Source organism: Chthoniobacterales bacterium (genome assembly GCA_036569045.1).
Classification (GTDB): Bacteria; Verrucomicrobiota; Verrucomicrobiia; order Chthoniobacterales; family JAATET01; genus JAATET01.
Genome location: DATCRI010000062.1, coordinates 1 through 48,419, shown reverse-complemented (window position 1 = coordinate 48,419; position 48,419 = coordinate 1). Strand labels below are relative to the sequence as shown.

Here is a 48,419-nt window from a genome sequence, read left to right as displayed (position 1 = left end):
GCTGACGCTTGCGCCGATCTACGATTTTTTGCGGGCGAGAGGGCATTTTCCGGAAGGGGACGCGATCAACATTTGTGGATGGCCGGTGCAGTTTCTTCCAGCGGAGTCGTCGCTGCTCAGAGAAGCGGTGGAGCAGGCAGTGGCGGTGGATTTCGAGGGGGTGCTGGCCCGGGTCATGAAGGCAGAGCATCTGTGCGCCATTGCGCTACAAACGGGCCGATCGAAGGATTTCACCCGCCTGCTGACTTTTCTGGAATCCGGGACTCTCGATGCCGAGGCATTCGACGCGGTGCTGGTGCGGCATGGGCTGGTTGACGCCTGGGCTAGATTCGAAGAGAGATTCCTCGCATGACTGCGCTTACCCGACAAATTCTGGCCGGCAAGCGGGAGCGCCGCAAATCGCTCGCGAGGCTCTCCTACCCTGAGAAGGTGCGCATCGTCGAAAAACTTCGTGAGGCCTCGAAAACGATGGCCAAGGCGGGGCGGGCGCGGGGATTGCGCTGATTCCCGCGCGCAATCGTTTCTGCGGCACAAAACGATTTACGGTCGAAAACGGCGATTTCGAGGGGAGACATGGCCCGTGAGGACATCGGCTACGGGGTGACGGTGATGCCGGTGGCGGTGGAGATTTCCACGTCGGCGGTGCCGTTGCCGGTGATGGTGTTGCCGGTGGCGGCGGAGCCGGTGCAGGCGCCGGTGGCGTAGAGGCCGTAGGTGAGGTTCTGGAGGATGTTGTTGTTGTCGATGATGTTCGCGGTGGACGAGATGATGGCGATGCCGGGGCCGTTGTTGGCGTCGATCTCGTTCGCGTAGAGCCCGCTGCCGCCGATGGTGGTGGCGGAGGTGCCGGCGCCGAGGTAGATGCCGCCGAGCTGGTTCGGAATGGCCGGGTGCGTGCCCTCGGAGATGATGTGGCCGATGCCGATGTCGGAGTTGTAGATGGCGTTGTCGTGCGCGCCCTCGGCGACGACGACGCCGTAGCCCATGTTGCCAGAGAAGTGCGTGCGGCCTTCGACAGAGGGCTGGCGGCCGCCGAGGACGTTGTTGTGCGCGGTGCCGCGGAAGACGACGCCGTGGCCGCCATTGGGCAGGGCGGAGCCGATGTTCGTCTGCGTGCCGCAGGCGGTATCGGTGACCTGCACGCCGCTGGCGTCGCCGCCGATCTCGAGGCCGTTGCCGGTGTTGCCGGAAAGGATGCAGGTCTGGATGGTCTGGTTGCCGCCGGTGGCGGTGATGAGGATGCCGTTCCTGCCATTGGGCGCGGCGCCGCCGAAGGCAAACCCGCCGCCGAAGGTGTTGAACGAGACGAAGCCGCCGGCAGTGCCGGAGACGGAGATGCCGTTGCCGGAGTTGCCGGAGATGACGTTGCCGAGCGGGATGACGCCGCCGACGGTGGTGGTCTGCGACGAGCCGGTGACGGCGAGGCCGTCGCGGCGATTCGGCACGAGGACGTGGTTATTCGCGCCGATGCCGAGGAAGTTCGCCTGGATGGTGATGTCGTTGGAACTCTTCACGAGCACGCCGTTGAGGCCGTTGCCGGAGATGACGTTGTAGAAGACGAAGGGATTCTGCCGCAGGGTGCAGCCGATGAGGGAGTTGCGCGGGGCGCGGTCGAAGCGCACGCCGTTGAGGCGGTTGCCGAGGGCCTGGTTGCCGGTGGCGTCGGTGCCGATGAAGTTGCCGCTGAGGGTGTTTTTCACGGCGCCGCGGCTGACGAGCACGCCTTCGCCGCGGTTGCCGGAGATGACGTTGCCCTGCGGCGGCACTTCGTAGACGGGCTTCACGTTGCCCTCGGAGCCGGTGGGGTTGTTGTCGCCGACTTCCTGGCCGCCGATGAGGTTGCCCTTCGCGCGGCCGGTGATGAGGACGCCGTTCTTGCGGTTGCCGAGGGCGCGTTTGCCGGAGGGATCGGTGCCGATGTAATTCTGCGCGATGATGTTCGCGCCGGAGCCGTAGACACCGACGCCGTTGCCGCCGTTGGCGCTGATGACGTTCGAGAGCGTGAAGCCGATGTTGACGGTGGCCTGGTAGGCGAAGGGCTGGTCGGTCACGACGAGGCCGACGACGTTGTTGCCGTAGACGGAATTGCTGCTGGTGACGCCGCGGCGCTCGCCGTCGAAGTTCAGGTCGACCCACTGGGCCTTGCTGAACGTGCCGTCGGGCAGGCGGCGGACGGAGACCCAGGAGCCCTGCGCGGGGCCGCTGGAGCCGCGCTTCACGGAGTCGGCATTCATCGTGTAGACGCCGTCCTCGGCGCTGCTGATGCCCTCGAAATGCGTGATGTAGGTCTTGCTGCGCTTGCTGTTGCGATAGCGGTAGGTGGCCCAGTTCGAGAACGTGTTCGTGCGCGAATCGTAGTCCACGAGGAAGGCGCGGCCCTGGTCGAGCGGGCGGCCCTGGTTCCTGAGATTGTTCGTGCGCTTCGGGCTGTAGCCGCCGCAGATCGTGTAGCGCGTGCCGCCGTTATACCAGATGCCGTAGGCGGTGTTGCTCTTCGAGCCGGGGTAAACAATGTTTGTGATGAAGGCGCCCTTCTTGACGTCGTAGATGTAGGCGACGCCGGGGCCGATCGGCGACTTGCCGCCCTTGCCGGGGCCGTCCGCATTGCCCACGGCGAGGTCGCCCATGGTGCTGTGGGTGAACTGGTAGGTGGCGCCGGGGTAGTTGATGGCGCGGAACTTGCCGCCGCTGGGCAGATCGCTCAGGCGGCCTTCCCAGACGAAGCCGTGGTTGTAGATGGTGTCGTTGGCCTGCTTGTAGCTGCCGACGAGGCGCAGCCGGCCGTTGCCGAGGTTGTCGGGGCCGTAGACGCTCGTGCTCGTGGCGACGGGGTTGTCGACGAGGTAGCTGGCGCCGCCGCCGGCGAGCGGGCCGACGTAGAGCAGGCCGTCCTCGTCGGAGCTGCCGCAGATGAGGAAGTTCTTCGTGCCCTTGCCGTAGTTGCGCAGGCCCTGCCAGGCGGTGACGGGCTGGACGGTGAAGGCGCTGGCGTTCGAGGTGTCGAAGTAGCGGATGCTCGTGACGGGATCGAAGCCGCCGATGAGGTTGTTGTTCGACGACGAGAAGATCTTCACGCCGTCGCCGGCGTTGCCGCGGGGCGCGCCGGTGAAGTCGAGGCCGATGTAGTTTGCCGCGACGGTGACGTTCGACGCGTGGATTGCGATGCCGGAGTCGCTCGAGTTCACGAGCGAGAGGCCCTTGATCTCGGTGCCATCCGCGCTCTTGGAGACGGCGAGGCCGGTGTGGCCGGAGAAATCGACGGTGATGAGCGGCGAGTCGTGGTAGCTGGGCGCCGAGGTGCCGTCGAGGTCGACCTTGCTCGTGATGGCGGGCAGCGGAGAGGAGAGGTGAATCGTGCCCGCGGTGCGGAAGATGATGCGGCTGCCGGGATTCTGGTTCGCCTGCCGGATCGCCGATCGCAGCGTGCCGGGCTGGGAGGTATCGGCCAGCGTGGTCACGCGATAGGTCGCAGCCTGAGTGAGGGAGGGGAAAATCGCGAAGGACGCGACGACAACAGCCGAAAACAGCGGGCCTTTATTCATGGGATGGTCGAACGACCTGCGTCAGTGGTAACAGGTCGGCTGCCGAAGCGCACGCGACGATTCTTAGAAGAGACGAATTTCCGTGACGGCGATGCGCCCCGAGAAACACGTGTCGACATCGGCGCCGGGCGAGCGGGCGCGGTCGAAATAAACGCCGTCGTAAACGTGGTGGCCGCCGTCCTCGTGGCGGTAGCTGAGCGGCAGGGGATTCGGGTCGAGCGGGCAGAAGACGATTTCCGGTTCGGGATCGCCGGCGGCGATGTGCGGGAAATTCACGTTGTAGAAGCGCCCGGGCTCGATCGGGCGCGGCAGCAATTCCGCGAGGACGCGGGCGGCCCAGCCCGTGGCGCGCACCCAGTCCGCCGGGGCGTCGCGGTGGAGGTATTGCGAGAACGCGATGCCGGGCCAGCCGTGGAGGACGGCCTCGCGCACCGCCGCGACGGTGCCGGAGTAGTAGACGTCGGCGCCGAGGTTGCCGCCGTGGTTGATGCCGCTGAGCACCCATCCGGCATCCGGCGCAACGCGGAGCAGGCCGAGGCGGGCGCAATCCGCCGGCGTGCCGTGAATGGCGAAGCCGCCGGGGCCGCGGTCCTCGAGGCGCACGGCGCCTTCCCACGTGACGGCGTGGCTGACGCCGGATTGCGGGCCGACCGGAGCGACGACGACCGGCTCGCCGAATTCCTGCGCTGCTTCGAGCAGGGCGGCGAGGCCCGCGGCCTGGATGCCATCGTCGTTGCTGAGGAGAAGTTTCATGGACAAAGGCTAGACCCGCCGCGCGACGGAGAAAAGGCGGCACGTTGACGCCGCCCTTCGCGCGGTGGAGCGTGAACCATGAAAACCTATCCGCTGACTCTGTTGCAGATCGGCCTTTTGACCGGCACCCGAGCCACGGCGGCCGCGGGTCTCGCCCTTGCCCTCGCGACGCGGGTGCCCCGGGACAAACGCGCCCCGATCGGTTGGAGCCTCTTTGGGGCCGGCGCCGTTTTTTACCTGACGCTGCTGGCCGAGCTCCTGCTGCGCGATCGCGCGCCGCGCTGAGGCCGCGCCCGAAAACGGGATGGAAAATTTCGGGAAACGCGTGAACATTTCGAGGTCATGATGAGAGACCTACCCACGGGGCTGGAAATTCGATTCGAGCAGGAAATGGCGTCGGCCGTGCCGGGCTGGCAGAGCGAGGTCGCGGCGCAAAACCCGCCGGTCGCTCCCGAGCCACGGCCCGTGCGGGTGCGGAAAAGCATCCGCGAGCGCTTGCAGGAGCTGCGCATGGCCCGCCTTCGCGAATTCCGCAAATAGGCGGGAAGGCGCGGCTTGGCAGTCGCCGGAAGGCGGGATACGCTGCGAAGGCGTTCCCAATTTTCCATGATCCGAGTTCTCGCGCTTACGCAGTTTGCCTTCCTTTCGCTCGGTGTCGTTGTGCTGAAGATCATGCTTCAGGCGAATCCCGGCCTCGACGGCTCTTCTTATTTGCTGCGTCTGGACCGTATCGCGCTCTGGCTGTTCGTCGTGCCGCTCGTGTGGGTGGCTTTCGCGTCGGCCTGTGTAAACCTCGACCGGGGCATCCTCCGCCCGAAGCTTGCGCAGGCGCTGGGCGTCCTCCTCGCGATCGCGTGTTTCCTGTTTCTCGTCGCGTCGACGTTCCTGACGTCCCGGTGAGAGCGAATGAACCTGCTGTTCCCCGTCGTTGAGCGCAGGCTCCTCGGGCCAATGCTCGGCTTCACGTTAACGGGCGGGCTTCTCGGCGGACTTTACGGCGCGATCCACGATCTGGTGACCTTCAAATTCTGCGGATGACGTCTGCCCGGCGCGCGCTGACCCTAAATTTTTTCGAGGAGGGACTGGAGGCGTTTCCAGGCGGCTGCGCGGGCGTCGCGATTCGGCGCGGTGGCGTCGGGCGCCTCGCCGGCCCTCATGAATCCATGGCCGGCGCCGGGGTAGGTGACGGGCTCGAAGGTTTTGCCCGTGGCCCTCATCTCTGCGGTGGTCCCGGGAAGGGTGGCGCCGATGCGGGCGTCGTTCTCGGCGTAGAATCCGTAGACGGGGGCCTGGATGCGGGCGAGGTCGGCGGCGTCGGGGCCGGGTCCGTAAAAGACAAAAGCGCTGGAGAGCTCGGGCTCGTTGGTGGCAAAGCGGAAGGCCTGACCGCCGCCCCAGCAGAAGCCGACGACGGCGAGGCGGCCGTTCGCGGCGGGGAGTTTGCGGACGTAGGCGGCGACGGCTCGAAGGTCGGCGGTGACCTGATCGGGCGAGAGCTGGCCGATCGCGGAGCGGGCGGCATCCACGTCTCCGATGGTCTGGCCCGAGAGGAGGTCCGGCGAAATGGCGATGTAGCCAAGGGCGGCGAGCTGATCGCAGACGCCCCGCACCCAGTCCGTGAGGCCAAAGATTTCGTGAATGACGAGAACGGCGGGGGCCTTGTCCTTCACCTCGGGATAGACGATGAAGGCGCGAACCTCGCGGCTGCCCTGGGGAATCGTCACCCATTCGCCGTGCCGGGGTGAGGCCTCGAGCCGGGCCTTCGCCCAATCCTGAGCGAACAGCGGGGTGGCGAGACAGGTCAGCAGCAGCAGGGATGCGGCGAGGAGGGCTTTCATGCGGAAGGAGTTCGCAGATTCAACCTCAGCCGGCCGGCCGCGGGCGCACGGGAATTTTGAGCGATGGCGTTCTTTTTCGGGCAGACAAACCGCGCCGGTCCCGATGGAGAGGAAAGAAAGACCGGGGACCTAGTCCGACCAGCGGCGCAGGTTCCAGATATTGTCGGCGATGGCGCAGAGGCGCGCGTTATCCACCGCCGGACTGCGGAAGACCTGGATGTTCTGCCCGGTTTCGTGCGCCAGCATCTGCGAAAGCGCGAGGCGCAGGCGCTCGATCTGATCCCGGAGTTCGGTCTCCAGTGGCCGCGGCGTGTGGAGATCGGGAATGGACGGATTTTCGTTTCCAGCCACCTCGAGGTGGCGACCAATCTCGCGGGAAACGTAGAATGGGCTTTCTTCGGGCTGAGAACGCGAGGTGCGGGCGGACAGCGAGGAGGGATTCATCGCAAAGGGACTTTCGGGGGGGTTAGGAGATGTTGATGGCGTGTTAAAAAATCGACATGTCGATGATTTTAAAAATGCGTGGTGTTCGCAAACGGTCAAGCGAATTTCTCGAAATTATTCCATATGGTGGAAAAATTCTGGTTTTGGGTCATCAACCACAAAATCTGGTGTTCGCACGGTAAATGGGGCTGGATCGGGGGGATGAGCGACGTGCGGCATGATGCTGAGAAAGGGCGATTCGAGCGGGAATTTTCGGGGCGAATGGCGGTGCTGGATTATCACATTCGGGAGGGGCGGATGGTCATTACGCACACGTTTGTGCCTCCGGAGATGCGTGGAGGCGGGATCGCCGGCGAGCTGGTGAAGCGGGCGCTCGAGCACGCGCGGGCCGAGGGATTACGGGTGGTGCCGCAATGCAGCTACGTGGACGCCTACCTGCGGCGACATCCGGAATACGCGAGTCTCCGCGCGACCTGAGCGTAAGCCGGGAGCTACGGGCGGCGGCGCAGACGCTGGTTGAGGGCGAAGCCGGCGATGATGATCGGCGGCGCGGCGAGGTAGGCCCAGTAGGCTGAGGCCGGCGGCGCCGGCGGAGCGATTTCCGCGGTGGCCTGCAGGGTGGCATCCGGAGCGGCGGGACCGTCGCCGATGATGACGGAGATCTGGTGCGGTCCGCTGGCGGGAAGGAGGACGTTCGCGGCGTAGAGGAGCTTGTTCTGCGCAACAGCGTGGGTGGCGGTGATCGCGGCGACGGTGGGCTTCATCGAGCAACAGGGCGGGACCCACGCCTCGGATTTCGCGTCGTTCGTGACGGCCTGCACCTGGATCGCCACCTTGCGATCGAGCACGGCTTCTCCGGTTGCGGCGTCCTGGAGCATGACGCTGAGGTCGGCGGGACCGGCGCGGAGGGGCGAAGGCGAACCGAAGAGCGTGACGCGATAAGGCCCGACGACCTGCTGGGAGATGACGGCGCCGCCGTCGGCGAACGCGGCCGCGGGCAACAGGAGCAGAAGCGCGATTCCGAAGGCGAGAGGCTTCATCAGGGCGTGAGGGTGCCGCGCATTTGCATGGGTTGGAAAATAATCCAGATGCCGGCGAGGTAAAGCGCGGCGGCGAGCAGGGCCCAGGGAAGGCCGGCACGGATGGGACGGCGGGAACGGTTCTTCGCAATTCGCCAGGTCGCGTAGAGGCTGAGAAGAAAGCCGGCGTCGAGGAAGAGAAGTTCGAAGGCGAGGAGGCCGGGAGAGCTCCACGAGGCGATGGCCCAGTCGGGCGCGAGACCGAGGAGGCGCTGAAAAACGGGGATGGGCGTGTGCGAGGCGGTGAAGAGGTGGAAGACGAAATGGGCGAGCCACATGCCGAAGCCCAGCGGGGCGAGGGCGATCGCGTAGGCGGCCGTGGTGCGAACGAGCGGGGCGGGAATGCGCTCCTGCGGACGGGCGAGGGCGGCGGCGAGCACGGGCGCGATCCCTGCGAGGCTGAACGTGGCGAGAAGGAGGAGTGTTGTGAAGGCGAGGTGGGAGAGGCCCCAGGCGGGGGCGAGAGCCTGCACCGGGGCGAGCATGCCGGCGGCGTTCGCAAAAGCGCCGAAGGTCAGCACGAGGACGAGGGCGGCGAGGTCGGGACGGGATTCCCAACGGCCGAGAGAGGAACGGGTCCCCGCGCGCCAGAGGTCCTGACCGGGCAGGGTGGGCTGGACGGCGACGTTGTCGTGCGGACAGGCGGAAACGCAATCGAGGCAGAAGGTGCAGTCCATGTTGCCGGACTTGCGGGGCTGGAAGAGCTGGAGCTCGCAGCCGCGCCGGGTGGCGTTGCCCTTGATGCAGTCGAACGTGCGGCAGGAGCGGCAGGCGTCGGGTTCCCTGATGCGCACCTCGGCGGGCGAAGCGAGGGATTGGACGAAATGGAACTGGCCAATCGGGCAGACGTATTTGCAGAAGCTCGCGCCCTTGAAGAGCGTGTCGATGAGCGTGGCGGCGACGAAATAACCGACGATGATTGCGGCGGTGGCCCATGGACGATCCCAGAGCGCGAAGCCTTCATAGGCCCAGAGGTAGAGGACAAGCAGGGCGACGGGCAGCCACTTGTTCCGCAGAAAACGGGGCCAGGGAAGCTGGGCGTGGCCGAAAAGACGGCGGGCACCGTCGCGGACGAACACGAACGGGCAGCTCATGCAAAAGAGGTTTCCGGCGAAGACGAGCGCAAGGACGGTGAGGCCGCGCCAATGGGTCCACGGGAGCACGCCGGCGGCGTTCATGGCGCTGACTTGCGGCCCGGTGAAGCCGTCCCAGACGACGAGGGCGGCCAGGCCGAGCAGGGTGAATTGGAGGACGCGGCGGAGGTGCGGCAGAAAGCGTGGTGAATGCCAGGGCAGACGCTGCCAAAGTCGGGAAACGAAGCCGGGGGGCGACGCCGGAGCTCGCGGCGGAAGCGGCTGGGGGTCGCGTTTCCGCGAGAGAAAGCGCACGGCGATGAAGCCGCAGGGAACGAGGAAGGCGACGGAGCCCGGCACCCACATGATGGCGCCGGCACCGGCCTGGTCCGCCTGGGCGCTGAGGTCGCCGACGCGCGGGGCGGCGGCGTAGGTGGGATAAATGACGCCGTCGTAGAAGGAGAAGAATGCGGAGAGGGCGGTATTCTGGAAGTCCGCGAGGAGGAGATAGGGAACGGCGACCCAGAGCGGGCGTTTCGCATGGCTCGGCCAGGGGAGAATGACGTTCCACCAAAAGAGCACGGCGGTGCCGAGGAAGAAGATGTGCTCGACGCGGTGCCAGGTGGTGGAGCGGAGGGCGAGTTCGTAGAGGGCGGGAACGTGCCAGATGATGTTCGAGAGGCAGAACAGCGGCAGGGTGACCAGGGGATGGGTGATGAAGGCGCCGAAGGTCTTCAGCGGCGGCCAGATCAGGAAAGGCCCGAGGACATGGGTGGTGATGCGCCGCGGCAGGCCGAGAAGAATCGGCAGATAGGGGAAGCCGAGGAGGAGGAGGGGCGGCGCGACCATGGTGAGCATGAGGTGCTGCACCATGTGGACGCTCAGCAGGAAGTTCGCAAAGGCGTCGAGTGGAGACGTGAGGGCGAGGAAGATGGTCGCGAGTCCGCCCCAGAAACACGCCAGCCGCCAGCCGGAAAATCGGTGCGGGGCGCTGCGCTGAAGGCGGCGCCAGCCCCGAAAATAAAGGATGGCGGAGAGAAGAAGCCCGGCGATGACACCGGGCTCGAATTTCCAGGACGCAAAAGCGGCGGCCGCGACGGAGGCGGAGTTCACCGCGGAAGTTACGCGAGGAGAGGGCCGAGGGCCACTCCCCGCATGACCAATCGAAGTCGCCTAGCCAGCTTCGCCATGGGCGGCTTCGGGCTTGGCGTTCTTCTTGGAATTTTCTTCGGGATACACGGCGGGTTTCGCGCTGTCGAGCGCCGGCGTGGTGCCGGGCGGATGGAGCGAGACCATGTAGGCGACGAGGGCATCCACTTCGTAGGGCGTGAGGTTCTTGCCATAGGCTGGCATGTTGCCGCCACCCTGAATGACCTGACGCGCGAGCTGGGGCGCGGTAAGGCGCGAGCCCACATCGGCGAGATCGGGACCGCGCTTGCCGCCGATACCGTCGATCGCGTGGCAGTTGCGGCACTGCTTCTGCTGGAGGACGACGAGACCCTGAAGCTCGAGCGGCGTCTTTGCCTTCACGAAGGGCGCGGGCGTCTCAGCGGCGCGCCAGGCGATCATATCCGGCGACCACGGCGAGGTGAAGCCCCACACGGTGAGCAGGCCGAGCGAGAGATAGAGGAAGAGCACCGTGAGGACGGCGAACGGGCGCCGGCTCCAGTGCTTTTCGCCCGTGTTGTTGTAGAACGGCAGGGCGAAGAGGAACGCGATGGCGATGGGCGGGATGACGAGGAAGGCGAGGGTCTCGGCCCAGTCTGGCATGAGCGCCGCGACGGCGAAGATCCACATGAAGGCCCAATCGGGACGCGGATGGGCGTCGATCATCGTGGGGTCGGGCGGGCCGAGCGGTCCCTTGGGGCCGAAGATGATCGCGCAGAGGAGGATGCCGCCGATGACGACCGCGCCGGCGATGAGGTCCTTGCCGATGCCATGCGGGGTGAAGGGGATACCTTCCTTCCGGATGATCGTGGCGTAGTGCTTGTCGTAAGTCTCGCGATTGACGAGCACGCCGGGGGTGGGCCATTCGTTGATGCCCTTGAGGAGCACCATGCGCAGGTGCAGCACGATGATGGCGAGGATGGCGCCGGGCAGCACGAAGACGTGGAGCGCGAAGAAACGCGAGAGGGTCTCGGAGTTGATGATCGGGCCGCCAAGGAGCATCTGGACGGCTTCGCCGCCGATGATTGGGGAGCGGCCGGTGATCGATGCGCCGATGCCGATGCCCCAATATGCGTCTTCGTCGAAGCGCATGACCTGGCCGGTGAAGGCGAGGCCGAGCGTGATGAGGAGCAGGAGCACGCCGGACATCCACGTGATTTCGCGAGGATACTTGTAGGCGCCAAACAGGTAAACCTGCGTCATGTGGATCAGCATGATCGCGACCATGAAGTTCGACCCCCAGTAGTGGATCGCGCGGAGCATCCAGCCGAGCGGGATGTCGTAGTTCAGGTAGGTAAGCGTCGTGTAGGCCTGGTCCGCGGAGGGGACGTAAACCATCGCGAGCAGCGTGCCGGTGATGAGCTGGATGATCAGGCAGAGCAGGGTGGCGCTGCCGAAGACGTAGAACCAGCTGCTGGTGCTCTTCGGGATGTGGTGGCCGGCGGTGTGCTCGAAAATCTCGGTGACGTGGAAGCGATCATCCAGCCAGCCGAAGGCTCCGAGTGCGGCGTCGGTGATTTTCTTTTTCGCGTTCGCGATCATGCTTCTCCTTTGACTTTCTCGGTGGGATTGCCGGGATTGCCGATATTCGGGAGAATGCCAGCCTTGATCTCGAGGTTGCTGCCGTTGACCCGGTATTCGTAGGTGTAGAGCGGGCGGGGCGGCGGGCCGGCGGCGTGGTCGCCGTTCTCGTAGAAGGCGCCACCGTGGCAGGGGCACATGAAGAGCTTCGATTCCGCGAACCAGCGGACCGGGCAGCCGAGGTGGGTGCAGTTGATGGCGAAGACCTGGAAGGTGCCGCCGGGCACGTGGCGCACCCAGCAGGGAATTCTCGCGGTCTCACCGTCCCACGGCCGGCGGTAGGGGTTCTCGTAATTCGCGATGCGAATCTCGCCCTCGGGGAAGTTGCTGATCGGGCCAAGATTCGTCCACTCGAGATCGAACTTCTTGACGAAGGCGGACATCACGTAACCGAGGATGGGAACGGTGATGAGCGCGCCGGCGACGACGTTGAGGGCGATGCCGATCTGGAAAAGGAAATGGCGGCGCGTCGTGGGCGGCGGGGCGTCTACCACCGCGACGTCGCCCGTCTGGCAGCAGGCATCAGTCTTGGTTTCCTTGGGAGTCTCGGGTGTCATTGCGGAAAAAACGTTTACGGGTTCGTAGTGGTGAGCGGCTGGCCAAACTCGTTGCGGCGCTGGGAGATGAGCCATGCGACGACATCGGCGATTTCCTGGTCGGACATCGCCTTGCCGGGAACGCGGGAGCGGTAATCGGGCAGGCCGAGTTCAGGGCGACCGGCGATGACCAGCGTGCGGATGTATTGGTCAGTGACGAGGCCGAGGAAGGCAGGATCGGAGATCGAGCCATAGCCCGTCATGCCGGGGAACTTGGAGAAGTAAGTCTCGAAGGCGATCTGACCGGCGGCGGCGTTGCCGGCCGGGGCAGCGTAGGCGGGGAGCGGACCGTCGATCGGCTTCTTCTTCTCAAGGATGAAGGCAACGAGCTTCTCGATCTGTTCCGGAGTGAGGCTGCCGCCGTGCTCTTCGCTGAACGCGGGCATGCTGGAGACCTTGATGCCGTTCGCGATGATGCTCTTGAGGATCTCGGGGGGAATGACCGCGAGATAGAGCGGGTCGCTCATTGCGATCGAGGGAGACGGCGTGCCGCCGATGCTGTGGCAGCCGAGGCAGTTTTGCGCGAAGATTTCCTCGCCGCTCGTGATCGCGGTTTCGGGTTTCCAAGCGTCCTCGCGCTTGGGTTTGCCGGGCATCCAGCTATCCAGCGCGGAGACGTCGAGCTTGCCGTCGCAGGCAGTGAGAGCCGACGCGGCGAGGGCGCAGAGGGTGAAGGAAAGGATTCGCGAGCGGATCATGATTTTTTCTCCCCCGGGTGATGAGCGGCTTCCACGCCGAGACGAGCTGCGACGGTCCAGCCCTGCTGGGTGGAAACCTTGGTGGAGCGGTAGACGTAGAATCCGCAGACCATGCCGAACGCGATCTGGCTGAGGAGGAACGGAATCCACTCGAAGCGCTCGTTGAGGGTCGGATTGATGAAGCGGAGGGTGGCCCAGATCAGCGCGGTCCAGATGATCGGGGTGACGATGCCGCCGAAGAGCCACTCGCGCTTGGCGGGGAGCATGGGCAGGAGCACCGTGTAGAGGAGACCGACCATCACCGATGTGGTGAGATGGGTGATCGTCGCAACGATGAGACCGGCGAGGCTGAATTGCTTGAGTGTCTCCGTGCTGGCGGTGGAGAGGTCGGGATAACCGGCCGCGGCGAGGAGGTTGATCGGATACCAGATGCTGTGATCCACGAGGAGACCCCAGGCGCAGGCGATGAAGGCCATCACGACCGCGCCGAGCAGACCGCCGACGAAGCCGGCGGTGTAGGGATGAACAGCCGTGGGAATCTGTTCGCGGTGGTGGTGTTCCCCCACATGGAGATGCGAGACCGTGCGGCCTTCGCTGACGACTTCCTGCGGCCATTCCGAAGTGTGACGAATCGGGAAGGGCTCGTGCTTCGGATGCGGGAAGACATCGGTGAACCAGCCGATGGCGCCAGAGAGAGCACAGAGGAAGCCAACGAGCGAAACGACGGGGTCGGTGACGAGTCCGGCGACCATCAAGGTGATGCCGAAAGCCGAGATGATCGGCCACGCCGTTGGGATCGGGAGCTCGACCGAATTCGGATCGGAGTGGGAATGCGGATCGTGAGACATGGTCTAGTAGTGCGCGCTGAGGATGTAGACGACCGTAAGGACGACGATCCAGACGGCATCGACGAAGTGCCAATACCAGCCGATCATCTCCACGTGCTCGTGGTGATCGTGGTGAAGTTTGCCGCGCAGACTGCTGATGAGGATGATACTGAGCAGAATGAGGCCCACCACGACGTGGCTGGCGTGCAAACCGACGAGGGAATAGAAGGTCGAGCCGAAGACATTCGTGCTGATCGTGAGGTGATGGTGGTAGATGAATTCATACCACTCGTGCCCGGTGAAATAGAGGAAGTAGGCGCCCATCGCGATGGTGATGAACCACCAGAGGTGGAACATCGCGCGGTTGCCCTTCTTGAGGAACCATTCTGCGGCGTGGAGGGTGAAGCTACTGCCGATGAGGGCGATACTTCCGCTCCAAGGAAAGGCGAGAATCTCGTGCGGATAGGGGCCGTTGAGGCTCTTGCCCATGTAGAAAAGGTAGGCGACGACGAAAATCGAAAAGAGGGCGGTTTCCGTCGTGATCAGGCAGAGCATGCCGACCTTGCGAAGGGAAGGGGGACGCCAGGGGCGTTCTTCTTCGGCGAAGGAAACGGGCTGATTGATGAATTGGTCCATTCGGATGGGCTAAAGGGCGAAGGTGGGGCGCTTATTCGTATTTCCAGTCCGGATCGTCCGGGTGCTTGAGATCCCACAGCGGGCGGCGGCTGCGCACTTCGGGAGTCTTCTCGAAATTGTAATCCGGCGGCGGCGAAGTGGTGGCCCACTCGAGGGTCCACGCATCCCACGGATCATCACCGGCGATCTTGCCCTTGCGGTAGGAATAAATGAGGTTCCAGACGAAAATCAGGATACCGGCGGCCTGCAGGATCACGCCGAGCGAGGACATCATGTTCCAGATCTCCCAGCCACGGCCGGCCTCGTAGGTGTAGATGCGGCGTGGCATTCCGAGGAAGCCGGAGATGTGCTGCGGGAAGAAGGTGACGTGAAAGCCAATGGTGAAGAGCCAGAAGTGCCACATGCCGAGCTTGTGACTGAGCATTCGGCCGAAGCACTTCGGATACCAGAAGTAGATCGTCGCGAAGATCGTGAAGAGAAGGCCGCCGATCAGGACGTAGTGGAAATGGGCGACGACGAAGTAGGAGTCGCTAAGCTGCCAGTCGAATGGCGCAACCGAGAGCATGACGCCCGTGAGGCCCGCGATGAGGAACTGGAAGAGGAACGCGATGCAGAACAGCATCGGCAGCTCGAAACGGATCTTCCCGCCATACATCGTGCCGATCCAGTTGAAGATCTTGATGCCGGTGGGCACGGCCACGAGCATCGTGGAGATCGCGAAGAAGGAGTTGCCGAGCGACGTCATGCCGACGGTGAACATGTGGTGAGCCCACACGCCGAGCGAAATGAAGGCGATCATCACGTTTGCGCCGACCATGATCGGGTAGCCGAAGATCGGTTTGCGGGAGAAGACCGGCACGATCTCGTTCATTGCGGCGAAGCCGGGAAGAATGAGGATGTAAACTTCGGGGTGGCCGAAGATCCAGAAGAAGTGCTGCCAGAGGACGGCAGAGCCGCCAGCCTGGGTGTCGAAGAACTTCGCTCCGAGATACCGATCGAGCAGGAGCATGATCTGGCAGGCGGAGAGCGGCGGGATCGCGATGATCACGAGGAACGCGACCACGAGGAACGTCCACACGAAGAGCGGCATGCGGCCGAGGGTCATCCCTTTGCAGCGCAGACTGATCGTGGTGACGATGATGTTGATGGCGGTCGCGATACTGCCGACGCCGCTTGCGAGGAGGGCGAGGGTCCAGTAATCGGAGCTGTGGCCACGGGAGAAGGCCTTGCTGGTGAGAGGGGAATACGCGAACCAGCCGACGTCGGGCGCGCTGCCGGCGTTATAGAGACCGGGGCCCGCGAAGTAGCTGAAATACAGGAACCAGGCGCTAAAGAAGAACATCCAGAAGCCGAAGGCATTCAGGCGCGGGAAGGCCATGTCTCGGGCGCCCACCATGAGAGGCACGAGGTAGTTCGCCATGCCGAAGATGATCGGCATGCCCACGAGGAAGACCATCGCGGTGCCGTGCATGGTGAAGAAGCGGTTGAAGACGTCCGGCTCGAGGAAGTGGGCGTTCGGAATCGCGAGCTGGAGGCGGATGGCCGCGGCCATCAGGCCGGCGATCACGAAGAAGATCAGGCCGGAGCCGATATACATGAGGCCGAGCTTCTTGTGGTCGACCGTGAAAAGGAGATCCTGAATGACCGAAGACCAGGAGCCTTTTTCCTCACCCGGGCGGGTGGGCGTGATGACAAAATCGTCTTCGGGAGTGGTGCTGGAGCCGTGCGCCATGATGAATGGATTATTTGAGCGTCATCAGGTAGGCGGCGATCTGGTCGACCTCCGTATCCGTGAGCTGCATGTTCGGCATGAGAACGCCGGGTTTCAGGTGATGAGGGTCGCGCAACCAGTCCCGGATGTTGTCCAAGGTGATTGGCGCCATGCCGGATGCGAACGAGGCACGGGAAGCGAAATGCGTGAGGTCCGGACCAAAGACTCCGCCTTCGACGCCCCGGGAGACGGTGCCGGCGATGCTGTGGCAGCTGACGCAGGAGTTGGCGAAGTAGTCCTTCTTACCGGCGACGGCAAGGGCATCCCCGACCGGCGGCTCGACGACGGAAGCGCGCTGGGCCGCGCACCATTTTTCGAAATCCTCGGGCGTCTGCACGATCACGCGGATGAGCATGTTCGCGTGCTGGGTGCCGCAATATTCGGCGCAGTTGCCGAGGTAGGTGCCGGTTTCCCACGGATCAAGCCACATATGATTCGTCCGATTCGGGACGACGTCCGTTTTGCCGTTGAGCTGGGGCACCCAGTAGCTGTGGATGACGTCGACGGATTCGAGGATCAGCTGAGTCGGACGGGTGCTGTTCCTGTCGCTGACGGGGATGTGCAACTCGTTGGCTGTGATGAAGTCGCGCTTCCAGACCGGCTTGCCGTCCTTGTCCACACCGTCCTGCTTGAGGTATTCGAGTTCCCACCACCACTGGTGGCCGATCACGCGAACGCGGAGCGCTTCGTTGGGAAGTTTCTTGTCCTGAATCTCGCCGATCGTGCGGGTGGTGACAAGGATGAGGACGATCGTGATGAGAATCGGGATGACCGTCCAGGCGAGTTCGATCTGGGAGCTGCCGTAAACCTGCGGGGGTTCCTTCTTTTCATCCTCGGCGCCCTTGCTGGGAAACTTGATGACGACGTAAACAAGCATCGCCGTGACGACGATGAAGATGACGAGACAGATGATCGATACGAGGATCGATGAATCGTGAATCATCTTCGCCGGCGTGCCGAGCGGGTCGAACATGTTCGCGATCGGGCGGATCGGATCGTTCGCGGCGAGGGTGGAAATGGTCGGCGCAAACCAGGCGAGCGCGGCAAGCAAAACCGGGAGACAGGACTTCCCAGCGGCCCGGAAACGGGAAGTCGGAAATGATGGAGAGAGCAACCTGCGGATCACTGTCGGACGGAATTATCGATCGAGAGCAAAAATTTCAATCCATTAGTTCGGCTAATTCGAGCGCCAGGATGCGATCGCCTCGCGAAGGTGCATGAAATCAAGCTCCGGCTTCGAGGAAGCGCACGCGCTGGTCGTGCCGCGGGAGGCGAATCGTGAGCGTCAATCCCTTCCCCTCGGTGCTCTCGATGGCGACCTCGCCGCCATGGGCGCGAACGATGCGCCGGACGATGAGCAAGCCGAGGCCGGTGCCGCTGCTTTTCGTCGAGAAATAGGGCTGGAAGACGCGGCCCATGTTTTCGGCTGCGATGCCACCGCCGTTGTCGGTGAACGCCACGAAAAAGTGCGTCTCGTCCATGCCGGTGCGCACGCGGAGGAAGCCGCCGGCGCGCATGGCCTGCATGCCGTTGCGAATGACGTTGTAGAACGCCTGCTTGAGCTGGTCGCGATCCACCTGAACCGGGGGAAGTTTCTCCGCGAGATCGGCTTCCACGAGAATGTCGCGATCGCGTAGCTCGGGCTCGAGGAAGGCGAGGGATTCCTGGACGAGCCCGTTGAGATTTTCGAGATGCGTCTCGAGGGCCTGTGGCCGGATCGCGCGGAGGAATTGCTGGATGATGTGGTCGAGTCGGGCGACCTCGCCCTTGGCGATGCCGAGGCTTTCCTCGAAGGATTTGCGGGATTTTGCGGGCAGGGCGCGGGCGCGGCGCTCGAGGATCTGGAGGTGGATGTTGAGAGAATTCAACGGGTTTCCGATTTCGTGGGCCACGCCGGCGGCGAGGAGCTGGAGCGCGGAGAAGCGCTCGCTCTCGATTGTCTCGGCGGTGGAGCGCAGGGTCTCGGTCGCGTCGCGGAGGATGACGGCGTGGCCTTCGATCTCGTCGCCGTCGTCGTCCATGAGCGGGACGACGTAGAAGTTGAGCGTGCGCGTCTCCGGGTAGAAGACCTCGAGGTCGCGGTTCACGGTCTGGCCCGAGGCGGTGACGGATTCCAGATCGAGGCCGCGCACGACTTCCTTGAGCGGGCGGCCCATGCTCTCGTCGGCCTGGATCGCGAAGAAGCCGCAGGCGGCCTTGTTGAGCCAGATCACGCGGCCCCTGGGATCGGTGACGATGACGCCTTCGAGGATCGCGTTGAAGATCGTCTCGAGGAAGCCCTTCTCGCGGGCGAGCTCGACGAGGTAACTCTGCACGTCGGCCGGCTGGACGACGTTGAGGCGGTGGATGAGCTTGTCGAGGAAGCCGCGTTTCATGGACGGAGAAACGTCATTGAAAGCGGATCACGCGCGCCATTGCACGGCTTGTTCGTCGGCGGCGAAGCGGATGAACCCGCGGGCGCCGGGTTTGCCGTTGCCGGAAATGCCGAGGCCGCCGAAGGGAAGCGTGGAAGGCGAGAAGGTCGTCGGCAGGTTCTGGTAGAGGTTGCCGACGCGGAGGGCGTTGCCGATGCGGTCGAAGCGCTCGCGGTCGGCGGTGAAGATCGAGGCGGTGAGGCCGAAGGGCGTGGCGTTGTGCTGCCGAATGGCCTCCGCTTCGTGGTGGACGGCGCTGACATGAAGGATTGGACAAAAAACCTCCGCGGGATCGGGCGCGACGGCCCCGGAAACCAGCGCCACGGCGGGCGTGACGTAGTGGCCGGATTTCTCGCCGACGCGACCGGGCGCCGAGCCGGGAATGAACCAATCGCCAAGCGCCGGGTCGGTGAGGCGGCGGTAGCGGTCCACGGCGGCGGCGCTGATGACGGGGCCGAGCCGGGTGGCGTCCTCGAGCGGATCGCCGGGCGCGTAACGGGCGATCTCGACGCGAAGTGCGGCGAGGAAGTCGTCGAGCACGCTGGCGTCGACGAGCACACGGCTTGTGGCGTTGCAACGCTGGCCGGCGGTGAGGCAGAGCGCGTCCGCCACGGCGGCGGCGGCGAGCGGGATGTCGGCATCCGCGCAGACGATGGTCGCGTTCTTTCCGCCGAGCTCGAGGGCGAGCGACTTCGAGTAGTCGGCGGCGAGTTCCTTTGCGAGCGCGGTGCCGACAGGGATCGAGCCCGTGAAACAGACCGCACGCACGTCGGGGTGCACGCAGAGGGCGCGGCCGGTCTCGCCGTGGCCCTGCACGATCTGGAAGACGCCGGAGGGCAGGTGGGCGGACATCAGCGCGCCGTATTCCGCGCCGGTGACGGCGGCCAGCGGCGAGGGCTTATAGAGCACGGGATTGCCGGCGAGGAGGTAGGCGACGGTCGCGCCATGGCCGAGGTGGATCGGGAAATTGAAGGGCGCGATGACCGCGGCGGGGCCACGGGGCCGCGTGCGGACGAGGGCGGGGTGGGGACCGTCCGTAACGGCACGGTCGGCGATGAATTGCTCCGCGTCGGCGATGGTGAGGTCGAATTTCGCGACGACGGCGCCCAGTTCGCCGCGGGCCTCGGTGAGCGGCTTGCCGGTTTCCTCGGCGATGCGGCGGGCGAAGGATTCCGATTGCTCGCGAAGGACGGCCTGGCACTCGCGCAGCATGGTGATGCGGGCGTCGAGCGAGGCGGCGGCCCACTCGGGGGCAGCGTGCCGGGCGTTGGCCACGGTGGCTTCCACGCTGGTGGCGCGGACTTCCGGCAGAAGGCGATCGAGGTTGCCGGGACTGCGGTTCTGCCAATAGGTGGGATCGGCCATCGGCATCACGGTAAAAGAAAGGGACGGCCCTTGCGAGCCGTCCCGGATTCTTTTTTCGACGGACGAACGAGCCTTAGCGGACCACGCGGGCACCGCCGCCCTTCATGATCTTCTCGACCTCCTTGACGGACGCCATCGAGGTGTCGCCCGGGGTGGTCATCGCGAGCGCGCCGTGGGCGGCGCCGTATTCGACGGCCGTTTGCGCGTCGCCGGTGGTGAGGAAGCCGTAGATGAGGCCGCTGGCGAAGCTGTCGCCGCCGCCGACGCGGTCCATGATTTCCAGCGCCGGATACGGGCGGGACTCGTGGAAATTGCCGGCGTGCCAGACGATGGCGCCCCAGTCGTTGATGGTGGCGGTCTTCACGGCGCGCAGCGTGGTGGCGGTGCACTGGAAGTTCGGGAAGGCGGCGATGGCCTTGTCGATCATGGCCTTGAACTTGTCGATCTCGATGTTCGAGATGTTCTCGTCCACGCCCTCGACCTCGAAACCGAGGCAGGCGGTGAAGTCTTCCTCGTTGCCGATCATCACGTCGACGTATTGGGCGATCTCGCGGTTCACCTCCTGCGCCTTGGCGTGGCCGCCGATGCTCTTCCAGAGCGACGGACGGTAGTTCAGGTCGTAGGAAACGATCGTGCCGTATTTCTTCGCGGCCTTCACGGCCTCGATGACGAACGCGGGCGTGGTGTCCGAGAGCGCGGCGAAGATGCCGCCGGTGTGGAACCAGCGGGCGCCGATCTTGCCGAAGATTTCGTCCCAGTCGACGTCGCCGGGCTTGAACTGGCTGGCGGCGGTGTTGCCGCGATCGGGGCAGCCGACGGCGCCGCGGATGCCGTAGCCGCGCTCGGTGAAGTTGAGGCCGTTGCGGACGGTGCGGCCGACGCCGTCGTCCTTCGCCCACTTGATGAAGCGGGTGTCGACGCCGCCCTGGAGGATGAAGTCCTCGACGAGGCGGCCGACGGGATTGTCGGCGAAGGCGGTGACGACGGCCGTCTTGAGGCCGAAGCAGCGGCGCAGGCCGCGGGCGACGTTGTATTCGCCGCCGCCTTCCCAGGCGCGGAAGGAGCGGGCGGTGTGGATGCGGCCTTCGCCCGGATCAAGCCGGAGCATGACCTCGCCGAGCGAGATGAGGTCGTATTGGCATTCGGAGGCGGGACGGAGTGGGATGCTCATTTTTGGTGTAAAATTTTGAGATTACGGGCGAATCGATTTTGCGAGGGCGACGGCGCTCTCGATGAGGGCGGTGACTTCGTCGAATTTGCCCTCGGCCATCTTGTCGCCGGGGACCATCCAGCTGCCGCCGCAGGCGAGGACCTTCGGGAACGAAAGGTAATCCTTGAGGTTCGCCTCGGTGATGCCGCCGGTGGGAATGAAGCGCATCATGCCATAGGGCGCGGAGAAGGCCTTGAGCGTCTTGATGCCGCCGATGGCCTCGGCCGGGAAGAACTTCACGACCTCGAGGCCGAAATCGAGCGCCATCTCGATGTCGGTCGGGTTTGCGGTGCCAGGCGTGATCGGGATGTTGTTCTCGACACAGTAGCCGACGACCTTGGGATTGAAGCCGGGCGAGACAATGAACTTTGCGCCGTTGTCCACGGCCTGCTTGACCTGGTCGACCTTGAGGACGGTGCCCGCGCCGACGAGAAGGCCGGCTTTTTCGGACATGATCCTGATGGATTCCGCGGCGGCGGCGGTGCGGAAGGTGACTTCCGCGACGGGCAGGCCGCCGGTGAGGAGCGAGTCGGCGAGCGGTGCGGCGTGGTCGGCCGATTGCAGCGCGATGACGGGAACGAGACGGGCAGCGTGAAGCTGATCGAGGACGGAACTCATGGAATGAAATGGGTCTTCGGGTTTGGAGCGAGATGCGTCAGGCCTTCAGTTCCGGAAGTTCGAGCCACTTGCGCTCTTCCGAGCTCTTGAGGCCGAATTCGGCGAGCTGCACGCCCTTGGCGCCCTCGAGGAGCGTCCAGCGGAACGGCTCGTCGAGCACGACGTGGCGGAGGAACATCTCCCACTGGATCTTGAACGCGTTGTCGTAGGTCTCCTGTTCGGGCACCTTGCTCCAGCCGTCGAAGAAGTCGATGGGCTGCTTGATGTCGGGGTTCCACACGGGGCGCGGCGTGTTGCCGTAGTGCTGGGTCCAGACGTCGCGCAGGCCGACGATGGCGCTGCCCTTCGTGCCGTCGACCTGCATGGTGAGGAGGTCGTCGCGGCGGACGCGAACGTTCCACGAGGAGTTGAAGTGGCAGATGACGCCGTTCTTGAGCTCGAACGTGGAGTAGGCCGAGTCGTCGGCGGTGCACTTGTAGGGCTTGCCCTCCTCGTCGATGCGCTCGGGAATGTGCGTCGCCGCGAGGCAGGACACCGATTTCACCTCGCCGAAGAGGTTGTCGATGACGTAGCGCCAGTGGCAGAGCATGTCGATGATCATGCCGCCTCCGTCTTCCTTGCGGTAGTTCCAACTGGGGCGCTGGGGCGGGACGGTGTGGCCTTCGAAAACCCAGTAGCCGAACTCGCCGCGCACGCTGAGAATGTCGCCGAAGAAGCCGTTTTCCTTGAGGCGCATGAACTTCACGAGACCGGGGAGCCAGAGCTTGTCCTGCACCACGCCGTTCTTCACGCCGGCGTCGCGGCAGATTTCGTAGAGCTTGTAGGCGTCGTCGGTAGTGATCGCGGTCGGCTTCTCGCAATAGACGTGCTTGCCGGCGGCGGCGGCCTGTTTGACGGCGTCGAAGCGACGAAGCGTGCTCTGCGCGTCGAAGTAGATCGGGTAGGCCGGATCGTTCATCACGCTGTCGAGATCGGTCGTCCACTTGAAGACCGAGGTCTTGTCGCAGAGTTCCTTGAGCTTCACCTCGTTGCGGCCGACGAGGATGGGGTCGGGCATGATGACCTCGGTCGGGCTGACCTTGACGCCGCCCTGTTTGATGATCGCGTCGATGGAGCGCAGCAGGTGCTGGTTGGTGCCCATGCGTCCGGTGACGCCGTTCATGATGATGCCTACGGTGTGTGTCTTCAAAGTGGTTGGAGGTTCGGTGTTAATGGCTCGAGGGGGAGTTGAAGGGAGATTTGGGAATTCCTTAAGCGGAGGGCTTGTCGGTGCACTGCGGATGAGCGCCGGCGGGGAGCGGCGGCGTGTCGCCCACGCCGGCCGGCGGGAGGGTGCCGTCGAGTTCCTGGCGCCAGTGGGCGACATCGCCGGCGGGGCCATAGACGTAGATCATGCGCAGCGGGGTGTCGCCGATGTTCGTGAGCTGGTGGAACACGCCCGACGGGATGTAGACCGCCTGGCCGCTCGTGAGCGTGCGACGTTCCTCGCCGAGGCACATTTCCGCGGTGCCATCGACGACAAAGTAGACTTCTTCCTGCTCCTGGTTGTGCCAGGGAACCTGGCCGCCGTTCGGATCGAGCGTGACGTTGCCCATGGCGAAGTTCGACGCCTGGATGGGCGCGACGCCATTGACGAGATTCTGCGTGCGGCGACGGGCCGGGAACCGGCGGCCTTCAGTTTGCGCGAGGTCGGAGATGATCATCGAATTTTGGATTTTGGATTTTCGATTTTGGATTGGGGGGACTCAGGCGACGCCGGCGAAGAACGTGTAGTAGGGCTCGTCCTTGGCGAGGCGCTGCAGGTAGAGGGCGAGTTCGCGGGCGTGATAGTCGCCCCACATCGAGGACTCGCCCTTCGCGACCTTGCTGCCGGGCGGGACGTAATCCCAGCCGTTCGGCTGGTGATAGATCGAGTGCAGGATGAGACCCTGGTGGTTCGGGTCGGTGGAAAGATACGGCTCGGAGAGCACGGTGTCGGCGACGGTCAGACCGGCCTGCCAATACTTCGTGCCGCGGGCGTCGCCCTTGCTTTCGAGGTAGCGGCCGAGGCGGAGCAGACCCTGCGCGGCGATGGCGGCCGCGGAGCTGTCGACCGGTTCCCAGTCGTTGTCGATCTGCGCGGGGCGGTCGAGGTAATCGCCGAGGCGGTGGAGATTCGGAGCGCCGGTGTCCCAATACGGGATGCCGTCCGTCGGCGTGTGCTCGAGGTAGAAATCGCACGAGGCGAGCGCGGGCCTGAGGAGGAGTTCCTCGACCGCGGCGAGACCGCCAAACGGCTCCAGCGCTTCGTCCGAGAGGGTGGCGACCCATTCGAGCTGCTCCGGATAACCGGCCATGATCCACGAGAGGCCGCGGGTCCATGTGGTGAAGGGCGAGTAGCCCTGCTGGGAATTCGGGCAGCGGAAGTTGCCGTCGTTGAGATTGAAGATGCTCTCGTGAGCGGTGCGACCGCGGAGGTCGTAGAAATCACGGCCCTCGCCGTAGAAAACCGCGTAATCGGCGGTCGTCTTCGCATGCTTGAGCAGGCGATCGAGGAGCGAAATCTTGCGGTCCTTCTCGCCCATGAGGACGTGGCCGAGCGCGTGCGAGACGGAGAGCGCGCGAAGCGAGCGAATCGTGTCGGCAAAGAGCGAGTGCGGGCCGTTGAACGAGTAGATATAGCCGCCGCCGTCGGCGATATCGGTCCAGCGAGCAGCCTGCACGGCGCCGGTGCACTTGAGCGCGAGCTCGTAGAAATCCTTCTCGGTCTGGTTGAACGGGATTTTGCCCTCGACCATCAGGCGGAGGAGATTGCCGTAGGTCGAGACGTTGTTGAACCCATGGTCGTGCACGCCGATGTGCGTGATGTGATGCGCCATGCGGTCGCGCGTGCGGGTGCGGCCGAGCTCGAGGAAGCTTTCGTCGCCGGTGGCGTCGTATTGGAGAATCGCGGAGCCGTAGACGAAGCCCTGGGTCCACTCGGTCCAGCCGCGGGCGGTGTATTTGCCGGCGACGGTGAAGACGGGCGTGGCGCTGCCGGGCTTCTCGTCGGCGTCGATCGAGAGGATCTTCGGAGCGGAGGCTTCCCAGAGCTTCTCCAGCTTCGGGAGAAGGGCAGCGGGCGTGAGGTCGGTGCGGAGAGTGATCATTTACAAAAGGGAGGACTGAAGATTACAGGCGGCGCAGGTGAAAGCCGCCGTCGAGGTTGATGACATCGCCGGTGGAGAAGGGGAATTGACCCGCGAGGATGGATTCCACGGCGGTGCCGACGTCCTCGGGCCTGCCCCAGCGCATCTGCGGGACGAGGCCGCTCGCGAGAAGCGCGTCGTATTTGTCCTTCACGCCGGCGGTCATGTCCGTGGCCATGATGCCCGGGCGAAGTTCCATCACCTGGATGCCGTCGGCGGCGAGGCGCACCGCCCAAAGCTGGCTGGCCATGGCAAGACCGGCCTTGGAGATGCAGTATTCGCCGCGATTGATCGATGCGGTGTTCGCTGAGAGCGAGCTGACGAAAACGAGCTTGTAGCCAGTCGAGAGGCGGGACTTGCCGGGATTTGCCAGCCAGGATTTCACCGCGAGCTGCGAGAGGAAATAGGGGCCCTTGAGATTGACGGCGATGACCTCGTCGAAGATGTCCTCGGTGGCCTCGGTGATGTCGGCGCGGACGCGGGGGGCGATGCCGGCGTTGTTCACGAGAGCGTCGAGATGGCCGAATGCGGCGAGCGTGCCGTCGAAGAGGGCCTGGCGACCTTCGGCGGTGCCGATGTTGCCGCCGACGGTGGCAAAGGTCTGCCCGGGATTCGGGGCCAGCCTGCGGCAGGCTTCCGCGGTTTCCTCGGCGGCGGCCGAGTTGCTGGCGTAGTGGATGGCGACGCTGTAGCCGGTGGCGGCGAGGCGCTCGGCGACGCCGCGGCCAAGACCACGACTGGAGCCGGTGACAAGGACGACTGCTGGGGACGACATATTGTGGGGGGAAAGCTAGCGCGGGCGAGGGGCGAGCGTTATGACGTTTACCTTGAGAAATAGCACAAAGACGACTTTATTTTTGTCTTTGTCGGCTCCGTGGTTCGTCGACTCGCCGTTTCGTGAAAAATTACCGTCCGCTTTTGCTCCAGGAGCTGAATGTCCGCCTGCCAGGGCTCACGTTGCGGCGTCTGCGACTGAACCGCCATCTGCCCGAGGTCGATAGTCTCTCCGAGCATTCGCACAATTTCGTGCAAATCCTCTGCTACCTGAGCGGACGCGGCGCGATGCGGGTGGCTGGCGAGGAGCGGGAGATCCGCCCGCTCACCGTCGCGCTGCTGCCCCCGCGCACGGAGCACGCCTTTCGTGAAACGGTGGGGCGGCGCCCGCTCTGCCTGGTCCTCGACCTCGATCTGCGCGGGGCGACGAAACATGGCTTTCGCGTGGCTGGCCTCGTGCTGGCGGACGCCGCGGCGATCCGGCGGGAACTCTCGACGCTCATCCGGCTGCGCGATCCGAATGACTCGGCCTGCCGGCTGATGGTGGCCTCCGCCGCCCTGCGCGTGGCGGATGTGTTTTTGCGGACGCTGAGTGTGCTGCCGCCGCGGCAGAATCACGTTCCGCCGTTCGTCCGGGATTTCGACCGCCTGTTGCGCAGGCCCGAGTCGGCAGAGGCGAGCATTGCCGACCTCGCGCAACGGCTGGGCTACCAGACCGATTACCTCAATCGCATTTTCAAGCAGTCCACCGGCCAGACGCTCGGCGAGTATCGCAATGCGCAGCAGGTCGAGCGGGCGAAGCGGCTGCTGCGCGAGAATGGGCTCGTGAAGGATGTCGGCGAGGCGATGGGCTTTGTGGACCAAAATTACTTTTCGCGCTGGTTCAAGAAGCACACCGGCATGCAGCCCCGGGCGTTTCGCTTCGCGGCGTCCTGACGGCGGCGTTCTTCGCTACTCGTCGTCGGAGTCGCGAAGGTGCCGGGCCTTTTCGATGAGCGTGAGGAATTCCGCGCGGTAGGCGCCGGGATCTTCGCCGAGGCTGGCGCGGGCGATCTTCTGGATCGCGTTCCAATCCATCGGCGTGTCGTTGGCATCGCCGCGGAGTTTCATGCCGAAGGCGGCGACCGCGCTGGCGAAGCGGAGATTTTCCGAGGCCCGGTCGAAGGCTCCGGCCTCGGGCCCGACGACTTTCTCGATGAGCTTGCTCGTGTCGCCGTCAGGGGCCTTGTAGCGGAGCTTCACCGTGAAGAGGTCGCGGGATTTTGGATTTTGGATTTCGGATTTTGGATTGTCGGATTCCGAGGGTTCGACGGGTTGATACTTCAGTGGATCGACCGTGCGGTCGTTGGGGAGGGGCTGACCGGCGGGAACGATCTCGTAAAGCGCGGTGACGGTGTGCCCGGCCCCGATTTCTCCGGCGTCCTTCGTGTCATCGTTGAAGTCCTCCTTCGCGAGCAGGCGGTTCTCGTAGCCGATGAGTCGGTAGCCGGCGACGGTGGCGGGATTGAATTCCACCTGGATCTTCACGTCCTTCGCGATCGTGAAGAGCGTGGCGCCCATTTGCTCGACGAGCACCTTCCGGCCCTCGGCGGGCGAGTCGATGTAGGCGTAGTTGCCGTTCCCCTTGTCGGCGAGGCTTTCCATCGTGGCGTCCTTGAGGTTGCCGGTGCCGAAGCCCAGGACGGAGAGAAACACGCCGGATTTCCGTTCGCGCTCGATGAGGCGAGTGAGCTCGTCGTGGCTGGTGACGCCGACGTTGAAATCGCCGTCGGTGCACAGGATCACGCGGTTGTTGCCTTCCTTGAGGAAGTTTTCCCGGGCGGTTTCGTAGGCGAGCCGGATGCCCGATGCGCCGTTCGTCGAGCCGCCGGCCTCGAGGCGGTCGATGGCCGCGAGGATGCGCGATTGGTCTTCGCCGCTGGTCGAGGGCAACGCAAGGCCGGAGGAGCCGGCGTAGACCGCGATGGCGACGCGGTCGAGGGGCGTGAGGCGCTGGACGAGTTCGCGCAGCGAGCGCTTGAGCAGCGGGAGCTTGTCGTCGGCTTTCATCGAGCCCGATACATCGACGAGGAAGACGAGGTTGCTCGGCGGGAGCTTATCCACCGCGACGTCGCGACCTTTCAGCGCGATGCGGGCGAGAAGATGCCGCTCGTTCCATGGGGCATGGCTGACCTCCGTGGTGATGGAGAACGGCGCCGAGTCCTTCGGCTGCGGCAGATTGTAAGGGAAGTAGTTGATGAGCTCCTCGAGGCGCACGGCGTCCGCCGGCGGCTGCTGGCCGCTGACGAGGAAGCGACGGACGTTCGAGTAACTCGCGGTATCGACGTCGATCGAGAATGTCGACAGCGGCGCCGCGGTGACGGCCTGGAAGGTATTGCCGGTGATCGGCGCGTAAGTCTCCGCATCGGGTTCCGCTCCCGCCCGAATCGCTGCGTCGAACGGCTCTGGATGCCGGAACGCCCGCACCTCATCGACGGCGCCGCTCCACCCGGCCGTTTCAGCGCCACGCGGCGCGGTCGCCAGATCGGCGGTCGCGCCGGCCATCGGGGAGCCGAAGAAAGTTTCGGATTTGGGGCCAGTCTGCTCGGGAGACTGTCTGACCTTGGCAAGGCTTTGGGCGGGCGCCAGCGCTGCTGCCGGAGCGCTGGCCGGGGCAATGGCGCCCACGGCGGCCACGGTTGCGGTCTGGGGCGCGGGTCCCTTCGTCTGCGCCAGCAGGCGGTCGCGCGTCTGGATGTCGGCACTCTCCTGGTCTTCGGCTTTCCGCCCGCCCCCGACGAGGTCCGATCTTTCGGAATCGCTCAGCGGCGCTTCCTGCTGGCGGGCGACGAGGCTTCCGGTGTCGTGCCCCTGCACGTAGCCGTCCGCTCCGGCCAGGAGCACCGGCGTGCCCGCGGGGCTGGCCGCGGGCAATTGCTCGGCCGGTGTTGGCGGCGGCGGGGCGTTTACGGCAAGAGGCGTCGTCGGAACGGGCGTTGCGGTTTTCCGTGGCAGGCTGAGAATCGTGGCCACGGTGATGCTCGCCGCGAGCGCGGTGATGCCGAGAACGCCGACGCGGCGACGGATGGCGCGCTGCCGCGCCTCAGCCTCGAGATTCCCGGCGCAGCGGGCGAGGAGAGCGGCGCGCTGCTCTTCGGGAAGGGTGTCTTCTTCCGAGGGGAGGGCGCGGATGGCTTCGGCGACGGCAATGGTTTCCTTCATGGCGTGTTGCAGGGCGGTGGAGGTGGCGAGTTCGCGTTCGAAGGCTTCGCGCTCGGGGCCGGTGAGTTCGCCGAGGGCGTAGGCGGTGATGCGGGGATCGGCGGTGGAATTCATGACAGGGGCAGGCTTTCCGCGTCCTTGAGCGGATCGCGGTTCCACAGGGTGCGGAGAGTCTGGATGGCGTTGTGGAGCTGGACGCCGACGTTCGAGACGCTCAGGCGCGTGGCTTCGCTGATCTCGCGATAGCTGAGACCGGCGTCGAACTTCAGGCTCACAAGTTCGCGCTGCCGCTCGGGCAGGCGCTGGATAAGGTGGCGGAGGCGGGCGGCGTCCTCCTGCGCGCTGGCGCTCTCGGCGGGCGAGGGGCCGTGGTCCGGCGCGTCGTCATCGACGGGCTCGGCGGAGAAGCGGGCAATCTTCCGGCAGTGATCGAGCGCGCAGTTCCGACAAACGAAGAAGAGCCACGGAGCGACCCGTGGCTCGATTTCCTCGAGATTCTGCCGGCTGAGGCGCAGGAAGGTTTCCTGCACGGCGTCGCGCGCGGAGTCCAGGTCGCCGGTGATCGCCCGGGCGTAGCTCACGAGCGGGCGCTCGTAGCGGCGCAGGGTGCGCTCGATGAAGGATTCCGGGGTCATGGCTGGTTACTGGGCCAACGCGCGGGGCGACCCTTTCTTAACGGGAATTTTCGATTCCGGCGAAAAAATCCCCCGACGACCGGCCAATCGAATCTTCCCCGGCGATTTCTCCCCGGATATCGCTGCACCATGGCTGCCTTGCGAAGAATCATCGCCCTTGTTCTCGGCATCGGGGCCCTGGCGTGGGCCGGGGAGCCGGACGAGGCCCGCAAATTTCCGTCGCCGGATGGAAAGTTCGCGCTGGAGGTCATCGAGAGCGACGGGGTCGTGTCCGGAGCCCGGATCGTGGAGACCAGTTCCGGGAAGGGCGTTGCGGATTTGTCGGAGGACATCATGGCATCCGCCGGGGAGGAGGTGTCGCTCGTCTGGTCGAAGGATTCCCGGTCCGTCGCGGTGAATTTTCGCGCCGGCGGGCGTTACGAGACGATGGCCTTGTTTCGGAGGCAGCGGGATGCTTTTCGGCCGCTCGGTTCCCCGGAGGCGCTCCTTTTTGACGAGATCATCAAACCCGCCCGGGAGCGGGAGCTGAAAGCCGCGAACAAGCCGGCCGACACATCGCTGCGGCGCATCTGGGACAAGTGGGATGCGCTTCGCTGGGGCGATGCGAACACGGTGGAAATTCACGGCTCGTCGACGGTGTCCTATCTCGACAACGACGAGCCGGTCGACATTGCGATCGCGCTCGACGCCACGGTCGCCTTCGACGAGACGGGGAAGCCGCGGGTCGTGAAGGCCGAGGAAGTGCCGGCGAGCGATTGAGCGACGGCGGCCGCCCCTTTACGCGGGCGTCGCCGGCAGCGGCTCGGCCGGGGTGGTATCGCGGATGATCGAGAGGTCGAAGAAATCGGCCACCGCGGCGGGAGTGGCGCGGAAGGCATCCATCAGCAGGCCGAGGTTGCCATACATCATCTCCGCCGTGGCCACGCGGGCGGCCTCGAGCGCGGTGGTGTCGGCATCCTTCGCGCCCTCGTGGCCCTGCTGGGTATTGCGCAAGGCAAGGAGCACGGCGTGGAAGGCGAGCACCTCGGCGAGAAGCGGCGCGCCGAGCGCGGCGGCGTGGGGCTGCATGCGGGTGTGCAGGGCCTTCACCGCGGCGATGCGGGGATCAATCGCGCCGGTCTGCAGCGGGCCGCGACCGTCGGGCCAGATGGCGGTGTGCTCGGGCGTGCCGGAGTCGAACACGGCGAGGGTCTTCACGTCCCACTGGCGCGCCTTCGTCGAGGAGAGCAGGTCGAGCTGCGCCTGCACGGCGGCCACCCCACCGCGCGTGGCGCCGCTGGCGGCGGTCCACTGGGAATAGGCGACGGCGTAGGCCTCGTAAACGGGGTGGAAGCGCACGGCGAGCGGGGCGATGGCGGGCTCGGATTTTCGGCCGTCAAGGCGCGAATCGTGGTCCGTGCAGAGGATGAACATCCGCCGGTAGCTCTCCGCGGTGGCGTTGTCGAATTGGTTGTCGAGATATTTCCAGGTGCTCGCGGCCATAAGATTCCCTTTCTTTGGTGGTTGGTTGGCGTTCAGATTGGGTCCGAACGATTCCGTGCCCTCATGCCATCATTCGGGGCGGCGGTCAATTAAAGATCGCTCTTTTATCCCAGTTATCGACAAGGAATTATGGTGGATTTTTTCCTGCGGGCCGACCGAGAGTCCGCCGGCGGGGCCAAACAAGAGTCCGAAGGCCACCGGGAGCTCCCGGATGGAGGGAAACTCGAGTTTGGAGGCAACCGGGAGCTCCCGGTCGGGGTCAGACTTCGATCTGGAGGGCTCCGGGACGGCGACGTCGCTTCCGGGGAAAGTCTGGAGGCCCCAGCGACGGCGAGGGCGGTGCGAAACCGAAGTTCGGAAGGCACCGGGAACTCCCGGTGGCGGCAAAACCGAAGTTTCGCGCTGACGGCGAGGTAGACGGTCGGGGCAGACGAAAAAAATCCGAGGGTTTTCGCGGCGACGGGCGTGTATGGAGATGAGGCGAGAGATTTCCCTCAGCCCACCCCATGAAAATCCTGTTTCCGCTGCCCATTGCCCTATGCCTGCTCTTCATCGCCGGTCCCGCCGGGGCGGAGGATTCTGGAGCGCCGCCGCGTCGGATCGTGCGGACGATCGAGGCGCCGAATGCCGCCCCGCCGATGCCGGGATCATCCTCGACGCCCGCCCCCGCCGACGAAAGCAAGCTCACGCGCTTCGACCTCGATTTCCCCGGCGGCACGCCCGCGGAGCTGGCCGCAGCGATCAGCAAGGCAACGGGCAAGCATCTCAACTTGATCGTTCCTCCGAAGGATGGAGATCGGAGGATCATGCCTTTGAAGTTGGACAACGTCACCGTTCCGGAGCTGTTTCAAGCGGTGGCGGCGATCTCCCAAAAGACGGAGGCTTGGATTCATAGAACCGGGGAGGGAGAAAAGAGAGTAGAGCGCGCGGAAGTAAGTCTGACTTTTCAATCTGGAGGCGGGCCGCTCGGGGATGACACCGTGTGGTGGGTAAAGTCCAGTGGCCCGCAGGATGACATGCTCCGTCTCCAAAGCGAATTGGCTGATACGCCGGCGATCACTCGTTACTTCCAGCTCGCGCCGTATCTGGAGAACTATTCCATCGAGGACATCACGACGGCCGTCCAGACCGGTTGGAAGATGGCAAAGGTCGAGCCGATGCCGCAGTTGAGCTTTCACAAGGAGACGAGCCTGCTCATCGCGGTCGGGCCGGAGGCGAGCGTGAAGCAGATTCCCGAGGTGCTTGCGCAACTCCGGCGGGATCGCGGGCCGACCGTCGAGAAGATCGTGAAACTCCAGGCGGAATTGGATGAGGTGCTGGCGAAGAAAATCGGGGACTGGCAGGAGAAGGCCCGCGCATTGAGTGAAAAGATTCGCGATCTTGCCGCGCAGCAAAAGGCCAACGAGGCGATCGAAAACCCCTCGGGCGTTTACACCGGAGCGTCCAAGGTGAGGCCCGCACCCGGGTTCTAATCGATGCATGTAGCCGTTAGTCCACTCGTCGAGGATTTGAGAGCCGATGGCACGGTCACCGGGTGTGTGGATGCGTCCGACGAAGACGCCGCTGTCGCCGCGCTCACACGGCGGCTCGTGGCGGGGGAGGAGGCGGCTTGGGAGGAGTTTCATGCGCGGTATTTCGAGCGGTTGCGGCGGTATCTTTTCGTGCTTTGCCGGGGGGACGAGCAGGCGGCGGGCGAGGCGTTGCAGGCGGCGTTTGTGCGGATTGCCCGGCATGTGCGGCGGTTCGATCGCGAGGAGGCGCTGTGGGGCTGGCTGGCGGTGGTGGCGCGGAGCTGCGCGGTGGACGGGGCGCGCGGGCGCTCGCGCTACACGGCGTTGATGGAGTGCTACGCCGGCTGGTTCCGCGGGCCGGTCGCTCCACCTCGTGAGGATGCGCTGGCCGCATTGCTCGCCGAATGCCTCGAGGGGCTGCCGCCGGAGGATCGGGCGCTGCTTGCCGCAAAATACGACGAGGGGGAATCCACGGCCGCGCTCGCCGCGCGGGCCGGATGCTCCGTGAAGGCCTTGGAATCCCGGCTCGCGCGCCTGCGCGGCCGGCTGAAGGAACAACTCCGCCACCGCTTGCGCCATGAAGATTGATCCCGCTCTCCTCGACGATGTGCTGTCTCGCGACGCCGGCCTGCGCGAGACCACGCGGCGGCAGGTCCTCCGTCTCTCGCGGTCACGACGGCGAGCCCGCGCGCGGCGGCGGATGCTGGTCGCGGGGGCGCTGGTGGTTGCGGCGGTGGCGTTGTTTCTGCGGCTCGATCGGCCGGCTCTGCGAGGGGAGGGTGCGAAGTCTTCCGAGCCGACGGGCTTCGCCGTAGTGCGATCCCAGCCGCTGCCGGCGAGCGAGATCGTCACCACTCAAGGCGAGCTTTTTGCGCCCGTGGGCAGCTCGTTCGCCGGCCTCACGTTCCTCGATACGCGACCGCTGGACATCCGCATCACCGAGACGCGGCTGGCAATGCCGGTGCTGAACTTCCTCGACGATCGGCAGTTACTCGCGGCCTTTCCCGGGCGGCGCGCGGCGCTCATCGATGCGGGGACTGAGCGGGCGCGTCTGATCTTTTATTGAGCCGCCAGGGACACGCTGCGCGCCGCTTGCAACTTCCTGCGGGATGCCGGGTTGCTTCCTGCATGAAGAAGCTGTTTCTCATCGCGCTGGCGACGCTCTCCGTCGCCGCACTCCACGCGGCTGACCCCGCTGCGACGAATACCGAGCCGGCCGCCGCCCAGGCCGACCAGCAGACGCCGCCTGGAAAGGAACGCGGTTGGAAGCATCATCGGGACGACAAAGGCGGGATGGTGCCCGACGGGAAGGATTGGAGAAACAAGGGCATGCATCGCGGCGGGCCCATGGGACCGAAGGGCTTTCGAGGCATGGGCGGTCCTGGCGGCGAGCGGTGCGGCGATCACCCGATGGCGGACGCGCTCAAGCTGACGGACGAGCAGAAAGCGAAGGCGAAGGAACTCATGGAAGCGGCCCGGCCAAAGATCGAGGCCATCCGCAAGGAGGAAGGCGCGAAGATCAAGGCAGTGCTCGACGAGACCCGCAAGGAACTGCGCCCGCTCCTCACGCCGGAGCAACAGGCCGTCTTCGACAAGATGGAGAAGGTGCGGGCAGCCCAGTCCGATCTTGCCACGGCGAAGAAGGCGCTCGACGCCGCCCAGCCTGCAGTCGCTGACAAGAAAGACGCTCCGGCTGCCGGGAAAAATTAGCCGGGTCGCGGCTCGAAAGGCCGCCTGAGGTCACCCGACGTGGTGACGTCGGCGCGAGCCGACGCGAAGCGCGAGGTGGTTCTACTGACGGGGGGCGGTCCGCCAGGAGGTCGCGGGGACTTTCTCAGCCGACGAGCAGCCCCTCGAGCTCCTCCACGCGCTGCGCGAAGATGCCGAGCGCGGCGTCGACGGCCGAAGGCTGGCGCATGTCCACGCCCGCCTCGACGAGCGTGTCGATCGGGAATTTCGAGCCGCCCGACTTGAGGAAGCCGAGGTAGCGCGTCGCGTCGCCGGTTTTCAACACCTGCTCGCTCAGCGCGACGGCGGCGCTGAGGCCGGTCGCGTATTTGTAGACGTAGAACGCGTTGTAGAAATGCGGGATGCGCAGGCACTCGAGCTCGAGGCATTCGTCGATCGCGAAGTCCGGCCCGAAATAGGCATCGAGCAACCCGCGGTAGATCGTGCGCATTGTGTCGAGGGTGAGCGCCTCGCCGGCCTCCTCGGCCGCGTGCGCGAGCTTCTCGAACTCGGCGAACATCGTCTGCCGGAAGAGCGTGCCGCGGAAGTCATCGATCTGCCGGCTGATCAGATACGCGCGCATCTTCAGGTCCGTCGTCTTCTCGAGCAGGTTGTGGAGGAGGAGCTCCTCGTTGAAGGTCGACGCTACCTCGGCGAGGAAGATCGGGTAGTGGTAGTTCTGGTAGAGCTGCGCTTTCTGGCAGTGCCACGTGTGCATCGAGTGACCGGCCTCATGCGCGAGCGTGAAGACGTCCGAGAAAACGTCCGCCTTGTAGTTCATCATGATGTAGGGCGGGGAGGTGTAGGTGCCGTAGCTGAAGGCGCCGGAGCGCTTGCCCTTGTTCTCGTAACGATCCGCCCACCGGCCTTCGAGCAGGCCGTGGCGCAGCGCGGTCGTGTATTCGGCGCCGAGCGGCGCGAGCGACTCGATGACCATGTCGACCGCCTCGTTCCACGTGTAATGCGTCTCCACGCCGTCGACGATTGGCACATACGTGTCGTAGTGGTGAATCTCGTCGAGCCCGAGCAGGCGTTTGCGCAGGTCGTAGTAGCGATGCAGCGCGGGCAGATTCTTGCGAACGGACGCAATGAGCGCGTCGTAAACGCTCACCGGCACGTCGTCGCGGAAGAGCGCCGCCTCGCGCGCCGAGGGATAATTCCGCGCGCGCGCGCTGAACACGTCCGCCCGCACCGAGCTGGCCAGTGTCGAGGCGAGGGTGAACTTGTGGTCGTCGAACTCGGTATAGAATTTCGTGAAGGCCTCCTTGCGCACGGCCGGGTCGCGCTGGACGAGCAGCGACGAGAACGAACTCTGCGTGAGCTCGACGTCGCGGCCCTTGCCATCGCGCACGACGCCGAACTTCATGTCCACGTTCGTCAGTTGCGAGAACGTCTCCTGGTGGCCCGACATCGCATTCGAGCCGAGCGCCATCAGTCGTTCCTCCGCGGCCGAGAGCGTGTGCGCCTTCAGTCGGCGCAGTTTCTTGAGCGGCGTCGTCCAATCCGCGAGGGCAGGGTCCGCAAGAAAGGCCCCGAACGTCGCGTCATCGAGCGCCTGGATTTCCGGCCCGAGGAACGAAAACGCCTCGCCGATGTGCACGCAGAGCGCCTGGAAGCGGGCTTCGCGCGCCAGCGCCTCGGAGTTCGCGCTGTCCTCCGTCGTCCGCAGCGCGACGAACTGGTTCAGCGTCTCGACGCGCAGATCGATCGTCTTCTCGAATTCCAGCGCCTCGGCCAGCACGCTCGCGCCATCGGCGATGCGACCGCGGAAATCAGCGATCTTCCGGTAATCCGAGCCCAGCGCCGCGAAGTCTGCCTCCCACGCCGCATCGTTCGCGAAGAGGGGCGTCAGGTCCCACGTATCTTCGAGCGCAACCTCCGCGCGGAGCGGAGTCTTCCTGGTGGCGGGCGGAGCATCAGCAACAGCGGCGGAGCGAAACATCATGGGTGGGAAGTGTAGCGAAGGTCGACGAAGCTGCAATCGGGGAACCTTGGTCGAGTCTGGCGACCGCAAATTCGTTTCTGCGATTATCACCCATGCGTGGCGCTGGCGTTCCTGCAATCAAGACGGTCCCTCGTGTTCCGACGGATAGGGGAGTGACGTCCTAGTCCTCGAGTTGCTTGAGCTTTCTCTTGATGCGCTCGACTTCTTTTTCCCGCCGCTCGGGATCCTCGAGGGTGCGGGCGTTGATCAGATCGCGCTTGAGCTCGCCTTCCCGGGAATCCGGATCGACTCCGCGCCGAACGATTCGCATCCAGGCGCGGAGCCGCTTGAGCACGCGGGATCGTTTCTCGGGATCGTCGATCTGCTTTGCCTTGACCACTTCGCGGCCGAGCTTTTCGAGATAGGCGGTGTTGCCGACATTCGTCGGGACGGCGGTCGGCGGCGGCGTGATCGTGTCTCCGAGTCCGAAGAACGTGAAGGAATAGGTGCCGGCGGGCAGGGGAGAGCCATTGGCGTCGGTGAGGTCGGCGTCGAGAAGGAGGCGGCCGACATCCTGCCGACCGAGCTGCCAGACGCGGAACCCGACGCCGGTGGACTTGTTCTTGTCGACGCCGTTCACGGAGACGGAGGTCCCGAGGAAGGTGCCGAGCGCGTCGTCCCCGGTGATGCGGTAGAAGACCGTGGTGAGGTTGTTTCCGGGCATGCTGAGACCGATCGTGTCGATATAAGGATGGAGCGGATAGGCCCAGCGGCCGCCGCTCGTGTAGGTCCCGGTCGGAGCGACCGGAATCTTGCCCGTGGCAGCGTCGAACAAATCGAACGTCAACCGGGAGACGTTGCCGATCCTGAACGTGCCATTGGCGGCGGGGTCGCCGCCAACCTGGTCGATGATCACCTTCTGGCCATCGGAGAGGCGGTGCGGGCTCGGGGTCGTGATCCGGATCGGCGTCGTGTTGCTGACGTTCTGGATGGCGTTGTAGAGCGTGTCGCCGTTCGTCGCGCTGGCGGGCCCGGAGTAGAGGAGCGAGATGTTTCGGATCGGGCCGTAGGGCGCCTGGATGGTCCAGGGATTCGTGTTCTTCAGTCCGCCTGTTTCCGTGACGGAAATCTGAAGCTGGGAGGCGCCGCCGGCACCGACGTCAGCCGTGTCGTCGTCCACGGAGAATCCGTAGCCCGTGAATCCGAGATTGACGTGAACGAACCGGACGAACGGGTCGAGGTTGAAGACATTGAATGGCTGGTTGCCGTGCGGTTCGGCCGGGTCGGGATACCAGACCGTGTGGTTCCCCTGGGCATCGACGACGTCGGGATATTTCGTGAAATCGGTGACGCCGCGCAGCACCGACTTGATCATGTCGCGGATCATCGCGATCACCATCTGGGCGTCGACTGTTGCCTTGGCGGCGTCGGTGAAGATGTAGCCCATGTTGGCGCCGACGATGTCCTGCATGAACTTCGAGATGTTGTTGTTGTTCGGCTGGCCGATCTGGTTCATGGACGCCATGATCATGTAGACCTGCTGGGAGAACGTGTAGGGATCGTGCCATGCGGGCTCGCCGGTGAAGACGAACTTGTCGCCGATGAGCGGATAGCCGGGGTCGCCCGGCGCGGTGGGGGTGTAAAGGAGGGCTTGCGGAGGGTGGAAGGTGAACGGCGCGTTCGTCGAGCCGGTGGCCGGTGTCTGGCTGAGGATGACCGATTTTTTATCGCCGGCGATTTCGAGGATGATGGCGTTGCCCTGGTGAACGCCGACCTCCGTCTGCGCGTTGTCGAGTCCGCCGCCCGTGACCGCCATGCCCTTGACGAGCTCGGGATGCGGCTCGTTGAACGAAAGCGTGGCCGTCAGCGCGTCGATGGTTCCGTTGATCGCGACCGGGGCCGAGGGCGCGCCGGGCGTCTGGTCCTGCCAATGCGCGAGGTAGTATTGCGCCCAGGAATACCAGAGTTTGATCATGGCCTCGGAGGCGTAGTCGCTCACGGGCCGGCTGAACGTGAACGCCCGGGCCTCGGTCGTCTGGAGGATGGGTTTGCTCAAGGTGACCGTATGTTCCGTGCGATCGACGCCGGTGACGGTGGTGCCGTCCTGAATGCACTGCGGCAGCGGGGGATCCGCCTTCGGGTCGCTGACGAGATAGCCAATCTCCAGAAACGCGAAAATTTCGTTGTCGGCGAGAAGGTGCAGGGTGGTGCTTCCCACGGGATCGGGCGTGCCTCCGGCCCAGCCGAGGGTGGCCGAGATCGGCAGCGTGCCGCCGCTCGAGAGCATGTATTTCGCGGTCTGCCATGTGCCGTCCTTGTAACTCGATTCGACATCCCGGAGCGGGCTTTGCGCGAAGACGTTGGCGCCGGAAGGAATCTTCAGGGGCGCCTTGGGGTCGTTGGTGGGGTTGGGAATGTTGTAATACGGCCAGCCCTTCCCTCCGAAATACTGCCCGAGGAGCTGGTTGTTGTCGGCGGTGAACACCCGGATCTTCGATTGCAGGAAGTCGATCGTGTTCACGGCGCCGGTCCAGCCGAAGACATCGGGGGTCGAGCCCGGTTTCCAGCCTGTGCGGTTCGGATTCGGCCCGGTGCCGGCGCCCTGCGGCACCACCCACACGTCGTTGGCCTCCATGGCCACCGGCAGATAGAGATTGTCCACGTTGGAGACGTCGTAATTCATCAGCGTGACCAGTTCGTTGTCCGGGATTTCGCTGTTGGTTCTCGCGGTGATCTGTGGATTGACGAGGTAGGTGTGGTCGCGAATGGTCCACTCCGCGAGCTGATCTTCGGTGTCGTCGTTGGGCGCTTCGGCTTTCCCGGCGCGATACCACATGATGACGCCGTTCGAGATCGTGTTGTTACTGGTCGCGGCATTGGCAATGGAGCGGAAGGCGTTCGCGTCGTAGGTCAGCGGATTGGGCAGCGTGCCTCCCTTGATCGCGAGGTATTTCCCGTCGGTCCCGATTCCGATGCGCGCTCCGTTCCAGAAAACCAGCGGAATGGGCACGAGGATGCTCTGGCCGGTCTTCAGGCCGAAATAGTAGCTCCCGCCTTCCTCGTAGCCGATGTAGCCGCGGTATTCCATATTCGGCGGATCGTAGGGATCGTAGAGGCCGACTGCCTTGTTGCTTGCGAGAACCTTCGAGTTGGGGTCCCGAATCACAGGATAAATGGTGTTTGCGGTGTTGTTCGTAATCCGCACGGTCTTCACCGGGATCGTGTTGCCATCCGCGTCAGCACCATAAGTGAGGAATTGCCGCGTGGGCGAACCGGGGCCGGCCGGATTCGGATCGAAAGGCTGAATGCCGTTGTCGGGTTGCCCGCCGCCTCGTCCGGTCGGCATCAGGTAAGTCGGTTCGGCGGCCTTCCCATCGGAAGCCGCGAGCGTGAAAGCGAATGCGGCAATGGCCGACACCAGGATGACCGGAGATTTCATTTTCAAAAATCGAGTGACCTCGATGATTTCAGGACCGCTCTGAAACGTCAGTAGGAATTCGCGGAAAAATCGGCATTTGCCCTGTTGGTAACGCGAGGTTTTGCACGGAAACGCGGCAGTATCTCGCCCATGAACTGTCTGGGGGGAAATCCCTCCGATTCGCGCGGCAACGAAAGAATGTTTTCCGGCCGCATGGTGGCATCCTTTGAACGTCGGCAGTGCCGAAAATGGATTCAGTTCGGCGGGAATTGCTCGAGGAAATGCGAAACGACCATTTCCTTGGCCGTGTTGTCGCTCCAGCGAGCGACGAAATCCGGGTCGTTCTTCACGGCGGGAGTCCAGTCCACGAGGCGGCCCGACGCGTTGAAAATGTATTGCGGCGCGCCATTGGGGAGGGCGAGGGGAGCGGTGATTTCACCGATCACCCGATAATACGTGCGGCCATTGATCGTGAAGGTCTCGACCTGAGGCGGATTCCCGTAGCGGGCGTAGAAATCCTGAATCGTCTCGACGCCGTGGGGATTCGACCGGGCATTGTTGTAGAGCACGGAAACCGAATAGAGCACCGACACCACGATCAGCTGAATCGAAAACAGCCACTTGAGATGAGTCCGGGGCGGTCTCTCCAGAGAAGTTTTCGACTGAGGCGTGGCAATCCACATGACGAAGCGCATCATTGCAGAGTCTGCAATCCACGCAAGTAGATTTTTATACACCGTAGAGACAGTTGATGTATTCCGGAGGATTTACAGAGAAAAATGGCGGTTGGATTGACCCCGACCCGGGCGAATGGTATCCAAGGCGGTTTTCTCGATGAGCGACTACAAGAACACGCTGAACCTGCCGAAGACCGATTTTCCGATGAAGGCGGGCCTTGCGACCCGCGAGCCGGAGATGCTTGCGAAATGGGAGGCAGCCAGGCTTTACGAGCAGATTCAGGCCGCCCGCGCCGATGCGCCGCTCTTCGTGCTGCACGACGGTCCTCCCTTTGCGAACGGCGACGTGCATATGGGCACCGCGCTGAACAAGGTGCTGAAGGATTTGATCGTGAAGTCGCGCTCGATGCTCGGGTTCCGCGCGCCGTTCGTGCCAGGGTGGGACTGCCACGGCCTGCCGATCGAGTTCAAGGTCGTGAAGGAATCCCGGGGGCTCTCGCCGGTGGAGGTGCGTCGCCGCTCGGAGGAATATGCGCGGAAATTCATCGACGTGCAGCGCGGCCAGTTCCGCCGCCTTGGCGTCTTCGGCACGTGGGACGAGCCGTATCTCACGCTCGATCCCGGCTACGAGGCCGAAATCATCCGCGCGTTCGCCAGCTTCGTCGAAAAGGGACTCGTCTACCAGTCGAAAAAACCCGTCTACTGGAGCACCGGCGCGCAGACCGCGCTCGCCGAAGCCGAGGTCGAATACGCCGATCGCACCGACCCGGCGATCTACGTGAAATTCCCGCTCGTCACCGGTCCGCTCGCGGGCCGGGCGAACCTGGTGATCTGGACCACCACGCCGTGGACGCTGCCCGCGAATGTCGCCATCGCGGTCTCGCCGCAGCAGGAATACGTGCTCGTCACGCTCGGTCGCGACGGCTGGGCGGAGGACTTTTTCATCGCGCGGCCGTTGCTCGAGGCCTTTGCGAAGGAAGCCGAGCTGCAGATCTTCGGCGAAGTCGCCACCGTGCGCGGGGAGGAACTCGCCGGCCTCGAGGCAAAACATCCGTTTCTCGATCGGACGTCACGCGTGATCACGGCGGACTTCGTGACGATGGATACCGGCACCGGCCAGGTGCACATTGCGCCCGGCCACGGTGCGGACGACTACATCGCCGGGCGCCAGCACGGTCTGCCGATCCTTTCGCCCGTCGATGACGCCGGCCGTCTCACCGAGGAAGCCGGCATGCCCGCATGGACCGGCAAATATGTCTTCGACGCGAACGCCGATGTCGTGGCGCACCTGCGTGAAATCAAGGCGCTCCTCGGCGAGCGGAAATACCTTCACAGCTACCCCCATTGCTGGCGCTCGAAGACGCCGGTCGTCTTCCGCGCGGTGGAGCAGTTCTTCATCAAAATCGACGCCATTCGCGGCGACGCGCTCTCGGCCATCGACGGTGTCACGTGGCTGCCGCATTGGGGCCGCAATCGCATCTACGGCACCGTGGAAGCCCGGCCCGACTGGTGTATCTCGCGCCAGCGCACCTGGGGCGTTCCGCTCCCGGTGTTTTACGATGCCGCCGGCGCGCCGATCCTCGACGCGGACCTCGCCCGCCGGGTCGCCGACCTCGTCGAGCAGCACGGCACGAATTACTGGTTCGAAAAGGACGACGCCGCGTGGGCGGAAATGCTCGGCCTGCCCGCCGGCACGACCCGCCGCAACGACACGCTCGACGTCTGGATCGACTCCGGCGTGTCCCACACCGCCGTCACCGCGAAGCGTCCCGAGCTCGGCGGCTCGTCCGTGGCCGACGTTTATCTCGAGGCCACCGATCAGCACCGCGGCTGGTTCCAGAGCTCGCTCATGACGAGCATCGCGCTCCACGGCCGCGCGCCCTACCGCACCGTCATCACGCACGGCTTCGTCGTCGACAAGGACACGCGCAAGAAGGTCTCCAAGTCGGAGCAGGGGACTTACGCGAAGCCGATGAATGCCGAGCATTTCATCAACCAATACGGCGCCGACATCCTGCGCCTGTGGGTCTCCACGGTGAACTACACCGACGAGGTGCCCTTCGGTGAAGACGTCTTCAAGCAGGTCGCCGAGCGCTACCGCGGCTTCCGCAACATCCTGCGCATCCTGCTCGCGAATCTCGAAGGCTTCTCCGGTGACGATCTCTCCGGCGCCACCATCATCGACCGCTGGATGCTCAGCCGCCTCCAGGAGGTCATCGCGAAATGCCGCGCGGCCTACGAGGCCTACGAATTCCGCACCGTCTTCGACACGCTGAACCAGTTCTGCACCGTCGACCTCAGCGCGCTTTACGTCGACGTGACCAAGGATCGCCTTTACTGCGACGCCGCGAATTCCCCGCGCCGCCGCGCCACGCAGACCGTGATGCGCACGTGCTTCGACGCGGTTACGCGGTTGCTCGCGCCGATCCTCGCCTTCACCGCCGACGAGGCATGGACGTTCGGAGGCCACACCACGAGCATTCATCTCGAGCACTTCCCGGAGGTCGACGCCGCGCTCCGCGACGAGGCCCTCGAGCAGCGCGTGGACGAGTGGCTGAAGCTGCGCGCCGCGGTTTATCAGCAGGCCGTCGAGCCCGCCCGCCAGGCGAAGACGATCGCGAAGTCGCTCGAGGCCACGGTCATGCTCACGGCGCCGGCCGGGCAGATTGCCCGGCTCGAGGCCGATCGCGCCGAGCTCGAGGAGTTTTTCATCATCAGCGAGCTGCAGTTCGTCGCCGGTGACGAGGTCGCGGCCTCCGTTGCGAAATCGAGCCACACCGGCTGCGCCCGTTGCTGGCGCTATGTGCCGAGCGTGGGAGCGGACGCCGCTCACGACGATCTCTGCGACCGCTGCGCGGAGGTGGTGCCGGCATGATCCGTCTCCTCCTCGGCGTGACGCTGCCGCTTTACCTGCTCGATCAGTTGACGAAGGCGCTCGTGCTGCATTTCATCAGCCCGGACCACCCGCGGCCGGTGATTCCGGATTTCTTCACGCTCGTCCAGTGGCACAATACCGGCGCGGCGTTCAGCCTGCTCTCGAACAACAACGCGTTCTTCATCGGGCTCTCGAGCGTCGCCCTGATCGCGCTGGCCATTTTTGCCCGGCGCGGCGCGTTCAGCGACCGGTGGATGGCCCTCGGTGCGGCGCTGCTCGCGGCTGGCATCCTCGGGAATCTCACCGACCGTCTGCTGCACGGCTACGTCGTCGATTTCCTGCTCTTCGACCTCCACGTGCCATTCGCCAGTCCGTGGCCGGCCTTCAACATCGCCGACTCCTGCATCTGCGTGGCAGCGGTCATATTCATCCTCAGTTCGTTATTTGAAAAAAAGCCCGCCGCGCCGGATACTGCCCAGCCATGAAGGTTCCCTGTTCGCCCTACGCCCGCATCGAAGGCATCGTCTATTTTCGGCGCATGCTCGAAAAAATCCGGCTGAATGATGCCGGGGAACTCCGCGAGGATCTGCGTCCCAATCTGGGCATCAGCTTCGACGATCGATGCTGCAAATTTCTGCAGGTCGACTACGCCGATGTCGTCGCCCGCGTGCGCGAGGGGCTCGACGATGCCGCCGTGCTCGAGTGGTGTTTCTCGCAGGGCTTTCGCCCGACGGAGGAGCAGGTCGAGGTCTGGAGCGATTTCATGCGCAAGCGCGGCTGGAACGACGAGGTCGTGGCGAAGCTCATCGAGCGCAAGGCGGAGAGCGGCTTCTCCGACCGCGACGACATTGTCGTGATGTTCGACTACATCGACGCGGACGAAGGTCGACCGACCGGCGGCAAGGCGGCCTGAGCGATCACGCGTCGCACGCGTCGAGCGTGAAGCCGGCTTTGATCGTCACCTGCCAGTGCGCGATCCGGCCATCCTCGATGTGGCCGCGGGTCTCGACGATCTCGAACCAGCGCAGGTTGCGGATCGAGGTCGCCGCGCGGGCGAGGGCATTTTCGACGGCCTTCTCGATGCCCTCGGAAGAACTGCCGACCAATTCGATTTTTTTGTAGATGTGATCCATGCAGGGGAATCGCATGTGAGGCGAAACTTGACCGCCTGCGAGCAGCTTCGCAGGATGCCTGCCCTTGAAAGCCTATCAGCCCCTCGACTGGGACATCGATTTTCTCGCCGACAATCCCGTGGTGCGCACGAAGCGCTTCGGAATGCCGAAGGAGGCGAAGTCCGTTCGCTACCCGATCCGCCTGCTTCGCTACTGGTTCGGCTACCATCTGCTGCGCGTGGAAGCCGGGCGCGCCGGCCGCCCGCTGGATGTCGCCGAGATCGGCGTGCACACCGGCCAGTTCCTGGAATTTGTCCGGTCCGCGCCGGTGGTGCCGGCCCTGGGCACCTGGACCGCCGTGGACGCGGTGATGCTCACGGAGAAACTCCGCAAGGCCGGCTACGACGACTTCTTCGAGGCGAATCTCGAGGATCCCGCCTTCGACCTGCCGCGTGATTACGATGCCGCGGTGCTCCTGCACGTGCTCGAGCATTTGTTCGAGCCGGAGGCGGTGCTCGCGAAGATTGCCAGGCGCATCCGCCCGGGCGGCGTCCTCATCGGAGGATTCCCGGTGCTTCCGGACTTCCTCGTCGCGACGCGGCAGGCCTCCGTCCGGAAGACCGCCGGCCCGATGGGCCACGTGAGCGTGTTTTCGCCCGAGCGCGTCCGCAAGATGGGCGAGGCGGCCGGCTGCACGACGGAATTCGTCAGCGGCGCGTTTCTCATGCGCAGCAAGGGCAGCTCGCTGGAAAATTCCGCGGCGTGGATGCGATTCAACCTCCGCTGGGGGGGAGCGTTCCCGTGGTGGCCCGGCGAAATTTACTGGCTCATGCGCAAGCGTTGAGGTTGCCTGACGAAGCCGTTGCATTGCCCGATTTCATGAAAGCCTTCCGTCGTATTTCCGTCGTCGTTGTCGCCGTCCTCCTTGCCGTGGTGCTGCCCGGCTGCGAAACGATGCAGTCCGAGCAGGCCGCGCGTCGCGAGGCGATGAATGCCGCCATCCGGGCGGAGACGCCGGGCGACTATTTCATCGGCCGCCGCTTCTACAAGGTGGACTACAAGATGTGGGGCTGGGTGCGCGAACCGGGCAAACCCTGGAGCACGGCGAAGCTCGTGATGATGAACGAGCAGAAGACGCTCGCGCCGGATCGCCAGCAGGGCCGCCTCGGCGCGGACAATAATTTCGAATACACCCTGCGCGGCTATTTCTCGGGCGACCGGGTGTATGAGCCGGCCAGCGACACGATCTATCCGGAATTCGTGCTGACGGGTTACGAGGTGCGTTCGACGAATCCGCCCCTGATCTTCAGCTCCGCCCGGCAGGCCGATCCCAAGGTGCGCATTCTTGCGCCGCCGATGTAATCGGCCTACGTGCCGTAATAGCGGTCGCCGGCGTCGCCGAGGCCCGGCACGATGTAGCCGCGCTCGTTGAGTCCGTCATCGATCGCGGCGAGATAGATTGGCACGTCGGGATGCGCGGAGAGCATGCGCTCGACGCCCTGGGGGCATCCGACCACGCACACGAGGCGCAGCCGCTTCGCGCCCGCCTTCTTGAGCTGGTCGATTGCCGAGACGGCGCTGTTGCCAGTGGCCAGCATCGGATCGACGCACACGACATTGGCCTCGGCGATGCCGGGAGGCACGCGCAGGTAGTAGGGCCGTGGCTCGAGCGTGAGTTCGTCGCGAAACATGCCGATGTGGCCGACGGGGGCATCGGGCAGCAATTCCGAGAGCGCCTCGGCCATGCCCAGACCTGCGCGGAGGATCGGCATGAGGAAGATGGCGTCGCGAATGCGCGCTCCCCGGGCGGGCTGCAGGGGCGTGGGAACGGTGAACGTCTCTTCTTCGAGATCGCGGAGCGCCTCGTAACCCACGAGGAGGCTCAACTCGTGCAACGCATCGCGAAAACCTTGCAAGGGCGTCGCCGCATCGCGCAGCACGGTCAGTTTCGCACGCACCAACGGATGATCCACAATCTGGCAGCCCATGGATGGGCGTCATAGCAAGCCGGGGACGGCTTGGAAATGCTTTCTCTCAACGGAGGGCGATGCTCGGGATTTGACACTCCAGGCAAAGCAGCCGATGTCTTCGTTCCCCGCCGTGGCAGCCGGAGTTCGGTCTGTCGCCGGGAATTCCGTCGTTCATGAATATTCATCCCACCGCCATCGTCAGCCCCCGCGCCCGTCTGGGCAAAAATATCACCATCGGCCCGGGAGCGGTGATCGAGGACGAAGTGACGATCGGGGACGACTGCACGATCCAGGCCCGCGCGATCCTCACGAGTCGCGTGACCCTTGGCGCTCGCAACCTCGTCGGCTACGGCGCGGTGATCGGCGCCGCTCCGCAGGATTTCGCCCACGATGAATCGATTCCGAGCGAAGTGGTGATCGGCGACGACAATGTCCTGCGCGAATACGTGACGATTCACCGCGGCACGAAGGCCGGCACCGCCACGCGCATTGGCAACGGCAACCTCCTCATGGTCGGCGTTCACGCCGGCCACAATGTCGAGATCGGTGACCGCAACGTAATCGCGAACAACTGCCTGCTCGCTGGCTACGTGCAGGTCGGCAGCGACGTCGTGCTCGGCGGCGGCGCGGTGTTTCACCAGCTCATCCGCGTCGGCGACATGACGATGATCCGTGGCGGCACCGCATGGAGCAAGGATGTCCCGCCGTTCACGGTCGGGAAGATCATCAACGTCATTTGCGGCATCAATGCCGTGGGGATGCGTCGCAAGGGGCTCGGCGCCGAGGCCCGCCAGGACGTGAAGCGCGCCTACAATCTGATTTATCGGAGCGGGATGAACGTAAGCCAGGCCATCGAGAAGAGCCTCGAGATGGAGTGGGGGCCGGAGGGCAGGCGCTTCCTCGACTTCGTGAAGGTGCGCGGACGCAAGGGCTTGTGCGCGGCGATTGGCGCCGACGCCGCCCACGTGGAAGCCGACGAGTAGCGTTTCGTCGCAATTTATGATTGAGCGCGGGCGCAGACCGTGCATTCTTTCCAGTCCCGATCTGCGAAGGATCGGACGTCACGCCGATGTAGCTCAGGGGTAGAGCAGCTCATTCGTAATGAGCGGGTCGCCGGTTCAAATCCGGCCATCGGCTCTCTTTTTCCGAGATTTCGGGAGAACGTTGCCTAAGCGGTGCGAGTCGCGGTGCGGGCGCGTTTCGTGAATTCGCGGCGCGGGTGGTCGCGCTCGGCATCCACGATAAGTTGCAGAAACTCGCTGCGTCCCGTGCGGAAGGCCACGCACCGGGAATCGAGGAAGTTTACGAGATCAGTCGGCATGCTCACGCTGAACTTCACACTGCGATCTGCGCGAATGGATCGGCCGGGACGCGGCGCCGGGGACGAGGCGGGAAGGTGGCCATCGAGGTCGGATGAATCGTGGGATTTCATGGTTTTGGAAGAGAAATGCGGAGGCTGATCTCGTTCGGATTCTCTCCCACCGGAATCATTCGACTCTCCGGATATTGGCCATGACGGCTCCTGAATTGCGCGGGGGTGACGCGGACATCGTCTGCAAGACCGCGTCCGCGATGAGATGCGCAGTCTGGGGGAATCCGATGAGGCCCGTGTTGATCGTGAGGTGATACTGGAGCGAATCCTCCACATCGGCAGCGAAGTGCTCGCGGATGTAGCGAGCCCGGGCGCGGTCTTCCTTTTTGATGAAGTCCACGGCATCGGCCTGGCTGAGGTTGTAGTAATCCCGAATGTGGCGGACGCGGGTATTGATTGGCGCGACAAGGCGGACATGAAAGACGTGGCCGAGGCTCTTCGTGACGAGGTTTCCGCCGCGGCCGACGATGATGACATTCCCCGTCTCGGCAAGACGAAGGATGGTGTGCTTCGTGTGTTCGACGAGGGTCCAGTTCGGCGGATGGATCCCCAGCAGGTCTTCGATGACGTCGATGACCTTCGGGCGGGAGTCCTCCGGCAGATAGGGCTCCAGCGTCGACGGAAGTTTGTGGTCGCGCAGGACGCGCTGCACGAGTTCCCGGTCGAAGACCGCCCACGGGCGATGCGGATCGTGGCCCGGACGATTTTCGAATTCGTTCATGAGGAGCCGCCCGACGGTGATCGCGCCAGCTCCGGTTTGGCGGGAGATCGTGATCGCGCGAAGCGGCGGAGGTGGCGTCTCCGGCGGCGGCGGGGCGGCGTGGGCGAGGAGGTAGGAGCGGCAGTTCTCGAAGAGAAGCGGTCTCATGGCGGGGATGGGTGGATGGTTTGGGGAGGGGAACGGCCGGCCCGGAGACGGGCTTTTCTCTTCTCCTGCGAGAAATATCGGACGGTTTCCCGG

General features: G+C 64.6%; 50 protein-coding genes and 1 tRNA gene. 20 read left to right on the top strand and 31 right to left on the bottom strand.

Translation table 11 applies throughout. The features are described from left to right. On the top strand, positions 1-352 hold a 352-nt coding region (locus VIM61_11990), incomplete at its 5' end, for a hypothetical protein (protein ID HEY8901123.1). Next, positions 349-504 (top strand): hypothetical protein, encoded by a 156-nt coding sequence (locus tag VIM61_11985; GenBank protein ID HEY8901122.1) that lies wholly within the window; start codon positions 349-351, stop codon positions 502-504. The genes VIM61_11990 and VIM61_11985, both read left to right, overlap by 4 nt. 89 nt (positions 505-593) lie before the next feature. On the opposite strand, the gene VIM61_11980 is transcribed toward VIM61_11985, so the two are convergent. Next, the gene (locus VIM61_11980; GenBank protein ID HEY8901121.1) at positions 594-3,542 is read right to left on the bottom strand and encodes a right-handed parallel beta-helix repeat-containing protein; all 2,949 of its coding nucleotides are present in this window, start codon (positions 3,540-3,542) and stop codon (positions 594-596) included. A gap of 63 nt (positions 3,543-3,605) precedes the next feature. Then, positions 3,606-4,295: a 5'/3'-nucleotidase SurE gene (gene surE / locus VIM61_11975; GenBank protein HEY8901120.1), complete on the bottom strand. Its 690-nt coding sequence runs from the start codon at positions 4,293-4,295 to the stop codon at positions 3,606-3,608. Between the two features lie 78 nt (positions 4,296-4,373). On the opposite strand from surE, the gene VIM61_11970 reads away from it, so the two are divergent. From VIM61_11970 to VIM61_11955, 4 genes are all read left to right on the top strand, one after another. Then, positions 4,374-4,580 carry a hypothetical protein gene (locus VIM61_11970; GenBank protein HEY8901119.1) on the top strand — a complete coding sequence of 69 codons (207 nt, stop codon included), beginning with the start codon at positions 4,374-4,376 and terminating at the stop codon, positions 4,578-4,580. Positions 4,581-4,640: 60 nt separating this feature from the next. Further along, complete coding sequence (locus VIM61_11965; protein HEY8901118.1) at positions 4,641-4,835, top strand: hypothetical protein; 195 nt, start codon at positions 4,641-4,643, stop codon at positions 4,833-4,835. A 66-nt stretch (positions 4,836-4,901) separates the two neighbouring features. Further along, a complete protein-coding gene (locus VIM61_11960) occupies positions 4,902-5,195 on the top strand; it encodes a hypothetical protein (GenBank protein HEY8901117.1) in 294 nt (97 codons plus the stop codon). Between the two features lie 6 nt (positions 5,196-5,201). Next, positions 5,202-5,333, top strand: a complete 132-nt coding sequence (locus VIM61_11955) for a hypothetical protein (GenBank protein ID HEY8901116.1) — start codon at positions 5,202-5,204, stop codon at positions 5,331-5,333. 23 nt (positions 5,334-5,356) lie between these two features. On the opposite strand, the gene VIM61_11950 is transcribed toward VIM61_11955, so the two are convergent. Beyond that, complete coding sequence (locus VIM61_11950) at positions 5,357-6,133, bottom strand: dienelactone hydrolase family protein (protein ID HEY8901115.1); 777 nt, start codon at positions 6,131-6,133, stop codon at positions 5,357-5,359. 129 nt (positions 6,134-6,262) lie between these two features. Beyond that, a complete protein-coding gene (locus VIM61_11945; GenBank protein HEY8901114.1) occupies positions 6,263-6,577 on the bottom strand; it encodes a hypothetical protein in 315 nt (104 codons plus the stop codon). 123 nt (positions 6,578-6,700) lie between these two features. On the opposite strand from VIM61_11945, the gene VIM61_11940 reads away from it, so the two are divergent. After that, the gene (locus VIM61_11940; GenBank protein HEY8901113.1) at positions 6,701-7,054 is read left to right on the top strand and encodes a GNAT family N-acetyltransferase; all 354 of its coding nucleotides are present in this window, start codon (positions 6,701-6,703) and stop codon (positions 7,052-7,054) included. Between the two features lie 14 nt (positions 7,055-7,068). Here the strand turns inward: VIM61_11940 and VIM61_11935 are convergent, their stop codons facing one another. From VIM61_11935 to VIM61_11855, 17 genes are all read right to left on the bottom strand, one after another. After that, positions 7,069-7,617: a hypothetical protein gene (locus VIM61_11935; GenBank protein ID HEY8901112.1), complete on the bottom strand. Its 549-nt coding sequence runs from the start codon at positions 7,615-7,617 to the stop codon at positions 7,069-7,071. Next, complete coding sequence (locus VIM61_11930; protein HEY8901111.1) at positions 7,617-9,842, bottom strand: cytochrome c oxidase assembly protein; 2,226 nt, start codon at positions 9,840-9,842, stop codon at positions 7,617-7,619. The genes VIM61_11935 and VIM61_11930 overlap by 1 nt, the downstream gene beginning before the upstream one ends. A 60-nt stretch (positions 9,843-9,902) precedes the next feature. Beyond that, complete coding sequence (locus tag VIM61_11925; protein HEY8901110.1) at positions 9,903-11,438, bottom strand: cytochrome b N-terminal domain-containing protein; 1,536 nt, start codon at positions 11,436-11,438, stop codon at positions 9,903-9,905. Further along, a complete protein-coding gene (locus tag VIM61_11920; protein HEY8901109.1) occupies positions 11,435-12,034 on the bottom strand; it encodes a Rieske (2Fe-2S) protein in 600 nt (199 codons plus the stop codon). Before VIM61_11920 ends, VIM61_11925 begins: the two co-directional genes overlap by 4 nt. Before the next feature lie 14 nt (positions 12,035-12,048). Further along, positions 12,049-12,771 (bottom strand): cytochrome c, encoded by a 723-nt coding sequence (locus VIM61_11915; GenBank protein ID HEY8901108.1) that lies wholly within the window; start codon positions 12,769-12,771, stop codon positions 12,049-12,051. Next, positions 12,768-13,619 (bottom strand): hypothetical protein, encoded by an 852-nt coding sequence (locus tag VIM61_11910; GenBank protein HEY8901107.1) that lies wholly within the window; start codon positions 13,617-13,619, stop codon positions 12,768-12,770. The genes VIM61_11915 and VIM61_11910 overlap by 4 nt, the downstream gene beginning before the upstream one ends. A 3-nt stretch (positions 13,620-13,622) precedes the next feature. Further along, a complete protein-coding gene (locus VIM61_11905; GenBank protein ID HEY8901106.1) occupies positions 13,623-14,234 on the bottom strand; it encodes a heme-copper oxidase subunit III in 612 nt (203 codons plus the stop codon). Between the two features lie 31 nt (positions 14,235-14,265). Further along, on the bottom strand, positions 14,266-15,966 hold the full coding sequence (gene ctaD, locus VIM61_11900) for a cytochrome c oxidase subunit I (GenBank protein ID HEY8901105.1): 1,701 nt from the start codon (positions 15,964-15,966) through the stop codon (positions 14,266-14,268). 10 nt (positions 15,967-15,976) lie between these two features. Beyond that, positions 15,977-17,056 (bottom strand): cytochrome c oxidase subunit II, encoded by a 1,080-nt coding sequence (coxB, locus tag VIM61_11895; GenBank protein ID HEY8901104.1) that lies wholly within the window; start codon positions 17,054-17,056, stop codon positions 15,977-15,979. A gap of 172 nt (positions 17,057-17,228) precedes the next feature. Continuing rightward, a complete protein-coding gene (locus VIM61_11890; protein HEY8901103.1) occupies positions 17,229-18,380 on the bottom strand; it encodes an ATP-binding protein in 1,152 nt (383 codons plus the stop codon). Positions 18,381-18,407: 27 nt separating this feature from the next. Continuing rightward, positions 18,408-19,784: an aldehyde dehydrogenase family protein gene (locus VIM61_11885; protein HEY8901102.1), complete on the bottom strand. Its 1,377-nt coding sequence runs from the start codon at positions 19,782-19,784 to the stop codon at positions 18,408-18,410. A 73-nt stretch (positions 19,785-19,857) separates the two neighbouring features. After that, complete coding sequence (locus tag VIM61_11880) at positions 19,858-20,955, bottom strand: sugar kinase (protein HEY8901101.1); 1,098 nt, start codon at positions 20,953-20,955, stop codon at positions 19,858-19,860. A gap of 21 nt (positions 20,956-20,976) precedes the next feature. Continuing rightward, complete coding sequence (locus VIM61_11875) at positions 20,977-21,612, bottom strand: bifunctional 4-hydroxy-2-oxoglutarate aldolase/2-dehydro-3-deoxy-phosphogluconate aldolase (protein ID HEY8901100.1); 636 nt, start codon at positions 21,610-21,612, stop codon at positions 20,977-20,979. Between the two features lie 37 nt (positions 21,613-21,649). Next, complete coding sequence (locus VIM61_11870) at positions 21,650-22,801, bottom strand: Gfo/Idh/MocA family oxidoreductase (GenBank protein HEY8901099.1); 1,152 nt, start codon at positions 22,799-22,801, stop codon at positions 21,650-21,652. A gap of 61 nt (positions 22,802-22,862) precedes the next feature. Continuing rightward, positions 22,863-23,315 carry a cupin domain-containing protein gene (locus VIM61_11865; GenBank protein HEY8901098.1) on the bottom strand — a complete coding sequence of 151 codons (453 nt, stop codon included), beginning with the start codon at positions 23,313-23,315 and terminating at the stop codon, positions 22,863-22,865. Positions 23,316-23,357: 42 nt separating this feature from the next. Further along, entirely contained in the window at positions 23,358-24,740 is a 1,383-nt protein-coding gene (locus tag VIM61_11860; protein HEY8901097.1) for a glycosyl hydrolase, read from the bottom strand. Positions 24,741-24,762: 22 nt separating this feature from the next. Beyond that, positions 24,763-25,554 carry a 3-ketoacyl-ACP reductase gene (locus VIM61_11855; protein HEY8901096.1) on the bottom strand — a complete coding sequence of 264 codons (792 nt, stop codon included), beginning with the start codon at positions 25,552-25,554 and terminating at the stop codon, positions 24,763-24,765. Between the two features lie 122 nt (positions 25,555-25,676). On the opposite strand from VIM61_11855, the gene VIM61_11850 reads away from it, so the two are divergent. Beyond that, on the top strand, positions 25,677-26,489 hold the full coding sequence (locus VIM61_11850) for an AraC family transcriptional regulator (GenBank protein HEY8901095.1): 813 nt from the start codon (positions 25,677-25,679) through the stop codon (positions 26,487-26,489). Positions 26,490-26,504: 15 nt separating this feature from the next. Here the strand turns inward: VIM61_11850 and VIM61_11845 are convergent, their stop codons facing one another. Beyond that, positions 26,505-28,868, bottom strand: coding sequence for a von Willebrand factor type A domain-containing protein (locus VIM61_11845; GenBank protein HEY8901094.1), 2,364 nt, complete (start codon positions 28,866-28,868; stop codon positions 26,505-26,507). Then, entirely contained in the window at positions 28,865-29,389 is a 525-nt protein-coding gene (locus VIM61_11840; GenBank protein ID HEY8901093.1) for a sigma-70 family RNA polymerase sigma factor, read from the bottom strand. The genes VIM61_11845 and VIM61_11840 overlap by 4 nt, the downstream gene beginning before the upstream one ends. 129 nt (positions 29,390-29,518) lie before the next feature. On the opposite strand from VIM61_11840, the gene VIM61_11835 reads away from it, so the two are divergent. Next, on the top strand, positions 29,519-30,148 hold the full coding sequence (locus VIM61_11835) for a hypothetical protein (protein HEY8901092.1): 630 nt from the start codon (positions 29,519-29,521) through the stop codon (positions 30,146-30,148). 18 nt (positions 30,149-30,166) lie between these two features. Here the strand turns inward: VIM61_11835 and VIM61_11830 are convergent, their stop codons facing one another. Further along, entirely contained in the window at positions 30,167-30,871 is a 705-nt protein-coding gene (locus VIM61_11830) for a hypothetical protein (protein HEY8901091.1), read from the bottom strand. A gap of 506 nt (positions 30,872-31,377) precedes the next feature. Between VIM61_11830 and VIM61_11825 the strand changes: the two genes are divergently transcribed. The 4 genes from VIM61_11825 (at position 31,378) to VIM61_11810 (ending at position 34,092) form a co-directional block, all read left to right on the top strand. Next, positions 31,378-32,343, top strand: a complete 966-nt coding sequence (locus tag VIM61_11825) for a hypothetical protein (protein HEY8901090.1) — start codon at positions 31,378-31,380, stop codon at positions 32,341-32,343. A gap of 3 nt (positions 32,344-32,346) precedes the next feature. Further along, positions 32,347-32,970, top strand: a complete 624-nt coding sequence (locus tag VIM61_11820; GenBank protein HEY8901089.1) for a sigma-70 family RNA polymerase sigma factor — start codon at positions 32,347-32,349, stop codon at positions 32,968-32,970. Beyond that, positions 32,960-33,448 (top strand): hypothetical protein, encoded by a 489-nt coding sequence (locus VIM61_11815; GenBank protein ID HEY8901088.1) that lies wholly within the window; start codon positions 32,960-32,962, stop codon positions 33,446-33,448. The genes VIM61_11820 and VIM61_11815 overlap by 11 nt, the downstream gene beginning before the upstream one ends. Before the next feature lie 62 nt (positions 33,449-33,510). Beyond that, positions 33,511-34,092, top strand: a complete 582-nt coding sequence (locus tag VIM61_11810; protein HEY8901087.1) for a hypothetical protein — start codon at positions 33,511-33,513, stop codon at positions 34,090-34,092. 124 nt (positions 34,093-34,216) lie between these two features. Here the strand turns inward: VIM61_11810 and pepF are convergent, their stop codons facing one another. From pepF to VIM61_11795, 3 genes are all read right to left on the bottom strand, one after another. Further along, complete coding sequence (pepF, locus tag VIM61_11805) at positions 34,217-36,055, bottom strand: oligoendopeptidase F (GenBank protein ID HEY8901086.1); 1,839 nt, start codon at positions 36,053-36,055, stop codon at positions 34,217-34,219. A gap of 160 nt (positions 36,056-36,215) precedes the next feature. Then, positions 36,216-39,473, bottom strand: coding sequence for a hypothetical protein (locus VIM61_11800; GenBank protein HEY8901085.1), 3,258 nt, complete (start codon positions 39,471-39,473; stop codon positions 36,216-36,218). A 233-nt stretch (positions 39,474-39,706) separates the two neighbouring features. Beyond that, a complete protein-coding gene (locus VIM61_11795) occupies positions 39,707-40,048 on the bottom strand; it encodes a hypothetical protein (GenBank protein HEY8901084.1) in 342 nt (113 codons plus the stop codon). 238 nt (positions 40,049-40,286) lie between these two features. On the opposite strand from VIM61_11795, the gene ileS reads away from it, so the two are divergent. Genes ileS through VIM61_11780 form a run of 3 tightly spaced genes read left to right on the top strand, consistent with a single transcriptional unit; the run spans position 40,287 to position 43,917 of the window. Then, a complete protein-coding gene (ileS, locus tag VIM61_11790; protein HEY8901083.1) occupies positions 40,287-43,004 on the top strand; it encodes an isoleucine--tRNA ligase in 2,718 nt (905 codons plus the stop codon). Continuing rightward, positions 43,001-43,489, top strand: a complete 489-nt coding sequence (gene lspA, locus VIM61_11785) for a signal peptidase II (GenBank protein HEY8901082.1) — start codon at positions 43,001-43,003, stop codon at positions 43,487-43,489. Before ileS ends, lspA begins: the two co-directional genes overlap by 4 nt. Beyond that, positions 43,486-43,917, top strand: a complete 432-nt coding sequence (locus VIM61_11780; GenBank protein ID HEY8901081.1) for a DUF5069 domain-containing protein — start codon at positions 43,486-43,488, stop codon at positions 43,915-43,917. Before lspA ends, VIM61_11780 begins: the two co-directional genes overlap by 4 nt. 4 nt (positions 43,918-43,921) lie before the next feature. Here the strand turns inward: VIM61_11780 and VIM61_11775 are convergent, their stop codons facing one another. Then, complete coding sequence (locus tag VIM61_11775) at positions 43,922-44,152, bottom strand: dodecin (protein HEY8901080.1); 231 nt, start codon at positions 44,150-44,152, stop codon at positions 43,922-43,924. A gap of 49 nt (positions 44,153-44,201) precedes the next feature. Between VIM61_11775 and VIM61_11770 the strand changes: the two genes are divergently transcribed. Together VIM61_11770 and VIM61_11765 are read left to right on the top strand one after the other, a co-directional pair. Beyond that, positions 44,202-44,960 carry a class I SAM-dependent methyltransferase gene (locus VIM61_11770; protein ID HEY8901079.1) on the top strand — a complete coding sequence of 253 codons (759 nt, stop codon included), beginning with the start codon at positions 44,202-44,204 and terminating at the stop codon, positions 44,958-44,960. Between the two features lie 35 nt (positions 44,961-44,995). Next, complete coding sequence (locus VIM61_11765; protein HEY8901078.1) at positions 44,996-45,478, top strand: hypothetical protein; 483 nt, start codon at positions 44,996-44,998, stop codon at positions 45,476-45,478. A 5-nt stretch (positions 45,479-45,483) separates the two neighbouring features. On the opposite strand, the gene upp is transcribed toward VIM61_11765, so the two are convergent. Then, complete coding sequence (gene upp / locus VIM61_11760) at positions 45,484-46,104, bottom strand: uracil phosphoribosyltransferase (GenBank protein ID HEY8901077.1); 621 nt, start codon at positions 46,102-46,104, stop codon at positions 45,484-45,486. Between the two features lie 155 nt (positions 46,105-46,259). Here upp and lpxA point away from each other — a divergent pair, with 155 nt between their 5' ends. Together lpxA and VIM61_11750 are read left to right on the top strand one after the other, a co-directional pair. Further along, positions 46,260-47,069, top strand: a complete 810-nt coding sequence (gene lpxA, locus VIM61_11755; protein ID HEY8901076.1) for an acyl-ACP--UDP-N-acetylglucosamine O-acyltransferase — start codon at positions 46,260-46,262, stop codon at positions 47,067-47,069. A gap of 82 nt (positions 47,070-47,151) precedes the next feature. Beyond that, a tRNA-Thr gene (locus VIM61_11750) sits at positions 47,152-47,223 on the top strand. 31 nt (positions 47,224-47,254) lie between these two features. On the opposite strand, the gene VIM61_11745 is transcribed toward VIM61_11750, so the two are convergent. After that, positions 47,255-47,518 (bottom strand): hypothetical protein, encoded by a 264-nt coding sequence (locus VIM61_11745; GenBank protein ID HEY8901075.1) that lies wholly within the window; start codon positions 47,516-47,518, stop codon positions 47,255-47,257. 55 nt (positions 47,519-47,573) lie between these two features. Continuing rightward, positions 47,574-48,326: a cytidylate kinase-like family protein gene (locus tag VIM61_11740; GenBank protein HEY8901074.1), complete on the bottom strand. Its 753-nt coding sequence runs from the start codon at positions 48,324-48,326 to the stop codon at positions 47,574-47,576. Positions 48,327-48,419: the final 93 nt, after the last annotated feature.

Coding starts and splice junctions, on each gene's coding strand:
- VIM61_11935 (HEY8901112.1), bottom strand. CDS start 7,617: ATGAAGCCTCTCGCCTTCGGAATCGCGCTTCTGCTCCTGTTGCCCGCG.
- VIM61_11885 (HEY8901102.1), bottom strand. CDS start 19,784: ATGGCCGATCCCACCTATTGGCAGAACCGCAGTCCCGGCAACCTCGAT.
- surE (HEY8901120.1), bottom strand. CDS start 4,295: ATGAAACTTCTCCTCAGCAACGACGATGGCATCCAGGCCGCGGGCCTC.
- VIM61_11920 (HEY8901109.1), bottom strand. CDS start 12,034: ATGACACCCGAGACTCCCAAGGAAACCAAGACTGATGCCTGCTGCCAG.
- ileS (HEY8901083.1), top strand. CDS start 40,287: ATGAGCGACTACAAGAACACGCTGAACCTGCCGAAGACCGATTTTCCG.
- VIM61_11860 (HEY8901097.1), bottom strand. CDS start 24,740: ATGATCACTCTCCGCACCGACCTCACGCCCGCTGCCCTTCTCCCGAAG.
- VIM61_11780 (HEY8901081.1), top strand. CDS start 43,486: ATGAAGGTTCCCTGTTCGCCCTACGCCCGCATCGAAGGCATCGTCTAT.
- VIM61_11865 (HEY8901098.1), bottom strand. CDS start 23,315: ATGATCATCTCCGACCTCGCGCAAACTGAAGGCCGCCGGTTCCCGGCC.
- VIM61_11880 (HEY8901101.1), bottom strand. CDS start 20,955: ATGAGCATCCCACTCCGTCCCGCCTCCGAATGCCAATACGACCTCATC.
- VIM61_11820 (HEY8901089.1), top strand. CDS start 32,347: ATGCATGTAGCCGTTAGTCCACTCGTCGAGGATTTGAGAGCCGATGGC.
- VIM61_11810 (HEY8901087.1), top strand. CDS start 33,511: ATGAAGAAGCTGTTTCTCATCGCGCTGGCGACGCTCTCCGTCGCCGCA.
- VIM61_11985 (HEY8901122.1), top strand. CDS start 349: ATGACTGCGCTTACCCGACAAATTCTGGCCGGCAAGCGGGAGCGCCGC.
- VIM61_11800 (HEY8901085.1), bottom strand. CDS start 39,473: ATGAAATCTCCGGTCATCCTGGTGTCGGCCATTGCCGCATTCGCTTTC.
- lspA (HEY8901082.1), top strand. CDS start 43,001: ATGATCCGTCTCCTCCTCGGCGTGACGCTGCCGCTTTACCTGCTCGAT.
- VIM61_11775 (HEY8901080.1), bottom strand. CDS start 44,152: ATGCGATTCCCCTGCATGGATCACATCTACAAAAAAATCGAATTGGTC.
- VIM61_11845 (HEY8901094.1), bottom strand. CDS start 28,868: ATGAATTCCACCGCCGATCCCCGCATCACCGCCTACGCCCTCGGCGAA.
- VIM61_11960 (HEY8901117.1), top strand. CDS start 4,902: ATGATCCGAGTTCTCGCGCTTACGCAGTTTGCCTTCCTTTCGCTCGGT.
- upp (HEY8901077.1), bottom strand. CDS start 46,104: ATGGGCTGCCAGATTGTGGATCATCCGTTGGTGCGTGCGAAACTGACC.
- VIM61_11890 (HEY8901103.1), bottom strand. CDS start 18,380: ATGAAACGCGGCTTCCTCGACAAGCTCATCCACCGCCTCAACGTCGTC.
- VIM61_11965 (HEY8901118.1), top strand. CDS start 4,641: ATGAGAGACCTACCCACGGGGCTGGAAATTCGATTCGAGCAGGAAATG.
- ctaD (HEY8901105.1), bottom strand. CDS start 15,966: ATGGCGCACGGCTCCAGCACCACTCCCGAAGACGATTTTGTCATCACG.
- lpxA (HEY8901076.1), top strand. CDS start 46,260: ATGAATATTCATCCCACCGCCATCGTCAGCCCCCGCGCCCGTCTGGGC.
- VIM61_11740 (HEY8901074.1), bottom strand. CDS start 48,326: ATGAGACCGCTTCTCTTCGAGAACTGCCGCTCCTACCTCCTCGCCCAC.
- VIM61_11840 (HEY8901093.1), bottom strand. CDS start 29,389: ATGACCCCGGAATCCTTCATCGAGCGCACCCTGCGCCGCTACGAGCGC.
- VIM61_11925 (HEY8901110.1), bottom strand. CDS start 11,438: ATGATCGCGAACGCGAAAAAGAAAATCACCGACGCCGCACTCGGAGCC.
- VIM61_11825 (HEY8901090.1), top strand. CDS start 31,378: ATGAAAATCCTGTTTCCGCTGCCCATTGCCCTATGCCTGCTCTTCATC.
- VIM61_11835 (HEY8901092.1), top strand. CDS start 29,519: ATGGCTGCCTTGCGAAGAATCATCGCCCTTGTTCTCGGCATCGGGGCC.
- VIM61_11915 (HEY8901108.1), bottom strand. CDS start 12,771: ATGATCCGCTCGCGAATCCTTTCCTTCACCCTCTGCGCCCTCGCCGCG.
- pepF (HEY8901086.1), bottom strand. CDS start 36,055: ATGATGTTTCGCTCCGCCGCTGTTGCTGATGCTCCGCCCGCCACCAGG.
- VIM61_11830 (HEY8901091.1), bottom strand. CDS start 30,871: ATGGCCGCGAGCACCTGGAAATATCTCGACAACCAATTCGACAACGCC.
- VIM61_11875 (HEY8901100.1), bottom strand. CDS start 21,612: ATGAGTTCCGTCCTCGATCAGCTTCACGCTGCCCGTCTCGTTCCCGTC.
- VIM61_11945 (HEY8901114.1), bottom strand. CDS start 6,577: ATGAATCCCTCCTCGCTGTCCGCCCGCACCTCGCGTTCTCAGCCCGAA.
- VIM61_11955 (HEY8901116.1), top strand. CDS start 5,202: ATGAACCTGCTGTTCCCCGTCGTTGAGCGCAGGCTCCTCGGGCCAATG.
- VIM61_11815 (HEY8901088.1), top strand. CDS start 32,960: ATGAAGATTGATCCCGCTCTCCTCGACGATGTGCTGTCTCGCGACGCC.
- VIM61_11980 (HEY8901121.1), bottom strand. CDS start 3,542: ATGAATAAAGGCCCGCTGTTTTCGGCTGTTGTCGTCGCGTCCTTCGCG.
- VIM61_11905 (HEY8901106.1), bottom strand. CDS start 14,234: ATGGACCAATTCATCAATCAGCCCGTTTCCTTCGCCGAAGAAGAACGC.
- VIM61_11940 (HEY8901113.1), top strand. CDS start 6,701: ATGGTGGAAAAATTCTGGTTTTGGGTCATCAACCACAAAATCTGGTGT.
- VIM61_11970 (HEY8901119.1), top strand. CDS start 4,374: ATGAAAACCTATCCGCTGACTCTGTTGCAGATCGGCCTTTTGACCGGC.
- VIM61_11745 (HEY8901075.1), bottom strand. CDS start 47,518: ATGAAATCCCACGATTCATCCGACCTCGATGGCCACCTTCCCGCCTCG.
- VIM61_11950 (HEY8901115.1), bottom strand. CDS start 6,133: ATGAAAGCCCTCCTCGCCGCATCCCTGCTGCTGCTGACCTGTCTCGCC.
- VIM61_11765 (HEY8901078.1), top strand. CDS start 44,996: ATGAAAGCCTTCCGTCGTATTTCCGTCGTCGTTGTCGCCGTCCTCCTT.
- VIM61_11910 (HEY8901107.1), bottom strand. CDS start 13,619: ATGTCTCACGATCCGCATTCCCACTCCGATCCGAATTCGGTCGAGCTC.
- VIM61_11855 (HEY8901096.1), bottom strand. CDS start 25,554: ATGTCGTCCCCAGCAGTCGTCCTTGTCACCGGCTCCAGTCGTGGTCTT.